47 protein-coding genes (1 of these 47 running past the window's edge) are annotated in these 57,671 nt (G+C 64.9%); 24 read left to right on the top strand and 23 right to left on the bottom strand.

The features are described from left to right. Positions 1–1,013, top strand: partial view of a TonB-dependent receptor gene (locus tag GVL61_RS19175; protein ID WP_200844859.1) — the 3' end only. 1,678 nt of this gene lie to the left of the window's left edge; the window shows 1,013 of its 2,691 coding nt (coding positions 1,679–2,691); its start codon lies off the left edge, out of view; its stop codon occupies positions 1,011–1,013. Between the two features lie 54 nt (positions 1,014–1,067). After that, positions 1,068–2,363 carry an aminotransferase class V-fold PLP-dependent enzyme gene (locus GVL61_RS19170; protein ID WP_200844860.1) on the top strand — a complete coding sequence of 432 codons (1,296 nt, stop codon included), beginning with the start codon at positions 1,068–1,070 and terminating at the stop codon, positions 2,361–2,363. A 69-nt stretch (positions 2,364–2,432) separates the two neighbouring features. Here GVL61_RS19170 and GVL61_RS19165 read toward each other — a convergent pair whose 3' ends face one another. Both GVL61_RS19165 and GVL61_RS19160 read right to left on the bottom strand, forming a co-directional pair. Then, positions 2,433–3,830 carry an SRPBCC family protein gene (locus tag GVL61_RS19165; protein WP_159982257.1) on the bottom strand — a complete coding sequence of 466 codons (1,398 nt, stop codon included), beginning with the start codon at positions 3,828–3,830 and terminating at the stop codon, positions 2,433–2,435. Positions 3,831–3,859: 29 nt separating this feature from the next. Next, positions 3,860–6,136, bottom strand: a complete 2,277-nt coding sequence (locus GVL61_RS19160; protein WP_159982256.1) for a TonB-dependent receptor — start codon at positions 6,134–6,136, stop codon at positions 3,860–3,862. Between the two features lie 234 nt (positions 6,137–6,370). Here GVL61_RS19160 and GVL61_RS19155 point away from each other — a divergent pair, with 234 nt between their 5' ends. Next, complete coding sequence (locus GVL61_RS19155; RefSeq protein ID WP_235037800.1) at positions 6,371–6,904, top strand: TetR/AcrR family transcriptional regulator; 534 nt, start codon at positions 6,371–6,373, stop codon at positions 6,902–6,904. Positions 6,905–6,935: 31 nt separating this feature from the next. On the opposite strand, the gene GVL61_RS19150 is transcribed toward GVL61_RS19155, so the two are convergent. The 4 genes from GVL61_RS19150 to GVL61_RS19135 all read right to left on the bottom strand — a co-directional run bounded on the left by GVL61_RS19150 (position 6,936) and on the right by GVL61_RS19135 (position 11,457). Beyond that, positions 6,936–8,303 (bottom strand): MFS transporter, encoded by a 1,368-nt coding sequence (locus tag GVL61_RS19150; RefSeq protein WP_159982255.1) that lies wholly within the window; start codon positions 8,301–8,303, stop codon positions 6,936–6,938. Then, a complete protein-coding gene (locus tag GVL61_RS19145; RefSeq protein WP_159982254.1) occupies positions 8,300–9,973 on the bottom strand; it encodes an AMP-binding protein in 1,674 nt (557 codons plus the stop codon). The genes GVL61_RS19150 and GVL61_RS19145 overlap by 4 nt, the downstream gene beginning before the upstream one ends. Beyond that, entirely contained in the window at positions 9,963–10,808 is an 846-nt protein-coding gene (locus GVL61_RS19140) for a ThuA domain-containing protein (RefSeq protein WP_235037799.1), read from the bottom strand. Before GVL61_RS19140 ends, GVL61_RS19145 begins: the two co-directional genes overlap by 11 nt. Positions 10,809–10,992: 184 nt before the next feature. Further along, the gene (locus tag GVL61_RS19135; RefSeq protein WP_235037798.1) at positions 10,993–11,457 is read right to left on the bottom strand and encodes a VOC family protein; all 465 of its coding nucleotides are present in this window, start codon (positions 11,455–11,457) and stop codon (positions 10,993–10,995) included. A gap of 104 nt (positions 11,458–11,561) precedes the next feature. Here GVL61_RS19135 and GVL61_RS19130 point away from each other — a divergent pair, with 104 nt between their 5' ends. From GVL61_RS19130 to GVL61_RS19105, 6 genes are all read left to right on the top strand, one after another. Beyond that, positions 11,562–12,332, top strand: a complete 771-nt coding sequence (locus GVL61_RS19130) for an enoyl-CoA hydratase/isomerase family protein (RefSeq protein ID WP_159982253.1) — start codon at positions 11,562–11,564, stop codon at positions 12,330–12,332. Positions 12,333–12,503: 171 nt separating this feature from the next. Continuing rightward, on the top strand, positions 12,504–13,730 hold the full coding sequence (locus GVL61_RS19125) for an aromatic ring-hydroxylating dioxygenase subunit alpha (protein ID WP_159982252.1): 1,227 nt from the start codon (positions 12,504–12,506) through the stop codon (positions 13,728–13,730). A gap of 29 nt (positions 13,731–13,759) precedes the next feature. After that, complete coding sequence (locus GVL61_RS19120; protein ID WP_159982251.1) at positions 13,760–14,575, top strand: SDR family oxidoreductase; 816 nt, start codon at positions 13,760–13,762, stop codon at positions 14,573–14,575. Then, a complete protein-coding gene (locus GVL61_RS19115) occupies positions 14,572–15,045 on the top strand; it encodes a VOC family protein (RefSeq protein WP_159982250.1) in 474 nt (157 codons plus the stop codon). Before GVL61_RS19120 ends, GVL61_RS19115 begins: the two co-directional genes overlap by 4 nt. A 13-nt stretch (positions 15,046–15,058) precedes the next feature. Next, on the top strand, positions 15,059–15,970 hold the full coding sequence (locus GVL61_RS19110; protein WP_159982249.1) for an acyl-CoA thioesterase II: 912 nt from the start codon (positions 15,059–15,061) through the stop codon (positions 15,968–15,970). Beyond that, positions 15,967–16,464 (top strand): MaoC/PaaZ C-terminal domain-containing protein, encoded by a 498-nt coding sequence (locus GVL61_RS19105; protein ID WP_159982248.1) that lies wholly within the window; start codon positions 15,967–15,969, stop codon positions 16,462–16,464. Before GVL61_RS19110 ends, GVL61_RS19105 begins: the two co-directional genes overlap by 4 nt. 62 nt (positions 16,465–16,526) lie before the next feature. On the opposite strand, the gene GVL61_RS19100 is transcribed toward GVL61_RS19105, so the two are convergent. From GVL61_RS19100 to GVL61_RS19070, 7 genes are all read right to left on the bottom strand, one after another. Next, positions 16,527–17,690 (bottom strand): acyl-CoA dehydrogenase family protein, encoded by a 1,164-nt coding sequence (locus GVL61_RS19100; RefSeq protein WP_159982247.1) that lies wholly within the window; start codon positions 17,688–17,690, stop codon positions 16,527–16,529. A gap of 12 nt (positions 17,691–17,702) precedes the next feature. Next, the gene (locus GVL61_RS19095; RefSeq protein ID WP_159982246.1) at positions 17,703–19,136 is read right to left on the bottom strand and encodes a dihydrolipoamide acetyltransferase family protein; all 1,434 of its coding nucleotides are present in this window, start codon (positions 19,134–19,136) and stop codon (positions 17,703–17,705) included. A 14-nt stretch (positions 19,137–19,150) separates the two neighbouring features. Next, positions 19,151–20,161, bottom strand: coding sequence for an alpha-ketoacid dehydrogenase subunit beta (locus GVL61_RS19090; RefSeq protein ID WP_159982245.1), 1,011 nt, complete (start codon positions 20,159–20,161; stop codon positions 19,151–19,153). Between the two features lie 10 nt (positions 20,162–20,171). Then, positions 20,172–21,146 carry a thiamine pyrophosphate-dependent dehydrogenase E1 component subunit alpha gene (locus tag GVL61_RS19085; RefSeq protein WP_159982244.1) on the bottom strand — a complete coding sequence of 325 codons (975 nt, stop codon included), beginning with the start codon at positions 21,144–21,146 and terminating at the stop codon, positions 20,172–20,174. 140 nt (positions 21,147–21,286) lie between these two features. After that, positions 21,287–22,669, bottom strand: coding sequence for an SRPBCC family protein (locus GVL61_RS19080; RefSeq protein WP_235037797.1), 1,383 nt, complete (start codon positions 22,667–22,669; stop codon positions 21,287–21,289). Then, the gene (locus tag GVL61_RS19075) at positions 22,669–23,430 is read right to left on the bottom strand and encodes an SDR family NAD(P)-dependent oxidoreductase (protein WP_159982243.1); all 762 of its coding nucleotides are present in this window, start codon (positions 23,428–23,430) and stop codon (positions 22,669–22,671) included. The genes GVL61_RS19080 and GVL61_RS19075 overlap by 1 nt, the downstream gene beginning before the upstream one ends. A 147-nt stretch (positions 23,431–23,577) precedes the next feature. After that, positions 23,578–25,215 carry a class I adenylate-forming enzyme family protein gene (locus GVL61_RS19070; protein ID WP_159982242.1) on the bottom strand — a complete coding sequence of 546 codons (1,638 nt, stop codon included), beginning with the start codon at positions 25,213–25,215 and terminating at the stop codon, positions 23,578–23,580. A gap of 283 nt (positions 25,216–25,498) precedes the next feature. Here GVL61_RS19070 and GVL61_RS19065 point away from each other — a divergent pair, with 283 nt between their 5' ends. The 3 genes from GVL61_RS19065 to GVL61_RS19055 all read left to right on the top strand — a co-directional run bounded on the left by GVL61_RS19065 (position 25,499) and on the right by GVL61_RS19055 (position 28,124). Further along, positions 25,499–26,179 carry a TetR/AcrR family transcriptional regulator gene (locus GVL61_RS19065; protein WP_159982241.1) on the top strand — a complete coding sequence of 227 codons (681 nt, stop codon included), beginning with the start codon at positions 25,499–25,501 and terminating at the stop codon, positions 26,177–26,179. A gap of 231 nt (positions 26,180–26,410) precedes the next feature. Beyond that, a complete protein-coding gene (locus GVL61_RS19060; protein ID WP_159982240.1) occupies positions 26,411–27,331 on the top strand; it encodes an SDR family oxidoreductase in 921 nt (306 codons plus the stop codon). Positions 27,332–27,365: 34 nt separating this feature from the next. After that, the gene (locus tag GVL61_RS19055) at positions 27,366–28,124 is read left to right on the top strand and encodes an SDR family oxidoreductase (protein ID WP_159982239.1); all 759 of its coding nucleotides are present in this window, start codon (positions 27,366–27,368) and stop codon (positions 28,122–28,124) included. An 11-nt stretch (positions 28,125–28,135) separates the two neighbouring features. Here the strand turns inward: GVL61_RS19055 and GVL61_RS19050 are convergent, their stop codons facing one another. The 3 genes from GVL61_RS19050 to GVL61_RS19040 all read right to left on the bottom strand — a co-directional run bounded on the left by GVL61_RS19050 (position 28,136) and on the right by GVL61_RS19040 (position 31,747). Continuing rightward, positions 28,136–28,630, bottom strand: coding sequence for a methylated-DNA--[protein]-cysteine S-methyltransferase (locus GVL61_RS19050; RefSeq protein ID WP_159982269.1), 495 nt, complete (start codon positions 28,628–28,630; stop codon positions 28,136–28,138). 101 nt (positions 28,631–28,731) lie between these two features. Beyond that, on the bottom strand, positions 28,732–29,553 hold the full coding sequence (locus GVL61_RS19045; RefSeq protein WP_159982238.1) for an enoyl-CoA hydratase/isomerase family protein: 822 nt from the start codon (positions 29,551–29,553) through the stop codon (positions 28,732–28,734). Positions 29,554–29,563: 10 nt separating this feature from the next. Further along, positions 29,564–31,747, bottom strand: a complete 2,184-nt coding sequence (locus tag GVL61_RS19040) for an acyl-CoA dehydrogenase (protein WP_159982237.1) — start codon at positions 31,745–31,747, stop codon at positions 29,564–29,566. A gap of 201 nt (positions 31,748–31,948) precedes the next feature. On the opposite strand from GVL61_RS19040, the gene GVL61_RS19035 reads away from it, so the two are divergent. Further along, a complete protein-coding gene (locus GVL61_RS19035) occupies positions 31,949–32,866 on the top strand; it encodes a DUF2889 domain-containing protein (protein ID WP_159982236.1) in 918 nt (305 codons plus the stop codon). Further along, positions 32,857–34,197, top strand: a complete 1,341-nt coding sequence (locus GVL61_RS19030) for an amidohydrolase family protein (protein ID WP_159982235.1) — start codon at positions 32,857–32,859, stop codon at positions 34,195–34,197. The genes GVL61_RS19035 and GVL61_RS19030 overlap by 10 nt, the downstream gene beginning before the upstream one ends. 69 nt (positions 34,198–34,266) lie before the next feature. Here GVL61_RS19030 and GVL61_RS19025 read toward each other — a convergent pair whose 3' ends face one another. Beyond that, positions 34,267–35,628, bottom strand: a complete 1,362-nt coding sequence (locus GVL61_RS19025; protein WP_159982234.1) for an SRPBCC family protein — start codon at positions 35,626–35,628, stop codon at positions 34,267–34,269. Then, a complete protein-coding gene (locus tag GVL61_RS19020) occupies positions 35,625–36,980 on the bottom strand; it encodes an SRPBCC family protein (RefSeq protein ID WP_159982268.1) in 1,356 nt (451 codons plus the stop codon). The genes GVL61_RS19025 and GVL61_RS19020 overlap by 4 nt, the downstream gene beginning before the upstream one ends. Before the next feature lie 196 nt (positions 36,981–37,176). On the opposite strand from GVL61_RS19020, the gene GVL61_RS19015 reads away from it, so the two are divergent. Then, positions 37,177–37,710 (top strand): VOC family protein, encoded by a 534-nt coding sequence (locus GVL61_RS19015; RefSeq protein WP_159982233.1) that lies wholly within the window; start codon positions 37,177–37,179, stop codon positions 37,708–37,710. A 146-nt stretch (positions 37,711–37,856) separates the two neighbouring features. Here the strand turns inward: GVL61_RS19015 and glpK are convergent, their stop codons facing one another. The 3 genes from glpK to GVL61_RS19000 are packed head-to-tail and all read right to left on the bottom strand — an operon-like array spanning position 37,857 to position 41,891. Next, the gene (glpK, locus tag GVL61_RS19010; protein ID WP_159982232.1) at positions 37,857–39,335 is read right to left on the bottom strand and encodes a glycerol kinase GlpK; all 1,479 of its coding nucleotides are present in this window, start codon (positions 39,333–39,335) and stop codon (positions 37,857–37,859) included. Beyond that, positions 39,332–40,816: a glycerol-3-phosphate dehydrogenase gene (locus tag GVL61_RS19005; protein ID WP_159982231.1), complete on the bottom strand. Its 1,485-nt coding sequence runs from the start codon at positions 40,814–40,816 to the stop codon at positions 39,332–39,334. Before GVL61_RS19005 ends, glpK begins: the two co-directional genes overlap by 4 nt. Positions 40,817–40,823: 7 nt before the next feature. Continuing rightward, positions 40,824–41,891 carry a YeiH family protein gene (locus GVL61_RS19000; protein WP_159982230.1) on the bottom strand — a complete coding sequence of 356 codons (1,068 nt, stop codon included), beginning with the start codon at positions 41,889–41,891 and terminating at the stop codon, positions 40,824–40,826. Positions 41,892–42,053: 162 nt separating this feature from the next. On the opposite strand from GVL61_RS19000, the gene GVL61_RS18995 reads away from it, so the two are divergent. After that, on the top strand, positions 42,054–43,349 hold the full coding sequence (locus GVL61_RS18995) for an MFS transporter (RefSeq protein WP_159982229.1): 1,296 nt from the start codon (positions 42,054–42,056) through the stop codon (positions 43,347–43,349). Positions 43,350–43,953: 604 nt separating this feature from the next. Here the strand turns inward: GVL61_RS18995 and GVL61_RS18990 are convergent. Continuing rightward, the gene (locus GVL61_RS18990) at positions 43,954–46,296 is read right to left on the bottom strand and encodes a TonB-dependent receptor (protein WP_159982228.1); all 2,343 of its coding nucleotides are present in this window, start codon (positions 46,294–46,296) and stop codon (positions 43,954–43,956) included. Positions 46,297–46,466: 170 nt separating this feature from the next. On the opposite strand from GVL61_RS18990, the gene GVL61_RS18985 reads away from it, so the two are divergent. Genes GVL61_RS18985 through GVL61_RS18970 form a run of 4 tightly spaced genes read left to right on the top strand, consistent with a single transcriptional unit; the run spans position 46,467 to position 51,464 of the window. After that, the gene (locus tag GVL61_RS18985) at positions 46,467–48,458 is read left to right on the top strand and encodes an alpha-glucosidase (protein WP_159982227.1); all 1,992 of its coding nucleotides are present in this window, start codon (positions 46,467–46,469) and stop codon (positions 48,456–48,458) included. Then, complete coding sequence (locus tag GVL61_RS18980; RefSeq protein WP_159982226.1) at positions 48,455–49,471, top strand: LacI family DNA-binding transcriptional regulator; 1,017 nt, start codon at positions 48,455–48,457, stop codon at positions 49,469–49,471. Before GVL61_RS18985 ends, GVL61_RS18980 begins: the two co-directional genes overlap by 4 nt. Positions 49,472–49,482: 11 nt before the next feature. Further along, the gene (locus GVL61_RS18975) at positions 49,483–50,391 is read left to right on the top strand and encodes an aldo/keto reductase family oxidoreductase (RefSeq protein WP_159982225.1); all 909 of its coding nucleotides are present in this window, start codon (positions 49,483–49,485) and stop codon (positions 50,389–50,391) included. Then, positions 50,388–51,464, top strand: a complete 1,077-nt coding sequence (locus GVL61_RS18970; protein ID WP_159982224.1) for an LLM class flavin-dependent oxidoreductase — start codon at positions 50,388–50,390, stop codon at positions 51,462–51,464. Before GVL61_RS18975 ends, GVL61_RS18970 begins: the two co-directional genes overlap by 4 nt. Positions 51,465–51,546: 82 nt before the next feature. Here the strand turns inward: GVL61_RS18970 and GVL61_RS18965 are convergent, their stop codons facing one another. Further along, entirely contained in the window at positions 51,547–53,493 is a 1,947-nt protein-coding gene (locus GVL61_RS18965) for a PAS domain-containing sensor histidine kinase (protein ID WP_159982223.1), read from the bottom strand. Positions 53,494–53,706: 213 nt separating this feature from the next. Here GVL61_RS18965 and GVL61_RS18960 point away from each other — a divergent pair, with 213 nt between their 5' ends. The 4 genes from GVL61_RS18960 to GVL61_RS18945 all read left to right on the top strand — a co-directional run. After that, complete coding sequence (locus GVL61_RS18960; RefSeq protein WP_159982222.1) at positions 53,707–54,498, top strand: SDR family oxidoreductase; 792 nt, start codon at positions 53,707–53,709, stop codon at positions 54,496–54,498. A gap of 15 nt (positions 54,499–54,513) precedes the next feature. Next, a complete protein-coding gene (locus GVL61_RS18955; protein WP_159982221.1) occupies positions 54,514–55,032 on the top strand; it encodes a hypothetical protein in 519 nt (172 codons plus the stop codon). A gap of 34 nt (positions 55,033–55,066) precedes the next feature. After that, a complete protein-coding gene (locus GVL61_RS18950) occupies positions 55,067–55,489 on the top strand; it encodes a hypothetical protein (protein ID WP_235037796.1) in 423 nt (140 codons plus the stop codon). Continuing rightward, a partial coding sequence (locus GVL61_RS18945; protein WP_159982220.1) for a response regulator occupies positions 55,486–57,671 on the top strand: 2,186 nt, incomplete at its 3' end. The genes GVL61_RS18950 and GVL61_RS18945, both read left to right, overlap by 4 nt.

Here is a 57,671-nt window from a genome sequence, read left to right as displayed (position 1 = left end):
ATGCCGGCTACCTCGACGTCACCGTCCCCGTCACCGATGCCTGGAGCATCGAAGGCGCGATCCGCGACGAGCACTATTCGAGCTTCGGCAACAGCTTCAACTACAAGTTCGCCACCCGCTACGAACTGACCCCCGCCCTTGCCGTGCGCGGTTCCTATTCAACCGGGTTCAAGGCGCCCACTCCCGCGCAGCTCAATTCAACCAGCACCTCGCAGGGCCTGGATACGACGACGCTGCTGCTCTACACGACGGGCCGCCTCTCGCCGCTCAACCCCGTCGCCGAATATTTCGGCGCAACGGCTCTGAAACCGGAAACCTCGAAGACGGCGACGGCCGGCTTCGTGTGGCGCACCGGCTTCGGCCTTTCGGGTTCTGTCGATGCTTATCAGATCAAGGTGGATGACCGCTTCAGCACTTCGCCCAACTATGTCCTGACGGACGCAATCAAGGCCAGCCTCATCGCCCAAGGCATCAGCCAGGCGGCGGATTATCGCACGATCACCTTCTTCACCAACGACTACGACACCCGCACCCGCGGCGTCGACTTCGTGGTATCGTACAAGCACCCGGTAGGTCCGGGCACGCTCGATGCGACAGGTTCGTACAGCTATACTCAGACGAAGGTGACCTCTAGCCAGATCGCCCAGAGCGACACCACCCGCACCAAGTACGAACAGGGCCTGCCGGAACACAACGCGGTCGCGACGATCAACTATACGCTTGGCCCGGTCACGCTGATGGCGCGCATGCGCTACTACGGCCCCTGGACGGACTCGAGCGGCAACGCGTCCGGCGACATCTTCCAGCGCTTCGGCTCGATGGCCTTCTTCGATGCGGGCGTAACCTACCAGATGCGCCCCGGCCTGTCGCTTCGGGTCGGCGCCGAAAACGTGTTCAACAAGTATCCCGACGAGGCCACCTTCCAGGCCAGCCGCGGCCTAGTGTACTCGCGCAACGCGCCTTACGATACCAATGGCGGCAATTACTACGTTCGTATCGACGCCTCGTTCTAAAAGCTGCGGCGCTATCGCAGCGCCCAGCGGCCCTCAGCCGAAAGACCCAAGGTCATGACGTCCATCCTCGATCGCCGCGCCTTGATGGCGGGCGCCATGACAGCCGGGATCGCCGGCACCCTCCTGCCGGCTTCCGCCCGCGCCGTAGCCCCCCTGGCGCGGGCGGATATCCGACCCGACGACAGCGCGTATTGGGCCAGCATCGCTGCACAATTCGACGTCACCCATGACGTTGCCCAGCTTGAAAACGGCAACTGGGGTTCGATGGCCCGGCCGGTCGAGCAGGCCTACCAGCGCCATCTGCACAAGGTGAACTCAGCCAATTCCTTCTACGCGCGGCGCGGCTTGTGGGGAGACCTCATGCCCGTGCGCGCCCGGGCCGCCGCCCTGCTGGGCGTGGCGCCGGAAGAGATCGCCTTCACCCGCGGCGCGACCGAGGCCCTGCAGACGCTGATTGCAGGCTACAACCGCCTGCGACCCGGCGATCAGGTGCTGTACAGCGATCTCGATTACGACAGCACGCAGGCCGCCTTTCGCTGGCTGAAGCAGCGGCGCGGGGCCGACCTCGTCACCATCGCGGTGCCGGAACCCGCCACGCATCAGTCTCTGATCGACACTTACGCCGCCGCACTGGATGCCCATCCCAAGGTGCGGCTGATCCTGCTCACCCATGTCGGCCATCGCACCGGGCTGGTCATGCCGGTGAAGGAGATCATTGCCCTCGCCCGTTCGCGCGGCGTCGACGTGATACTCGATTCGGCCCACGCCTGGGGCCAGCTTGATTTCAAACTGGACGAAATTGGCTCCGACTTCACCGGCCTTACCTGCCAGAAGTGGATCGGCGCGCCGATGGGCGTGGGCTTGGTCCATATCCGCAGAGGCCGCCTCGATGCCATCGATCCGAACATGAGCGAAGTCGGCAATCCCGACCACGGCGCTGCCAGCCGCGTCCATACCGGTACCCCCGGCTATGCCGGCTACCTCGCGCTGGACGACGCGCTGGCATTTCACGAGACGATCGGCACTCCCGCCAAGGAGGCGCGCCTGCGCCATCTGCGCGACCGCTGGGCAGAGCCGCTGCGCGGCCACCCCGGACTGGAAATCCTCACCCCCTCGGATCCCCGGCTGACTTGCGCGCTCACCTCGTTCCGACTGCGCGGCCGCACATCTGTCAAAGACAACATGGCCCTTGCCGCAATGCTGCTCGACAAGTTCGGCATCTTCACCGTGCACCGCGAAGGAATAGCCAGCGGCGCCTGCGTGCGCGTAACGCCCGCCATCTTCACGCCGGAAACGGACATTGATCGTCTTGTCGCCGCGCTGAATATTCTGGCAAGCGAGGTCAGATAGCAGGCCTTGACCCGATCGCCGTGATGTCCGACGTTCGTGGTTCAAGCGGGCCTCCAAATTCAAACCGCGTCAACCTCGTTTCAGTGCCGGCATGGCAAGAAAACTGTCGAGCGTCCGGTGCATGTGCCGGATGCGCACTTCCTGATAATTGGCGAGAGTCTGTCCCGACTTGTGCGCCGCAAGGAAGCCCTCCTGCTGGGCCTGCATGTTGCCGGTATCCTGATCAAATACAATCCCCAGCGCCTCGTCCATGCCGGGAACGGTGGTGTAGGAATCGTTGACACCGAGGTGATGCCGCTCGGCCGGTGGCGGGCGTTCGCCGGAGCGGGGAAGCGGAGGCAGGATCAGCAGATCGAACAGCGATCTGTTCGGATCGCGGCCCAGCGGGCGGAAACGGTAGATGATCGGGAACGACACCGCGAGGAAGAAGAAGCCGTTGGGGAACGCGAAATATTGAAGGGTGTCGATGATCTCCGTGGTGCTGCGGTTTTCGGCGTCGAAACCGGTACTCTCCGCCAGCACGTCCTTGAAATAGCGGGCCATGACCTGCCGCGCGCTGCCGCCATCGGGCACCTTGAGCCGATCGCCCAACGATGCACGGTCACCCAGAACCATGGAATCGAGGATCAGCTGCTCGTCGCTCTCGCCCAGGTAGTTCGGACTGGTAATCCCGGTCAGCGCGAAGAGGCGGCTGACGTAATCGCCGTAGATATCGTACTGAGTGTTGATGTCGCCATTGGCGACAAGGAGTTGCGGGTGCGTACCGACAAGGTGGTAGCTCTCCATGAAAGCTTCCATCGCCACCTTCCAGTTACAGGGCAGTTCCTTTTCGGCGTGAAGCGCAACGTAGCGGTCTTCCAAACCGGCCGCGTCGGCGTGCTCTGGCAAGGGAGCAAGCCATTCCTCCAGCGAAGGGGCATCAGGGTCCATGTTGATGAACACGAACCCGCCCCAGGTGCCAGTGCGCGCTTCGGGTAGAGCGAACTTCGTCTTGTCGACATGGGGGAAGTCCCAGCTGCAGGGCAAGTCCTTTAGGCTGCCGTCCAGGTTCCATTTCCATGCATGGAAGGGACAGGTGAAGTCCTGCGCCCAGCCTTCCGCGCCACTTGGCTTCAGCTTGGTGCCGCGGTGCAGGCAGGCATTGTAGAACGCCCTGATGCTGCCGTCCTCGGCGCGGGTGATGATGAACGAATAGCCGACGACTTCGTAGACATAGAAGTCCCCGGCTTCCGGAATGTGCTCCTCGCGGCAGGCCCATTGCCAGGCGCGCGGCCACATACGCTTGACCTCGGCCTGGAAGAAGTCAGGGTCGGTGAAACGCGTGAAGGGAATGTCGGCGTCGCCCAGAAATCGGCTGGACTGGCTGCGATAGGCTTCGGGCTGACACTCGACGTCGCCGTCGGCCATCAGCACGTCCTGCACGCTGAGGCCCGGGCAACGAGGGGCTTCGGGGGCGAACTCGGTCATGGCAGTGTCCTTTCCTGGGCAGGTGGGCGTCACCATTCGAACCTTGCGGTTACGCCGTATTCGCGCGGCGAGGCGTAATTGACGAGGCCGATCGTACCTGGGGCATCGAACACGCTGGCGAGGTAGCGCTTGTCGAGCAGGTTGTTCGCATAGGCACCGATCGTCAGGCCGCTGCCGGCCGGCGACCAGTCGAGGCTTGCGTTGACAAGATGCGTGGGCTGGATGTGGGACCGCGCGGTATCGTTGATCGCATTGAGAAATTTGGCGGCTGTGTAGCTGTAGCCCGCATTTGCATGCGCTTGGCCGCCCGCCACGTTGAAGGCATAATTGATGCCTGCCGTCGCGGTCCACTTAGGCGCGTTCTGGAGGCGATAGCCTGACAGATCCTCGATCTGTCCGGTGCCGCCGTTGAGGAAGTCGAACGTCTTGTAAGTGGCGTCGAGGTAGGCGACCGAACCGGTCAGCGTCAGGCCATTGGCGGGCAGTGCGGTCAGTTCCAGCTCGAAGCCCTTGATCGTCGCCTTGGCCGCGTTCTGGATCGTGGTGCTGTTGACGTCGTTGCCCAACGCATCCTTGGTGAAGTAGGTTTGCGCGATCTGGATGTCGCGGTAGTTGGTGTAGAATACCGCAAGGTTCGTCCGCAGCCGCCGGTCGAGGAAATCGGCCTTGAAGCCCGCCTCGAAGGTGTCGACGTGTTCCGGCCCGTAAGGCCCGACGTCTTGCGGCAGCGAAATACGACCAACGAACCCGCCCGACTTGAACCCGCGCGCCCAGTAACCGTAAAGCAGTGTGCTGTCGGCCAGCTGGTAGTCCAGCCCAACCTTCCAGCCGAGATTATTCCAGGACTTCGAACGGTCTGCCGTAAAGCCACCCAGCGCCACGTTTCCGGTCCCGTCGAAGTCGGTCATACCGGACAGGCTGATCGAATTCTGCGTGTCCGCGATCATGTGCGTACGCTCATAGGTATAGCGTATGCCCGCCTGCAGGCGCAGCTTGTCGGTCAGGTCGGCATAGGCCTGCGCGAAGGCCGAAAGCGAGTGGTTGTCCTGATCCTGCATGTTGATCTGGAGCAGGCCGGGCGCCGCGAACTGGATGCGGAAGTTCTGCGAGTGGTCGTAGTGCGTCTTCAGGTAGAAACCGCCTACGAGGACGCGGATCGCATCGGTTACCTGAATGTTCGATCGCAGTTCCTGGCTGAGCTGCCAGCCGGTGGTCTTACGGCGCGTATCGTCGAGGAACAGCGGCGTGCCGTCCTGATCCGTAAATTCGCGCAGCTTAAAGTGCCGATAGCCGGTGATGGCGGTCAGGTCGCCAAGCGGTGTGTCGGACAGGTTGAGCGTCAGGGAAGTGCTGAAAGTATCCATGTCGGACTTGTCAGGCACGGAATCGTTGGCGGAATAGTACTTGTCGGGAGCCTTGCACGGCTGTCCGGCAACGGCGCAAGGCTGCTGGTACATCCCTGCCACGCCCGGGGCCACGTACGTCGCCTCACCCGGGAGCGTGCCGCTGACCACAACCGGCGCGCCGTTGCGGGCCCGCACGTATTCCGCAGCAAGCACTGCGTCGAGGTTGCCGCTCTTCGCACGCAGCTTGCCGCGCACGCCGGTGATGTTGCGCTTGCCCATGTCCGAACCGTCGACCACGTTGGTCACGAATCCCTCCCGCTGGGTGTGCAGCACTGAGATGCGCGCCGCGAGGCTGTCCTCGTTCAGCGGGATATTCACGGTCGCTTTCGCATCGAAGCGGTTATAGTTGCCGTAGGCACCCTCAACCCGGCCCGAGAATTTGCCCATTTCCGGTTGGCCGTTGATGACGTTGACAACGCCGCCCGTGGTGTTGGCCCCGAACAACGTGCCTTGCGGGCCGCGCAGGATCTCGATCCGGTCGACATCGTAAATGTCGAGCAGCGCGCCCATCGAGAAGAACTGCGGCACCCCGTCGACCACGATCGACACGGTGTTGCCCGCATAAGGATCGGGTTCGACCACGCCAATGCCACGGATCGTGTAGACGGCGGTGTTGGGCGTATTGGAGAAGTTGTTGATCTGAATGTTCGGCACTGAGCCCTGCAGCGCCTGGAGGCTGGTCGCCTGAAGGTTTTCCAGCGTGGCGCTGCCAACGGCGGTCACCGAGATCGGCACGCTCTGCAGGTTCTCCGCGCGCTTCTGCGCAGTGACGACGATTTCCTGTAGTCCCTGCTGCTCGTCCGCCACCGGGGCCTGTTGAGCATGAACTGCGGTAATGCACGCAAGCTGCGCCAGTGCCGATCCGGCAAGAGCGAGCGCCTTCAAAGATGCTTTCTGCATCCTGTCCTCCCATTTTCCCCGATTCTTCGGGCTCTGGTTATTTTGCAACAGTCGTTTGAAAAACGATCCAGTACAACCTATCACTTTTGATATTCGGTCTGCGGCGACGTCCGAGGGCATAGTTGCCGGGAGGTTGTAAGGTCGCCTATCATCTGATTTCCCTGGAAAACCGACGTGCGAGACCTTTCACCGACAATGCCAAAAATCGTCGACCATGAAGCGAGGCGCGCAGCCGTGGCAGAAATTGCTGCGCAACTGATCGCGCGCGAAGGCATCGAAGGCACCAAGGTCCGCGAGATTGCGCGGCTGGCCAACTGCAGCACCTCGATCGTTTCGCACTACTTCCACAGCAAGCACGAGTTGCTGCTCTCCGCCTACCGCATGCGTATGGAACGCACGACCGCGCTTGTGGCGGCGCAGACGCGAGAGGGCGCGAGCCTGATCGATTGCCTTGCCGCAGTGCTGCCGCTCGATGCGCAGCGCAACGAGAGCTGGCGCATCTGGCTTGCCTTCTGGGGCCTTGCCACGGCGGACCCGGAACTGCTGCGCGAGCAGCGCCAGCGCAGCCGCGAGGCGGTGGACCTGTTCCACCGTGCCATCGTCGATTCAGGTGGAATGCCAGACGGTACGCAGGCGCGGCTTGTGGCGCAGTCGCTCCTCAGCAGCGTTTCGGGTATCGCCACCCAGGCGATTTATGACCCCGAGAACTGGCCTGCGGACCGGCAGGTCGAAATCCTGACGTTCCAGATCGCCCGGCTGGTCCCCTGATCGAGCCCGATCGCCTTGGCCGGACAGGACATCAACCCGCGGCATCATCCAGAATGCGCCTGTATCCCCGCAGCGCACGAGACAGGAAGAACGCCGAGATCGCCGCCGCCGCCGCGCATGTCAGTGAAAGCGACAGCCCCACGCTGCGCTCGTCGGCGAAGACATGGTCGGTCAGCAGCGCCACGATCGTCGGCGCGGCGCCGAGACCCATGACACTGGCCACGAAGACGTAGATCGAAGCTGAAATCCCGCGCATCCGGTTGGGCGTCGCCAGTTGCAGCGCCGAGGACGCCAGCGCCATCGGCAGGCTGTAAGCAAAGCTCGCCAAAGTCGCGACGATCATCGCGAAACCATAGGACTGCGCGAGAGCCAGTGCGATCGAGACGGGGATCAGCAGCAGCGCTGCCGCCATCGGCACCCGCATCAACGCATCCACCCGCCCGCGCCGCTCCAGCCAGCTTGCGATCACCGGCCCGCACAGCACGCCCAGCGAGCCGGTAACCAGCACCGCCACGCCGTACTGTACGCCTACAGTGGCCGCACTCGCGTCGAAACGGCGCATCAGCATAGCCGGCATCCACGCCGGGAACGCGTAAAGCACGATCACGAGCGAAGCCATGCCTGCATAGAAGTTACCGTAGAAATCACGCCGGTCGACGAAGACCTGCCATACCTGGGCTATGGCCATGCGTTCCGGCTTCGTCTCCGTCAGCGCCAGCTTGCGCGAAGGCTCACGGATACGCAGCATCATCAGAGCGATCACGAAACCCGGCAGGCCCGCCACCAGGAATACCACCTGCCACGGCTTCAGCGCGCCGAGGTAGGGCACAGCGCTCAGATTCCAGCCCTGCGCCGCCTCCAGCAGCAGGCCTCCGAAAATCAGCGCCAGACCGCCCCCGATATAGGGGCCCATCAGAAAGATGCTGAAGGCGCGCGGGATAAGCCGGGTCGGAAAGCTGTCGACGATGATCGACCATGCCGCCGGGGTCAGACAAGCCTCCGCCCCGCCCACGCCCATCCGCGCAATGAACAATTGCCAATAGCTGCGCGCAAGGCCGCACAGACTGGTTCCAAGGCTCCACAGGCCGATACCGCCGAGCAGGATCACCTTGCGATTGCCGGTGTCCGCCATGCGCCCGAAGATCGGGCTGAAAAGGATATAGGCGAAAGTGAATGCCAGCCCCTGCAACAAACTGAGCCGCGTGTCCGATAGCCCGAAGTCCGCTTTTAGCGGCCCGATCAGCAGGTTCAGCACCTGCCGGTCGACGAAGCTGACAGTATAGGCCAGGGTCAGGACGAAGATCAGATACCAGGCCCCGGCGCTCGGCGCGTCATCCTGTTCGGGGATCGGCGCGGTCTGTGCGGCGTGCGGTAGCTCGGCCACTGCCACGCCGCTCATGCGCTTTTGGCCATGGCGGCGACGTCGATCTTGCCGTCGGGCCGGAAGCTCTCGCGCAGTTCGAACTTCTGAACCTTGGTGGCGCTCATCGGCCATTGCTCGACGAAACGGACGTAACGCGGGATCTTGTAGCTGGCGATCCGGCCGATGCAGTGACGGACGAGTTCCACCTCCTCGACCATGCTTCCGGGATTGACCTCGATGTAGGCGGCGGCGACTTCCATCAGCCGCTCGTCCGGCACGCCGATGACCTGGGCCATCTTCACCGCCGGGTGCGTCATCAGGAAGCTTTCCAGTTCGACCGCCGCGACGTTCTCGCCGCCGATCTTGAGCATGTCCTTCACACGGCCGTCATAGATGAGGCGCCCGCCGGGACCGATGCGGCCTCGGTCGCCGGTGCGCAGCCAGCCCTCGGGTGTGATGGCGGCGGCGGTCGCTTCGGGATCGTCGTAATAGCCCGCGAAAAGCGCATAACCGCGCAGGCAGATTTCGCCCGCTACGCCGTTGGGTACGGGGTTGCCATCAAGATCGACGACGCGGCCTTCCATGCCGTCGAACAGGCGGCCATTGGTTTCGAACAGCAGGTCCTGCGGATCGTCCAGATCACTGTAGCAGGGCACGCCAGTGGCTTCGGTCAACCCGTAGCTGTTCACCGCAACCGCGCCGGGGAACAGCGCAGCATAACGGCGCAGCAGGTCAGGCGGCCCGACCACGTGATTGATGCGCAGGTGCGACTGGTCGTAAGCTACGAAATCGGGATGGGTAACCAATGCGCCGATGATCGTCGGGAAACCGGCGTAATGGACCGTCGGCTGCTCGGCGATCAACAGCTTCATCGCGCTATCCGCATCGAAATGTCCCATGCCCATGAAACATGCCCCCGTCGCCCGGCAGCCCGCGAGTGGCAGGATCGTCGACATGTGGAACAGCGGCAGCGGGTCCCACACCTTGTCCTGCGGCGTGAAACGGAACCGCTCCGCCATTGCCGCGCCGGTCCGGCACAGCGACAGGTGGGTGAGCATGCAGGCTTTGGGGCGCGACGTGGTCCCCGAAGAGAAGATCATCAGCCCTATGTCCTCTGCCCGGACCATCGCCGCGCGTTCCAGCACGTCAGCCCGTGTCACCCCCGCTGCGGCGGATTCGAGCACGCTTTCGCCAGGCCATATGCCGGGGCGTTCGTCGCCGATCTCGATCACATGCTCAAGATTAGGCGCGGCGCCCAGCGACAGGCTGCCCTGCGCCGAGGCGAGTAGTTCGGGGAAAACACCGGTCAGCATCGGGCGATAATCGCAGTGCCGCCACGCATGGCCGCCCACAAACAGGAAGCGCAGCCTTGCCTTTGGGATCACGTAGGCAAGATCGTCCGGCCGGTAGCGGGCATTGAGCAACACCGCCTGCGCGCCGACCAAGTTGATAGCGTAATAAAGGACGATGTAGTCCCAGCAGTTGGGCATCAACACGCCGACATGGTCCCCGGATCGTACACCCAGCCCGATCAGCGCGCGGGCCCGCTCCAGTGCTTCTTCGAAAAGCTGTGCATGGGTGGCGCGGCGACCGTCGTAGATCAATGCTTCGCTGGTCCCATGGACATGCGCGGCAGCGGCAAGCGTGCCGCCAAGGGTCTGCGGATCGAGCGCCATTTCCGCGCCCAGGATAGCATCATGGTCCATCAGTAGTGCATCCTTCATCCGCGTATGCGCCCTGCTTGGCCGCCCAAACCCGTGCTTCGGGTGAGGCGACCCAGCGCAAGGCATTGCCCAGCAGCAGGCGGTAGTTTTCGTTTTCATATGTGGCCGCAGAGTCCCCCGGCTGGAGGTAGACGAGCGGGCTGGATAATGCCGCCTTTGCCCAGCCGAGCACCGTGTCGGCAGGCGGGGGCGTCCACGCCGCCTGCGCCTCGGCGGGCGCGCCGCGCACAGCGTGCATGGCCGAAAGGAAGCGCGCCTGATCGACCGGCGTATCGCGCAGGATCAACGGCACCGCTCGCGGATCGGAAAAACGTTCGCAGGCGTAAAGCTCGTCGGTGAGGCAGAAGCGTTCGGGGAGCGCAGCCAGCACCGGATGATCCACCGCGCCGGTGCGCACGGCATAGCGCACATCGGGTAAGTAGCCGGAATCGCCGCACTGCAAGGCCGGCTTGTAAAGGAACCGCCCCCCCAGCGCCTCGCCATAAGCGGGCCAGGCCGGCCAACCTGCAATCGAATGGTGCAAGGCGACCACGCCCTTGCCTTCGCGCAGCAGCGCCAGGAAACCCTCCCGAAAAGCCGCTTCGGGCTCGACGAAGCCGGGCCGCTCCTCAACATCTGCGCGAAAATCCATGCCCGGCATATCGTAGAGCAGCACCGCATCGAAGCGCGCCATCCCCTGCGGGTTCAGCAGCATGGCGGCGGCGGGTTGGTCCACCATCGTGGGTTCGACGCCGATCGCCCGCAACATGCCCTCAAAGGCATCGCGGCAGAAGGCATGGCCCTTGGTGGCCACGAAGACTTCCAATTTGCGGGGCAAGCCGCTCTCCCGTCTATCCGCGGCGCGGCCCGCTTGCGCGGAACGGTGCCACTATATCAGTATATCTTACTTGTGGATGTGTTCAGCGAAAGCTGCATTGCCGGGATAGCCTTTTCCGCCGCCCCGAATCTCCTGTGAAGCCAAGGTTATATAAATAAGCATCACTCATCAAGCAGTGAGATTATCATTCGACCGAGCCGATCCATTCCTCGATCATCGGCCGGATCGGCTCACCCACCAGTTCCAGCACCGGGCCATCGCCGCGCGCCATGTAGGCCATCTGACCGTAGCGATGCTTGGGCGACGCCCCGGCGGCGATCACGCGCCATCCCTGCGCCAGCAGGGCCTCCGCCTCGGCGCCAACGTCTTGGACCCAGGCACCGACATGGGCGGGCGAAACCGCCAGCAACGCCTCATAAGCGCCGCCGGGCGCGATTTCGATAAGCTCGAAATGAATTGGGCCCTGACGAGAATAGGTCACAGTGAGATGTGCTTCGGACCATCCTGCATCAGGCAACCAAACTCGAAGTGGATCAAACCGGCGAACCGGCGCCCAGTCGATATTCAGTTCCCGACCAATACCTTCCATCGACTGACGGATATTAGGAACGATCAACCCGTGGTGGTGAAGATTTGCAAACTCTTTCAATTCATCCTCTTGTCGTCTTATCTGTTTTTTCAGAACAATCCTGCGATTCGCTATCTGCTTCGGACAGTCATGCAACGATCGCGGCAACTCGGGAGAACATCGCGATGACCGGCCTTCTCGTGGAGCGCCGCGGCGCCGTCTGCCTGCTGACGATCAACCGCATGCCTGCACGCAACGCCCTCGATGCAGCGACGTCGCATGCGCTCGACGCGGCGATCACGGCGGCAGAAGCGGACCCGGAAATCGGCGCGATGATCGTGACCGGAGCGGGTGACAAAGCTTTCTGTTCCGGCATGGACCTCAAGGAAGCCGAGCGGATCGGCGCGGGTTACGGCCTGATCCCCGGACGCGGCTTCGGTGGCATCACCGAGCGCACGCGCACCAAACCACTGATCGCCGCGATCAACGGCACCGCAGTAGCGGGTGGATTCGAAATCATGCTGGCCTGCGACATGGTCTTCGCCGCCGATCACGCGTTGATGGGCCTGAGCGAGGTCAAGCGAGGGCTGTTCGCATTTGCCGGCGGCATCCAGCGGCTGGCGGCGCATGTCCCGCGGGCCACCGCACTGGCCATGATCATGACCGGCGACCTCATCCCGGCGCGCCGGCTTTACGAACTTGGCGTGGTGACTGAAGTGCTGCCGGGCAAACAATTGCTCGAACGCGCGCTGGCGGTGACGCATGCGATGCTGGGCAACAGTTGGCAGGCGATCCGCAACGGGCGCGAGCTTTACGAACTGTCTTGCGGCATGGAAATCGGCCAGGCGCTGGGGGTTGGCAATGCCTGGGGCAAGGCGACGCTGGGCAGCGCTGACAGCCGAGAAGGAATCGCCGCCTTCGCGCAAAAGCGCGATGCCGGGTTCGGGCAAGACTGAAGCACCCGCAGGCAAGAGGCGGAAAATTACAATCACTGTTGACTGTTTTATCGCGCAGGGCTTAGGATCGCAAGCATCACTTCGATAGAATCAAACATTCTTGTATGTTTTTTGATTCTGCCGCGAGATGGCCCGGCGCGATACCGTACGGGCCCTAGGGAGAGAAGACCGATGCTCGATCTGGTTGCGGATCAAAAACCCGAGAACGATTTCGCGCGCATGGACTATGAGCGCGACCGCAAGGGGCCGCCCGAAGGCTTTCCCAAGTTCCCCGACATCCCCGGCAGCCGCTACACCGACAAGGAATTCCTGGCGCTGGAAAAGGAGATGATGTGGGACAAGGCCTGGCTCTATGCCGGCCATGTCGACCAAATTCCCCGCCCCGGCACATGGTTCCTCACTCGCAACCCGGGCGCGCCGATCATCGTCACGCGCACGCTGAAGGGCGAGGTGAAGGCTTTTTTCAACACCTGCCAGCACCGCGGCGCCCCGCTGGTGGCCGCAGATTCAGGCGAAGGGCGCGGCTTCGTCTGCGGCTATCACGGCTGGAGCTACACGCTGGAAGGCAAACTGACCGCCGTGCGCGACAAGCGTGACTTCGTGGACCTCGACTTCTCGTGCCGCTCGCTCAAGGAAGTGCGATGCGAACTGCTGGGCTCGCTGATCTTCGTCAACCAGGACTCGGACGCGCAGCCGCTCATGGAACACATCGGGCCGATGGCTGCCCAGCTCGAACAGTACGATCTGGACAACCTGCGCCTCGTCGACAGCCGCAGCTACGAGGTGGACTGCAACGTCAAGATCCTCCTCGACGCGTTTCTTGAGGTCTACCACATCAAGTCGATCCATGTGGACACGGTGGACCGCTTCCTTGATCACCGCTCGATGATCGTCACGCTCTGGCCCAACGGCCACAGCCGCATGGCGACGCCCAACCGCCGCCCCGACTGGGTCGATCCGGGTACGGTGGGGATGCCGGTGATCCCCTCAATCACCGAATTTCCGGCGAAAAACAACGTCAGCTACCAAATCTATCCGAACTTCGTGATGCCGCCTGCCCCCAGCGGTGTGCCGCTTCTCCAGTTCTGGCCGCTGGGGCCAAAGCGCACTCGCGTCGTCTCGACCTGGATCGCACCCGATCATGATGCCGAGAATCCACACCCCCTTTGGGAGACGCGCCTCAGTAACTGGGAGCGCATTCTTTACGAGGACCTGCAATACGCGCCGCAAATCCAGGAATCGCTGGAAAGCCCCGGCTTCAAAGGGATGCCGCTGAATTATCAGGAACGGCGCATCTACCACTGGCACGAGGAACTGGACCGCCGCATCGGCCTCAACATCGTGCCCGAAAAGGCCCGCGTCGAGCAGGTGCTGGGCGACTGGGTTCAGCGGGACTGAGCACGGGAATAATAGGGGAGAATGCAATAATGGCCGACCTCGCAGGAAAGGTCGCCGTCGTTGTCGGCGCGGCCAACCGGGACAACATGGCGCAAGTTATCGCCCGCCGTCTGGCCGCAGACGGCGCGACGGTGATCGTCGCCGGGCGCAAGGCGGAGGAACTGGAACGTCTCGCGGCCGAACTGGGCGGGCTGGCCGTCACCGGCTGCGACCTCACCAGCGAGGCGGACCTGGCGAGGCTGGGCGAGACGGTGCACGGCGCTTACGGCGGCGTGGACATCGCCGTCAACGCCACCGGCTGGGGGCTGCTGAAGCCCTTCCTCGAAACCACCAAGGCCGAGATCGAGCAGATGACGGCGCTGCAGTTCACTGGCGCGATCCTGTTCTATCAGGCGATGCTGAGGGTGATGCGCGATGGCGGTTCGCTGATCCAGATTTCGTCCGCCACCGCCTCGATCATGCTGGAGGACCACGCCGCCTACATGGGCACCAAGGCCGGCGCCGACCATGTGATCCGCTGCGTCGCCAACGAATTCGGCCACCGCGGCATCCGCGCCAATTCGGTCGCGCCGGGCTTCACCGTTACTCCGATGACCGAGAAGGCATCGAAGAACACCGCGATCATGGACACCTTCGCCAAGGAATATCCGCTGGGCCGGGTGGGCACCAGCGACGACATCGCCGAGGCCGTATCCTGGGTAGCCAGTGACGCCTGTTTCATGAGCGGCCAAGTGCTGCAGGTCAACGGCGGGCTGACCTTGCGCCGCAACCCCACCAATGCCGAGATCGTCGGCGCAGTGAAAGCCTCGCGTCAGGCGGCGCCATCTGCGGAGGTCCGCGCATGATCCGGGGCGTTCATCACGTGGCGATCTCAACGCCCGACCTCGACCGTTTCGTCGATCACTACCAGCGCTGGTTCGGCTTCGAAAGCGCAGGCAAGGAAGGCGGGTGGGAGGTCGGCAACGAGCGGATAGACACGATGGTCGGCCTAACCGGCAGCGCCGCGCGCTATGCGATGATCCGGCTGGGCAACCTGCATATCGAAGTGTTCGAATATGCAAGCAACGCCCCCCAGACCGTCCGCCCGCGCATGTGCGACCGCGGCATCACCCACCTATGCCTCTACTGCGACGACGTTTTCGCCGAATACGAACGCCTGAGCGCGCTCGGCATGGAGTTCAACTGCCCGCCCGGCGGCTCCGCCGCGACTCGCGCGACGTATGGCCGCGATTGCGACGGCAACATGGTGGAGTTGCTGCAGATCGTCGATCCCGACAGCGCTTTTGCGTTCGAGAAGCAGTGCGCGGCCTGCTAGGCCGATGCGATGGATGCACGCCTTGCCTGAATCGAACCCCTACCCCGATGACCCTGAGGTCGAGCGCCGTCTCGGCTACGAATTCGAGGAGATCGCCCCGGATCATTTCCGCGTTCAGCCGGTGCCAAGCGGACTGCTGCGCCTCTACGGCGGGATGGCGGCCTCGCAGTGCCTGGCCGCCGCGCGCCTGACGGTGCCGGCGGAAAAGGTCGCGCACAGCCTCCACGCCTATTTCCTCCAGCCCGGCCTTACCGACCGGCCGGTAGATTTCGCAGTCAGCCGCGAAACCGACGGTCGCACTTTCGCGAACCGCATGGTGCGCATGACGCAGGACGGCACGCCGATCCTCAACATGATGACCTCGTTCAAGACGCCCGAGCCATCCGGCCGACACAGCTTCCTGATGCCGGACGCCCCCCCGCCCGAGAGCCTGACCAGCCTTGCCGACCTCGTCGCCGCCTATGGCGACCGCCTGCCCGAGCGGCACCGCCCGTTCTGGCGCCGCCGCCAGCAGATCGACTGGCGGCCGGTGAGCTTCTTCCCCTTCGACGAGCGCGATATCCGCCCGCCGACGCGCAACTTCTGGTTCCGCGCCGTCGGCACCGTCGACGGACCGATGGACGTACACCAGCGGCTGCTGACTTATGCCTCGGACCTGCACATCTTCCACACCGCTCTGGGTCCGCTGGGGATCGGATGGGCGAACGACTTCCTGCAATCGAGCAGCCTCGACCACGCGGTATGGTTCCATGACGAATTTCGCGTGGACGAATGGCTGCTCTACGCAATGGACAGCCCGGCGGCGAGCGATGCCATGGCGCTGGGGCGCGGGAAAGTGTTCCGCCGCGACGGCACGCTGGTCGCCACCGTCAGCCAGCAGGGGCTGGCGCGGATGTTAAAGGAAAAGCGGGAAGGCAAGCTGTGAGCGAAGCCTTCGTCCCGCGTGCGCCGTATCGGACTTTCGAAGACCTGGAAATCGGGGAATTCCGCTGCTCATCCCCGCGCACGGTGTCTCAGGAAGAGATGCTGGAATTCGCGCGGCGGTACGATCCGCAGTGGTTCCACACCGATCCCGAAAGCGCCGCGCAGTCGGTCTTCGGCGAAGTGGTGGCGAGCGGCATCCACGTCCTCGCGCTGTGGCGGCAGATGGACCACGAGATCAACTGGGACATTGACTGGGTCTGCGGCGTGGGCTGGGATGAACTGCGCCTCAAGCGCGCGATCCGCGCCGGCGACGCGATCCATGTGACGAGCGAGATCGTCAGCCTCGAACCCTCGAAAAGCCGCACCGATCGCGGTACGGCGATGACGCGCTACGCCGTGGTGCTGGCGGACGGGACCGAGGCACTTACGTTCACCAGCATCAACCTGGTCTACACGCGCGGCGCGAGGGAGCGGATGGCCGGCACCGCGCGCTGAAAGCACGGATGCCGGGCCACCCCCTCATGGCTCGCTAAAGCGCCGCCCCCCTCATTCATTTGTCACCGCCGCTGGTCGAACCGCCGCCCCAGCATGGCGCCGGCGATGTTGACCTTCTGGATGTCGATCGCACCGCCGGCGATACCCCAGCCCCAGCTATCGCGCAGACGGCGTTCCATCGGAAACTCTTTGGAATAGCCATAGGCGCCCATCAGCTGCATCGCGTCACCGGTCACCTCGCGGGCGATGGTATTGGCAAAGCACTTGCCCGTAGAGCTGTGCAGCACCGAAGGCAGGCCGTCCTCGGCCAGCGAGGCGGCGCGCCAGATCAGCAGGCGGGCGGCTTCCACCTTCATCTGCATCTCGGCCAGCTTGATCTGCACCGCCTGAAATTCGGCGATCGCCTTGCCGAACTGCTTGCGCTCCTGAACATAGGCGCTGACATCCTCCAGCGCGCCGGAGGCCTGCGCCAGCGACATCGTCGCATTGCCGCAGCGTTCGAGGTCGAACGCCTCCATCAGCTTCTTGAAACCGCCGCCGGCATGGACGATCACATTGTCGAGCGGCACCTCGCAGTCATCGAAATTGATGTCAGAGGACGGGATACCACGGAACCCCATTAGCTGTTCATTCGGCCCGAACGAGATGCCCGGCGCGTCCTTTTCCACCAGCACCGCGCCGATACCCTTGGCGCCCGGCTCATCCGAAAGGCGGCAATAGACCACATAGGCATCGGAATGCCCGCCGCCCGAGCACCACCGCTTGGTGCCGTTGATGACCAGCTTGTCGCCCTTGACCACCCCTTTGGTCTTGAGGTCGGTCAGCGCGCTGCCCGCATCCGGTTCGGACATCGACACCGCGATCACCATGTCCCCCGCGCAGACCGCCGGAACGACACGCTTCCTGAGCGTATCCGAGGCGAAATACTCGATCGCGCGCACCGGGCCGACCGAACTTTCGAAGATCGGAAAACCCACCGCCGAGGAAATCTTGCCGAATTCCTCCAGCACGATCAGCGCCTCGATATTGCCCATGCCGAGGCCGCCCAGCTCGCTCGACACGTTGATGCCCAGGAAGCCCATCTCGGCGTAGCGCTTCAGCAGCGCGCGGCTAGGCGGCTTGTTGTCGCGCTCCAGTTCGGCGGCGATGGCGGGAAGTTCGGCGCGGGCGAACGTGCGTGAGGCTTCCTGCAGCTGCAGTTGGTCTTCGGTCAGCTTGAAGTTCATCGCGTGGGTCTTTCAGAGCAGATGGGGTTGTTCGATGAGGTTGGCGAGCGCGGCCATGAAGCGGCCGCCGTCAGCCCCGTCGATCGCGCGGTGGTCGCACGAAAGCGAAAGGTGGAGCACCGGCACGATGCGGATCGCGCCGTCGTCGTCGATGGGCTCGGGCCGCGCGGTGCCGACCGCCAGGATCGCGCCCTGCGGCGGGTTGATGATGGCGTCGAACTGCTCGACCCCGAACCCGCCGAGGTTGGAGAGCGAGAAGCTGCCGCCGGAGAACTCCTCCGGCTTCAGCTTGCCGCTGCGGGCGCGCTGGGCCAGCGCCTTCATCGCCGCGCCGATCTGGGCCACCGAAAGGTCGTCCGCGCCAAACACGATGGGGGTGACGAGGCCCTTCTCGGTCGCCACCGCCACGGCCACGTCGGCGGAGGCGAAGCGGTGGATGTCGTTGCCGTGGACCTGGATGTTGACGGCGGGCACTTCCATCAGCGCGAGGGCGCAGGCCTTGACGATGAAGTCGTTGACGCTGGGCTTGTCGGGCCCAAGCGAGGCCCGCAGCGCCAGCAGCCGGTCCGCGCGCACGCGGCGGCGGACGTAGAAGTGCGGGATCTGCTGCTTGGATTCGGTGAGCCGCCGCGCAATCGTGCGGCGCATCGAACTCATCGGCGCGATATCGACATTGCCGGCGACAGGCGGCGCGGCGACCGGGGCCGGTGCAGGTGCAGGTGCAGGTGCCGGCGCAGCAGCGACCGGAGCCGGTTGCGGCGCGGCCTGGCTGACCACCGCCAGAACGTCATCGCGGCGCACTTTGCCCCGGTGACCGCTGCCCTTGACCTTGGCCAGATCCAGCCCGTTGAGCGCCGCGATACGGCGCGCGACCGGGGTGGAAAGCACGGGGCTATCCGCCGTCATCGCAAAGACGCCCGCAAGCGCAGGCTGGCTTTCGGGACGCCCGGCCTGATGCACATCCTGCGCGAAGATGCGCCCTCCCCTGCCCGTGCCGGTTACCGTCGCAAGATCAACGCCCAGACGCTGCGCCTCGGCCAGTGCGACCGGGCTGATGGCGATGCCTTCGGGAACGGGCGGCGCGACAGGCGCAGCCGCCGGAGCAGATGCAGGCGCTTCGTCCTCACCCTCAGGGCCGAAGCCCGCTTCTGAGGGACGGAACGCCGCGATCACCGCGTCGATCTCCGCCGCGCTCGCCTCGCCGCCTTCGCTCAGCACGGCCAGCAGCGCGCCGACCGGATAGGTCTGCCCGGCCTCGGCCATGATGCGCACGAAGCGGCCCGCTTTTTCGGCCTCGACCTCGTTGGTGATCTTGTCGGTTTCGATGAGCGTCAGCACGGTGCCGCGTTCGAACGGGGCGTTTTCGGCCACCATCCAGTCGGCAATCGTGCCTTCGGCCATCTCGATACCCCACTTGGGCATCGTGAAAGGCGTGAGTTTCGCCATCGTCTGCCCCTCCCTCAACGGAAGGCGAGGACGCGGCGGACCGCTTCCTCGACCTTCTGCGGCGAGGGCACCCAGGCGCGCTCGAGATTGCGGGCGAAGGGGATCGGGCTATGCGGCGCGGTCACCATCTGCGGCGGCGCCTTCAGGCTGGTGAAAGCTCGTTGGGCAACCATCGCGCAGATATCGGCCGCAAGGCTGCAACGCGGCGGGGTTTCATCGACCACCACCAGACGGCCGGTCTGCTCGACGGATTCGAGGATCGCGTCCTCGTCCAGCGGGCTAGTGGTGCGCAGGTCGAGCAGGTCCATGCCGATGCCGTCCGCCGCCAGCTTGTCCGCCGCTTTTTCGGAGAAATTGACCATGCGCCCGCAGGCGATCACGGTGACGTCGCCGCCCTCGCGCACCACGCGCGCCTCGCCGAAACGCTGGCGATATTCGCCCTCGGGCACTTCACCTTTCACACCGTAGAGCGTCTTGTGTTCGAAATACATGACCGGATCGTCGCCGCGCAGGGCTTCGGTGAGCAGACCCTTGGCGTCGGCGGGGGTGGTCGGCAGCACCACCTTGAGACCGGGCATGGCGGTAAGCATGGCATAGACCGACTGGCTATGCTGCGCCGCCGTCGACATGCCCGCGCCGTAGACCAGCCGCACCACGGCGGGGCACCTGGTCTTGCCGCCGAACATGTAGCGGAACTTGGCCATCTGGTTCCAGATCTGGTCGAGGCTGACGCCCACGAAGTCTGCGAACATCAGTTCCGCCACCGGCCTCTTGCCCGCCAGCGCCGCGCCTGCCGCCGCGCCGATAATCGCGCTTTCGGAAATCGGCGTGTCGATCACGCGCTCGGGCCCGAATTTCTCCCACAGGCCGGGACTGGTGCCCCAGATGCCGCCGATCGCTTCGGGGCCGCCGGCAGTGCCGTTGCCGCCGACCACGTCTTCACCCAGCAGGATGATGTCGGAATCGCGTTCCATTTCCGCGTGCAGCGTCGAGACGATCGCCTCGCGGATGTTCATGATGGCCATGTCCGGTCCCTCAGTAATATTCGACGTAGACGTCGTCGGCGACGGTGGCGGGATCGGGCAGTTCGTCGGCGCGGGCTTCGACCACGGCCTCCTCGATCTGCGCGATCACTTCGGCGTCGACCTTGTCGAGATCGTCATCGGTCAGCAGCGCCGCACCGACCACCTTGGCGCGGAACGCCTTGAGGCAATCGCGTTCGGCGCGGATACGGTCGATCTCGCCCTTGCCGCGATAGCGCTGGGGGTCGCCCTCGAAGTGGCCGTAATAGCGCTCGGTATCGAGCTCGATGGCCGCCGGGCCGTTGCCCGCGCGGACATATTCGAGAAGTTCCGAAAAAGCCGTGTAGGTTTCGAAGAAGTCGCAGCCATTGGCGCGCCAGGCCTTCATGCCGAAACCTTCGGCACGGCTGGCAATATCCTTGCTGGTGCCCACGGCATAGGCATCGCCGGTGTGTTCGGAATAGTGGTTGTTCTCGAAGACGAAGATCGCCGGGGCCTTGATGACCACGGCGAGGTTCATCGCCTCGAACGTGGTGCCTTGGTTACAAGCGCCGTCGCCCGAAAAGGCGATGCCGACACGGCCCTTTCCGTCGATACGCGCAGCGATCGCCGCGCCCACCGCCTGCGGCGCGCCGCCCCCGACGATGCCGTTGGCGCCCAGCATCCCCACGTCGAGATCGGCGATGTGCATCGAGCCGCCCCGGCCCTTGCACAGCCCTCCGGCGCGGCCGAAGATCTCCTTCATCATACCCTTCACGTCGCAGCCCTTGGCGATGCAGTGGCCGTGGCCGCGGTGGGTGGAGACGATCATGTCCTCCACCGTAAGCTGGTCGCAGATACCCACCGCGACCGCTTCCTGGCCCGCGTAGAGGTGGGTGAAGCCGGCAATCTCGCCGGTTTTGATCTCTTCGTGCAGGCGTTCCTCGAACTCGCGGATGACTTTCATCCGGCGATAGGCGCCTAGCAGTTCGTCGCGGTTAAATTGCACGGTAGCTCTCCCGTCCGTGTTCTTTTGCCAATTGTCCCAAACCACTCCGCTCATCCTGAGCCTGTCGAAGGATTGGGGCCTCGCGCCTCGCTGCAGGGGCTTCGACAAGCTCAGCCTGAGCGGGGAGAGAGGTTGTGCTTCTATAGATCGCCGGGCCCCTTTTCGCCGGGGCCGTAGATGTAGTCGTCCATCACCTTGTGGAAGTGGCGGATGCGCAGTTCTTGATCGCCGATCCACAGGCCGGGGAAGTAATCGGACTTCATGCCCGTCTGCACAGTAGGCAGGTTGAAGGCATCCTGATCAAGAACCTGGCCGATCGTCTTGTCGCCGTGCCTGAAGTGCTGGTGGCGCACCCGTTCGGGCCATTCCTCGCCTTCGGGGATCAGGCCGAACATCCAGATGTCGTAGAGCATTTTGTTCGGGTCGTTCGGATGAGGACGCTGGCGGAACAGCATCACGTCATCGGCGTGGACGTTGACCGACACGTTCGGGAAGATCGTGTAGTGGTAATCGTCGGTAAGCTGCTCGTCGTTCAGCTCGGAATAGTCCTTGCCCTGCGATGCGCCGTGTTCGCGCTTGAACAGCTGCACGTCGCGGCGAATATCGGAGACGCGGCCTTCGTATTCGGCCGGGTCCATGCCGGCGTGGACCATGATCTCGTGGATCGCGGGCGGGATCTGGCTCGGCATGGCAACGCGCGGAGATATCGCCGCGAAGGGGATCAGGTAGCGGCTGTGCTTGCCGTAGCAGTCGATCTGGACGTTGACGTCATCCAGATACCACTTGAGCTGGGGGTGGATGCCCTGCACGTGATAAGTCTCGTTGAAGGCGTCTACCGAGGTCTTCCAGTTGCAGTCCCACTCCACCGTGATGTCACGCATCCAGGCCATCCGCTCGGGGTGGTAGGGTTCCAGGTGGCGCTTGAGGGGATCGATGAAATCCTCGAACGGTTCGATGTTCTGGTCGAGCGAGAACCACACGAAGCTGTTCCACTCGGTGCAGGGCAGCGCGGTCAGCGCCATGTCCGTCGGCCCGCCCTGGAGGAAGGTGCAAAGGTCCGGGATATGATCCAGCTTGCCGTCGAGGCCGTAAGTCCAGTGGTGGTACATGCACTGGAACTTCTCGGCATTGCCGCGCCCTTCGGGCCGCAGGCGGTTGCCGCGGTGGAGGCAGACGTTCGGGAAGGCGCGGATCGAGCCATCGGCCTGGCGCACCAGCAGCACCGATTCCTTGCCGATATCGGTGCAGATGTAGTCGCCTGGCTCGGGCATGTCGTCGCTGCGGCCGCCCAGCAGCCAGACCTTGGTCCAGACCCGCTCCCACTCCAGGTTCATGTAATCGGGCGAGTAATAGCGCGCCGCCGGGATCATCTCGGTGCCGAGCTGGGGGTCCGGCGCCTTTTCGGTGGGGGTGCCGTTGCCGACCGTCTCGGGATCGACGCGGTACGGATGGACGACGCGGCGCACATCCATCGCGCCTGCGTCCCAGCCCATGACATGCCCCGGGATACCTTGGCCCGTCATCAGAAGTGCGTCCGATTGGTGAAGCCCCCGTCCACGACGAGGTGCGAACCGTTGCACCAGCTCGCGGCGTCGCTGGCGAGGAAGGCGATGGCCTTGGCCACTTCCTCAGGCCGACCGAGACGGCCCGACGGCTGCTGGCGCAGCTGGGACGCGTAAAACTTCTCCATCGTGCCTTTGATCATGTCCCAGTTGCCGCCCTCGAACTCTATCGGGCCGGGCGAGACGACATTCACGCGGATGCCGTTCTTGCCGTGCCAAAGCGCCAACTGCTTGCCCCAGGTGATGAGGCTGGCCTTCATCGCGTTGTAGGGCTGCGGGCCGCCCATCGCCTCAGCCGTGGAGGTGGAACCAAGCAGCACGATCGAGCCGCGCTGCTGTTCGGTCATCTTCTCGATCACGCCCTCGACAGCACGGACGACACCCATCACATCGGTTTCAAAGGCGTTGTACCAGTACTTTTCGCTGCCCATGCCGCCTCCAGCCGAAGTGAAGGGCACTAGGATGTCGACGCCGTCCAGCTCCTCGACCGCCCAGTCGATCCACTCCTTGTAGGCCTCGGGCTGCTTGGCGTTGACCGGCTTGCCGACCACCTTGGTGCCGTATTTGGAAAGCTCCGCCACTGCGTCCTTGACGCTGTCTTCGCTGCGCGCGGTGAGCGCGATGTCGCAGCCCTCACGCGCCAGGACTTCGGCCACGGAATAGCCGATGCCGCGCGCCGCGCCGACGAGGATCGCCTTCTTGCCCGCCAGTCCCAGATCCATCTTGCCTCTTCCTTGTCCTGCCCGGACGCTGCCGAATTCGTTCGGGCGGCCGCTCTAATCTCTCGGTCCGATTGTAGGACCCCTGCGCCTTGCGTTGCAATAAAAAAGACAATCAGGACTGCCTTTTTTATTTTCAGGACCGGCACTTCAGGCCGCCTGCAACTCCGCGATCAGACCTTCACGCAGACGGAATTTCTGGATCTTCGAGGTCGACATCGGCCAGACTTCGACGAAGCGAACATGGCGCGGTACCTTGAAGCCGGCGATACGGCCCTTGCAGTGGTCGATGAGGTCCTGCTCGCTGGCATGCGCGCCCTCGGCCAGTTCGACGAAGGCGGCGGGGACTTCGGCGTAACGCTCGTCCGGCAGTCCCACTACCTGTGCCAGCTTCACCGCCGGGTGAGTCTGGAGCATGGCCTCGATCTCAGCCGCTGCCACGTTTTCGCCGCCCACTTTGAGCATGTCTTTGGTACGGCCGTGGAACATCACGTTGCCGTTCGCATCGATCGATCCAATGTCGCCGGAGAAGAACCAGCCGCCGCGGATCGCCTCTGCCGTCTTCTCCGGGGCATTGTAGTAACCCTTAAGGACGTTGGGGCCGCCAAGGACGATCTCGCCCTGCTCGCCGGGCCCGCAATCAGCGCCGGTTTCGGGATCGACGATGCGGACCTGCCATTCCTCCAACGGGACACCGCAGCGCCCGGTGCGCACTTCGTAGCTGTCGGAAAGGCGACTGGTGGAAACCGTGCCGGCGCCTTCGGTAAGGCCGTAAGTGCCGACCTGGATGGTGTGCGGCATGGCCTCCGCCACCGCCAGCTTGATCCATTCGGGCTGGACGGCGAAATTGGAATTCATGATCCGCAACTTCGAAAGGTCGGTGTCCTTGAAAGTCGGGTGGGTGATGAGGTCCTGCATGATCGTGACGAAGCTTGGATAGGCAATCGTCGCCCCTTCCCGGCCGAGCATTTCCAGCCCCACGCCTGCATCGAACTTCGGGATCGTCATATAGATCCCGCCAAGGTCCAGGATCATCGTCATCGGCAGGATGCCCGCGATATGGAAGATCGGCAGCGGCGACCAGACCTTGTCCTCGCCGGTACACTCGTACCGCACGCCAAGACCGCGACTGTTGGCGACTTGCGCACGGTGGCTGATCATAGCGCCCTTGGGGTTCGCCGTGGTGCCCGAGGTGTAGAGGATCATCGCCGTATCCTGCGGCGACACCGCATCGATCCGCGCATCGATCTCGTCCTCGGCGATCTTCGCGCCTTTCGCGAGGGCGGCGTTCGCGGGCACGAGGTAAGGCGCGCAGCGCTCATCGAGACAGATGATGCTGCGCAGGCGGGGGGCCTCAGGCAAGGAGAGTGCCCAAGGGTCGCCCGCCTGCGTCAGCGAGGGCAGCGCCGCTTCAAGTCGAGCGCTGAAATCGAGGCCGTCGGCTACCTTGCCGGTGGTAATAATCGCCACCAGATCGGCATCGACGGCGACGAAACCCAGTTCCCTAGCCTGATAGCGCGCATTCACCGGCACGGCGACGCCACCGGCCATGGTGATACCGTAGAAGGCGGTGATGAAGTCAAGGCAGGTCGGCAGCAGCAGGCCGACATTGTCGCCCGGCTTCACTCCCATCCCGGCCAGCGCCTTTGCCCAGTCGCGCGCCTTGCGGTTAAGTTCGGCATAGCCCAGCCGCCGGTCCGGGAACACGACCGCATCGCGGTCCGCGAACCTCTGACCCGAGGACCGAATCATTTCACCCATAGTCAGGATTGGCTGCCTGTCGCCCATCGCCTGCTCTCCCAATGTCCTGTGCTCTTTCCGGTCACCCACTGCTGCGGCCGCCGTGCGAAGTCTGTTTGGAGGGAGATTATCAAGCGCATCGAAAATTACAATCAGTCATGCATGTTTTAATTGCACCAACTGCGAAAGCGTCCGATGCGGCGCTATCCGCAGGAAAGGCCGGGCTTTACGCGGGTGCGGCGCTTGCACCGGGGGGCTCCTTGATAGTAAGCGGACTGGATGGCCCGGTGAATTGCAGTCACCGGCGACAGCAATTTCTCAGGCGAATCACATGGCCCTCTCGCGCACGACCAGCACTGCCAAGCCCCGCGCCGCTGCCAAGGCACCGCCCAGGACTGCGAGCGCAAAAACCTCGGGCAACACCTTGCAGGCGACGAAGGCCGCGCAGACGCGCAGCCGGCTGATCGACGCCACCGTGCGCTCCCTCGTCAAGCACGGCTATGCTAACACCACGACCCCGCGCGTGGCGCAGGAAGCGGGTCTTTCGCGCGGGGCGATGATGCACCACTTCGAGAACGGCGCAGCGCTGATCAAGGCGACCATTGTCGAACTGCACGAAAAGCGTCTGCGGGCCTTCCGTCGCGCCGCCGAAAAGCCCGAGCATGATGTCGACACCCTGGTCGAGACCTACTGGGGACAAGTCCAGAAGCCGGCCTTCATCGCCTTTCACGAACTGGCCATGGCCGCGCGCACCGACAAGGACCTTGCCGGGATCATGTTGCCCTTGCAGGAAGAATTTCGCGAGCGCTTCAACGCGCAGGCGGAAGTTCTCTTCCCCGAATGGCGTGTCGATCCGGTAGGCTTCGACCTTGCCATGAACCTGTCGGTGACGATCCTGGAAGGCATGGCGATTGCGGTCCATACCGGGGCAATGGACCCGGTGAAGGTTCCGGCGATGCTCACGCATCTGGAAAGCCAGATCCGTGTCCTGATGGCCCGGCTCGACGACTGACGGGAAGAAAGCCCTCAACTCCCGTATCTCTCCGCCCCAAGCACAAGTTGAACAGCCAGCTTTAACCCGGCTGCCCTTCATCTTCTAAAAACAATCTTGTTTGTCTTTTTGATGCAGCGAGGCTAGCGTGCTTCGCGGTAGAGGAAAAGTTCGGCAGCGACCGAACCTTTACCGTCGATTCGCCCTCCGCTCATGCGATCGATCTAGCCATCGATTTCAAGGACAAGCCATTTGAACGCGCCCAGAGACTTCACCGCAAAGGTCTTCCGCCCCGAGGATGACGGCCCCGACCGTCCGGCGCGGGGGCTTGATGAAGAAGCGCTGCGCGCGCAGACCTCGATCTACCGCGACGACATGCTGGCCGGGCAGACCGTGCTGATTACCGGCGCGGGCAGCGGTATGGGCAAAGCCGCGGCGTTCCTCGCGGCGAAGCTGGGCGCGCAGGTCGCCATCTGCGGGCGCGATGCGGAAAAGCTGCAGACCACCGTCGATCTGGTGAAGGACACTTTCGACAGCGACGTGCTGGCCGTGCCGACCAACATCCGCGATCCCGAAGGCGTCGAGGCGCTGATCGGTGCCGTGCACGACCACTTCGGCGGCCTCGACACCGTGGTCAACAATGCCGGCGGCCAGTTCCCGCAGGACGCCATAGACTTCAGCCGCAAGGGCTGGATGGCGGTGATCGACACCAACCTCAACGGCACATGGTGGATGATGCAGGAAGCCGCCAAACGTTGGCGCGCCGACGGCAAGCCGGGCAACATCATCAACATCGTAGCCAATGTCGAACGTGGCATGCCGCAGGCCGCGCATACCTGTGCCGCGCGCGCCGGGGTGATCTACCTGTCCAAGACGCTGGCCACCGAGTGGTCGCAGTGGAACATCCGCGTGAACTGCATCGGCCCCGGCGTGATCGAGACCGAGGGCTTCCGCATGTATCCCGAAGAAGCCCTCGCCCGCTTCCACAAGGCGAACCCGATGCGGATGCGCGGCAATGCCTGGGACGTGGCGGAATCCATCGCCTACCTCGCATCGCCCGCCGCGCGCTTCATCAACGGCGATCTCATCGTCATCGACGGCGGACAGGCGCAGTGGGGCGTGATCTGGCCAGCCGGGATGCCGGACTACTTCAGCGAAGACGGGGCCGCCTGAGGCTTCCTTCAGATAATAACAAAGGGAGAGCGAAATGGGCCGGGTTGAAGGCAAAGTCGCGCTGGTCACCGGCGGCGGCTCGGGACTGGGCGCGGCGGACTGCGAGGCGCTGGCCCGCGAAGGCGCGGTCGTCGTGGTCACCGATGTGAAGCTGGAACCGGCGCTGGCCGTGGCCGACCGGATCGGTAACGGCGCTCTCGCGATGGCGCTCGATGTTGCCGACGAGGCGCAGTGGATCGCGGTCATGCAGGAGATCGAGGCACGCTTCGGCCGGCTAGACGTGCTGGTGAACAATGCCGGCGTCGTCCTCAGCGCCGATGTCGAGGAAACTAGCCTTGAGCAGTTCCGCTGGGTCAGCGCGATCATGACCGACGGCGTGTTCCTGGGCTGCAAGCACGCGATCCCGCTGATGAACAAAGGGAGCGGCGGCTCTATCGTCAACATGAGTTCGACGGGCGCGCTGCTGGGCTACCCGATCTTCTTCGCCTATTCCGCCGCCAAGGGCGCGGTGCGGGCGATGACCAAGTCGGTCGCGGTGATGTGCCAGGAGAAAGGCTACAAGATCCGCTGCAACTCGGTTCATCCCGGCTCGATCGAAACGCCGATGGTCCAGACCGCCGAGGGACGGCCGGGTCAGACGCGGGAGATACCGGAAGGCGTGCTGCCGCCCGGAACGGCGGGACATCCCAAGGACGTGGCGGCCTTGGTGCTGTACCTCGCCTCCGACGAATCCCGCTTCATAACGGGCGCGGAGATGGTGATCGACAACGGTGTGACGATCCGGCCGTTTTGAGCGGCGCGATTTTACAAAAGAAGGGGCTGGCCCGCCTCCAGCCACAGCAGCCAGGCCTTGGCTTCCAGTCCTCCGGCAAAGCCGGTTAGCCTTCCGCTGGTGCCGATCACCCGGTGGCAGGGCGTGATGATCGAGATCGGGTTACGGCCGTTCGCCGCGCCGACCGCCCGGCTCGCGGTCGGGCGGCCAATGGCCAGAGCGATCTGCGCATAGCTGCGGGTTTCGCCAAAGGGGATATGCAGAAGCGCTTGCCAGACGCTTTTCTGGAAATCGGTGCCGCGAAAATCGAGCGGCAGGTCGAACACCTCGCGGCGGCCTTCGAAATATTCGCGCAGCTGGATTTCGGTATGGGCAAGGACCGGATGGTCGCTACCATCGCCCATGGGGCCAAGCGACACCCGCCCCGGCCTGTCGTCCTCCCACAGCACCGCCACGAGGCCCGCATCGCTGCCGACCAGCGTCAGTTCGCCTACTGGCGAGGCCATTGGTTTGTGAACCAGCGGCATTGTCGAAAGGTGCATGCGAACGAAACCCGAAGAAGCAATTGGCGTGACGGGACCCCTCGTCCGCTTTGCCCGCGCATGTCAATGGCGGCGGCTTCCCCGTGCTACTTCGCCTTGCCGCCGACACCCTTGAGATAGGCTTCCATGCCCTTGATATAATCGGGATTCAGCATGAGAGCACTGTTAGCCATCCGCTCGACATGACGGGCGGAATCGCGGCCGACTTCCGCGCAGAGTTCGATCGCCACCTTGGCGGCGCCCATCTGCTCGCTGTTCTGCTTTGCCAGGTGGCGGCAGAAATCCATGACTTCCGCCTCGAACGTCTCGTCATCGTACACCTGGTGGACGAGGCCCATGGTGAAGGCCATTTCGGCACTCGCGGGCTTGTTCGCCATGATGAGCCAGCGCGCCCAGTGCGGCCCGCAGATGCGCGTCAGGCGCGAAACTCCGCCCGAGGCCGGAAGTACGCCGAACAGACCTTCCGGGAAAGCATAGCCCGCACTTTTCGCGGCGAGGCGAAAGTCGCACGAAAGGCTCATCTCCAGCCCGCCGCCGACGCACATCGCATGGTGGGCAGCAACGATGGGCTTTTCGACATGCTCCATCTCATCCCACAACTGCTGCATGTTGTTGAGGTTGAGGCGGTGGTTCTCGCGTACCTTGCTGGCGGAATTGGCCGCGACGTTCGCCTCGGATGCGATGTTCCGGTTGCCGCCGCGCAGGTCCGCGCCGGAACTGAAATAGCGCCCCGCCGAACGGATCAGCATGACCTTGAGTTCGGGCGTCTCGCGCAGGCGCAATACCGCTTCGGTCAGCAGGTCCATCATCTCGCGGCTGATCGCGTTGAGCTTGTCCGGGCGGTTGAGCGTCACGATGAGGATACCGTCCGTTTCCTCGGTCAGCAGGTGCGGCGCTTCTTCGGTCATCGTCGTCTCCTCAACCACGGGTGCGCGGCAAGCCAAGGCCTCGTTCGGCGACCATCGAGCGGTGCACCTCGCTGGTGCCGCCGTAGATCGTTGTGCCGGCGGCGTGGCGATAGCACTGGTTGAGGAAACCCGCAGGCCCCTCGCGCTTGGAAAGCGATGCGGGCGCGGTCAGGTCCAGCAGGTCGCGGCTGTCGCTGAGGAATTTCTCGGAGGAATACATCTTCGACATCGGCCCGAAGGCGTAGTTCGGCTTCTTTTCCACGCTGGACCACTGGGCGCGGTAGGTCAGCATGTCGGATATCCACAAGTGCGCCACGCTGCGCGCAAGACGGCACTGGGTACGGACCTCGCCCGCGATGCCCAGCTCCCCGGTCAGGTCCACTGCCGCCTCGATCATGGCCTTCATGACCTTGGAGAAACCGCCGCCGTGTTCCAGCTCCAGAGCGGCGCTCATGGTCTTTACACCGCCGTCGATTTCACCAAGACGCCAGCTGTCGGGGATCACCACCCCGTCGTAGAAGGTGATGTTGGTGCGCTCGTCCTGGAAGGTGTGGACGGCCTGGACGGTGACACCTTCGGTCTTGAGCGGCACGATGAACATCGTCAGACCCTTGTGCTTGGGCACGTCGGGATTGGTGCGCGTCAGCATCAGGACGTAACTGGAAAGGTTGGCGCCGCTGGTCCACATCTTGGTGCCGTCGATCCGCCAGGAGCCATCCTCCATCTGCGTCGCCTTGCACTGTGCGGCGAAGACGTCGGAGCCGCACGAAGGCTCCGAATAGCCCAGCGAACACAGCACGTCACCGCCGGTGATCCGGGGCAGGACCTCGGCCTTGAGTTCGTCGCTGCCGTACTTGTCGATCATCATCGCCACCATCGCGGCGACGTTCGCACCGGGCGTATTGTACCCCTGCCGCTCCATCTCGCCCATCGCGGCAATACGCGCATAGGGGGTGATGTTGCGGCCAGAGAGGTGCTCGGGCAGGCCGGGGAACAGCAGGCTGTGGTCAGCCAGCATCTTGTGGACTTCCGGGACGTAGCCTTCCCAGGAATAGTGGAACCGCGCCTTCATTTCGGGCGTCACCTTGGCGGCGAACAGTTCGGCGATCTCGGCGCAAACGGCGCGGGCTTCCTCGCCCAGGTCGAAGTCCAGCGGGACTTCGCCGGAAGCCGGGAGGGCTGCCACTTCGCCCGCGTAAAGGCGGCGGCCTGCTTCCTCCAGCATGAGCGCGGGATCGCCCGCGACCAGCGGCCAGCCCTTGGCGCGCAGGTTGTAGAGGTGGATGTCGTACTCGCTCGACAGGCCGAAGCCGCCGAACGTGTGAAGCCCCTGCGCGACAGCGCGCGCTGCAGCGTCGCAGGCGTACCAGTAGGCGAGCGAGATCGTCGCGCCCGCCTCGGCGGAATTGTCGTATATGTCGCGGATGGATTTCCAGGCGAGGAACTTGGCGCCGTCCACGTCGCAAAGCAGGTCGGCCAGCGGGTGAGAGATGCCCTGGAACGTGCCGATCAGCTGGCCGAACGCCTTGCGCTCACCGGCATATTCGGCCGCCATTTTCAGAGCCTGCCGCCCAATGCCCGAAAGGCCGACGGCGATGTAGAGCTTCCACTCCTCCACGGCGGCGGCGAAGGTCGCCAGCGCGTCCTCGCCCGAGGCGAGCACCACCGTCTCGCCCGAAGCAAGGTCGATTTCGGCGATGGGGGTCGTGGCGAGGTTCGCCTCGCCCTTGCCCGTTACCGTGACCAGCACCACGTCCGAGCCGCGCCGGGCCACCACGGCCTGCGCTACCGCGCCGCCGGCGATCCACTGTACCGGCCTTGCCGCGATGTCGTGCATGGCGATGGTGACCACCGCCTCGCCGCCGATCGCCTGTTCGAGCAATGCGTCCTGCCCGCCCAGTTGACCCAGCAGCCGCGCCGCGACGAGCGCTTCGGCCAGCGGCCCGGAAACCAGCGTGCGCCCGGCCTCCTCCATCAGCAGCGCCGCATCGAACAGGCCGAGATCCATGCCGCCCGCATCTTCAGGCACGCGCATCGCGAAGGCGCCGAGTTCGGCAAGGCCGCTCCACAGCCCCGCGTCGAAGCCTGCCGTTTCCTGTGCCTTGCGCACGCGCACGGTGCTGGAATGCTCGTCGAGAAAGCGCGCGAAAGTGTCGCGCATCATTTCCTGTTCGTCGGTGAGGTCGAAGTTCATGGCAGACTTTCCCGGGGATTATCGTTGTGATGCGGCACTCTCGGACGCGCCTCTCTATGGTCATGAACACAGCTTGGAGGGGCGTTCAATCCGCCCGCCGCTGCAATCGCGGGCGCGATGTGCAGGCCCCTCCAGAGCGCTGGAAACATGCCCAAGGGCACACCGCCAGTCCCTGTTCGGGAAGGGGTGATCGCACATGCGATGGCTCGCATCGTGCCCTCGGCCGACTGGCAAGGCGCCCGAGGGAACGATAGTGTCTGCTATCCCGCCGCACAGATGAGGAGTCCCTCGATCCGTCCGTCGCACCGCCTTGACCTGCATCCACCCGGGGACGTGTTCGCCATGCCCGGCTATCGCCGCGTGATCCGTATCGAACCGGGCAAAAGTGTGGTGCGCTCGATGCTGGAAGACGACCTTCACGCCATGCTGGTCGAACTCCGGCACGAAGCGGGTGTGGTGATGAGCGTCGCTGCCTTCATGGACCGCGCACCATGGTCGCCATGCCCCGGCGCCGAGAAGGTGCTGGGCGATACCTTCACCGGCCTGCCCCTCACGCAAGTCACCGCAAGGCGTGACAAACAGGCGAACTGCACGCACCTTCACGACCTTGCGGTGCTGGCCGCGAGCCATGCGACCGATGCCGGCCCAAGCGAATACTCGATTGCCGCCAGCGATCCATGCGGCGCTAGACGCGTGCTCGAAATCCGACGCGACGGCGCCGTGCTCCACCATTGGATCGAGCAGGAGGGGGTGCTCACCGCGCCCGGCGCGATCGCGGGGCAGTCGCTGGTGACTTTGCGGGACTGGATCGCCGGGCTTTCCGGCGAGGAGCAGGAAGCGGCACGGCTGCTTCAATGGGCGGCTCTGGTGGCGCATGGCCGCACTCTTACCGAAGCCGAAAAGCATGCAGCGCTGTTCCACCGTCCGAGTTGCTACACCATGCAGCCCGAACGCGCCGAACTGGCACGGGCAAAGGCACCGACACAGGATTTCAGCCAAGGCCCCCGCCCGCCCCTTGCGGGAATGGCGGCGCGGTTCGAGGCCAGCCGGAAAGAACGAGAACCGGGCGAAGAAAGCCCTGCACCTTCACGAAGAATGGGAGACGAGAGATGGAAATGAACGACATGGTGCTGATCAGCGTGGACGATCACATCAGCGAACCGCCCGACATGTTCCAGAACCACCTGTCCGGTGCCCTGTTGGAAAGCGCGCCCAAGATGGTCAAGGACGAAAACGGCAAGGACCTGTGGGTTTATCAGGGTCAGAGCTTCGCCTCAGTGGCGCTCAACGCCGTGGTCGGCCGCCCCTTCGAGGAATACGGCATGGAGCCGACCTCGCTCGACCAGCTACGCGACGGGGTCTACCGCGTCGATGCGCGGGTCAAGGACATGGACGTGAACGGCGTCGCCGCCTCGCTCAACTTCGGCTCGGTGTTCGATTTCGCGGGTGGGCGGCTGCACCGGGTGCCGGACAAGGCGCTCGCAGTGAAGCACGTCAGCGCCTACAACGACTGGCATATCGATGAATGGTGCGGCGCCCATCCGGGCCGCTTCATCCCCTGCGCCATCCTGCCGACATGGGACATGGACGCGACAATCGCCGAACTGAAACGCGTCACCGCCAAGGGGTGCCACACCGTCTCGATCAGCGAGAACCCGACCTGCCAGGGCCTGCCCAGCATCCATAACGAATACTGGGACCCGTTCTACAAGGCGATCACCGATCTCGACATGACGATCTGCATCCACATCGGCGGCGGCAACCCGGCGCCGCATGCCTCGATGGAGACGCCAATCGAAGCATGGATTTCCACCATGCCGATGTCGATCGCCTATGCCGCCTCGGACTGGCTGCAACTGGAAGCGCTGCACAAGTACCCCGACATGCGCATTGCCCTGTCCGAAGGCTCGATCGGGTGGGTGCCCTATTTCACCGAGCGCGCCGATTTCTCGAACTCGCGCCACAAGTACTGGACCAACTCGCGTTTCCAGGACCTGAAGCCGAGCGAAATGTTCAAGCGGCACTTCCTGAACTGCTTCATCGACGATGCCTTCGGCCTGCAGAACGTCCAGTTCATCGGCGAGGACAATATCGCTTACGAATGCGACTATCCGCACTCGGACACGCTCTGGCCCGAAGTGCCCGAGCGGCTCTGGCCGACGATCAAGCACCTCACCGACACGCAGATCGACAAGATCACCCATGGCAACGCGATGCGCTGGTTCCGCTTCGACCCCTTCCAGCATCATGCGAAAGCGGACCTCACCGTCGGCGCTCTGCGCGCGCAGGCGAAGGCGGCGGGGGTCGACATCAGCCCCAAGTCCTCGCTGGGCGAACGCCCGCTGGAAGAAGGCGACATGCGTCCGGTCACATCGGGCGACATCATGAAGATGTTCATGCGCCACGAAGACGGCGACCGCATGAGCCGCATGGTCAAGCAGGGCGCCTGATGGCAAGCGGGAGGTGGTGACCGCTCTCCGGTGGCCACCTCCCGCGCCCTTCCCTATCACTGCATCGGATCAGGCGCCGGACGGCACCTTTTCCAGCCAGCGATCGAGTTCCTTGTGGAAGTGCCGCAGCCGCGCTTCCTGTTCGCCCCATAGCGGACCGCGAAAACCGCGTGACCTTGCGCCGGCCTGCACGATCGGCAGAAGGTCGGAGTCCTGGTCCAGCACCTCGCCCATGCCGGGCGGCTCGCCAAGGCCGGTGTGGACTGGATCCGGCCGGGTGGCGCCGGTCACGTCGACATCGGCCCCCAGCCCCATCCACCCCGGCGCACCGTAGCCGGGCACGTCGACGTGGCGGTAGAGGATCGTCGTCTCGTAGGTGAACTGCTCGGGGTCGCTGGCGTGCGGCTTGAAGCGGTGGAGGAACACTGCCTCGGGGTGGCAGCCCAGTTGCATGTTCGGGAAGATGCCAAAGATCGTGCTGTCGGTCAGCTGCGCATCGGAGAAGTGCGAATAGTCGATCCCCATATGCGCGGCGCGTTCGCGCTTGGCGTGGGCCACGGCGGCGCGGCTGTCCATTGCGGTGCCGGCGAAGCTCTCCGGGTCGATCCCCGCATCGGCCAGCAGCATGGCGATGCCGGGGTTGATCGCCTCCTGATCGGGGAAATGCGAATTGGGCTGCGCCATCGGCACGAACTGGCGCGAGAGGCCGCCGGGGAACAGGTCGATATGGGTGCGGTCGTCGATCACGCCCATGGTCTGCGGGTGGATGGCGTGGAGGTGATAGCTTTCGTAGAACGCGTCGATCCCGCCTTTCCAGTTCGCCGCCCAGTCAGAGCGACGGTGCTGCACGACATGCATCCGGTCCATGCCGTAAGTCTCCAGCATCGGCAGGATCGGGGCGAGGAACTCGGCCAGCGGCGCCGCGTCCTTGTCCATGTTGATGAACACCAGCCCCACCGCTTCTTCGGCGCGAACCGAGGTAAGATTGATATCATGGCACAGCACTTCGGGGCGGAAGGTCTCCGGGTCGGTCACCTTCTGGTTGTGTCCATCCAGGCCGAAACGCCACGAATGGAACGGGCAGGTAAAGCTGTCCTGACTGCCCATCTCACCAGTGACGAGGCGGCTGCCGCGATGCGGGCACACGTTGTAATGCGCCGCGACCGAGCCGTCCTCCTGCCGCACGACGATGAAACTTTCCGGGCCGATATCGAACTTCACCCAGTCGCCCGCCTCGACCAGATCGCTGGACGGCGCGGCAAGCAGCCAGGTGCGGGCGAACACCTCGTCCCACTCGCGCGCGAAGAATTCGGGCGAGGTGTAACGCACCGGATCGAGCCGGTCCGCGCCATTGTCGATAACAGCGGCAGGTTTGTCGAAAGGATGCTGCGAGCCTTTATGGACGGCCCAACTGCGCGGATCGTAATTCATACGCTCCGCTCCATCCGGCGATCCAGTTCGGCGTGGAAGTGGCGCAGGCGACCTTCCTGTTCGCTCCACAGTGGCCCCCGGAAACCCCGCGAACGCGCGCCGGCCTGCACGATCGGCAGGAGGTCGGAATCCTGATCGAGCACTTCGCCAAGTCCCGGCGGTTCGCCAAGGCCGGTGTGGACGATCTCGGGCCGGGTGCGCCCGCTCATGTCGATTTCCGGCCCCAGCCCCATCCATGCCGGGGCGCTGTAACCGGGCGCATCGACGTGACGGTAGAGGATGCAGGTGTCGTAGGTGAACTGGTTCGGATCGCTGGCGTGCGGCATGAAGCGATGGAGGAAGATCGCCTCAGGATGGCAGCCGATCTGGCCATTGGGGAACAGCGAATAGACCACCGAATCGCTGAGCTGGCTGTCGCTGAACTTTTCGTACCCCAGCCCCAGTTCGTCGGAACGGCGGCGCTTGGCTTTCTGCACGTCCGACCGGGTCTGCGCGGCAGAGCCTTCGTAGCTGGCCGGATCGATCCCGGCGTCGCGCAGCATCGCCTGGATGCCGGGATTGACCGTCTCCTGATCCGGGAAGCGCGCGGCGGGCTGGGCAAAGGGCACGAACTGGCGCGAGAGGCCGCCGGGCCACAGGTCGATCTGGGTGCGGTCGTCCATCAGGCACTGGGTCTGCGGGTGGACGGCGTGGAGGTGGTAGATCTCGGCAAAGGCATCGACCCCGCCTTTCCAGTTCGCGCCCCAGTCCGACCGGCGGTGCTGGACGACGTACATCTGGTCGATCTCGTAAAGTTCGAGCTGCGGCAGGATCGGCGCCAGCCACTGCTTCAGCGGCTCGATTTCGGAGTCCATCGAGATGAACACCAGGCCCACCGCCACCTCGCAGCGCACCGAGGTCAAATTGCGGTCATGGCACAGCACCTCGGAGCGGAATGTCTCAGGATCAGTAACGGCGACGTTGTGGCCTTCCAGGTCGAACTTCCACGAATGGAACGGGCAGGTGAAACGGTCGAGCGATCCGAAATCCGTCGTCACCAGCCGGCTGCCGCGGTGCGGGCAGACGTTGTAGTGCGCATGGATCGCATCGTCCGCGCCGCGCACGATGATGAAGCTTTCCGGGCCGATGTCGAAAGTGAAGAAGTCGCCTTCCTCGGGGATATCGGAGGCCGGGCCGGCAAACAGCCAGCTCTTTGCGAAAACCTTCTCCCACTCCTCCCGCATGAAGCTGCGGTCATGATAGCGGCGCGGATCGGAGCGGCCGGTGCCATTATCGATCGCCGGGCGCACGCGCGCGTTGAAGGGGTGGGGCGTGCCGACGTGGATGTTCCAGTCGTCGAAATCGAGCTTCATCATGGTCATCCCTCTCCTCTGGGACACCGCCTTGCCGGCCGGCGAAAGCGATCCTCCCCGGCGGTCGGCTCTCTTCGGCCGAATCGCACCGGGGTGGACATTCATTAGAAAACAGTCATGATTGTTTTTCAAGTATGATCGCGACCCTGTGCGACGATAGGACACGGGAACGCGGCGCAACGGGAGAATGCCGACGATGAGCCGGATTTACGGAAAGATTTTCCAGGTCGCCTATGTCGTGCCCGATCTGGACGAGGCGGTCTCGCACTGGACGCAGACAATGGGCGTGGGGCCGTTCTACGATTTTCCCATTCCCCTGCCCTTCGAGGAACTGGCGGTGGACGAACGCCCTGCGCCGCTGGACGAGCCGATCTTCGGCGGGGTATCGATCAGCTACAGCGGCGATACCATGATCGAACTGATCCAGCCCGGCACCGCGCCTTCGACCTACCGCGACTTTCTGGAAAGCGGGAAAAGCGGCGTGCACCACTACGGCACCTGGATCGATGATTACGAGGCAACGCTGGCCCGGGCGAGAGCAGACGGCGTGCCGGTGCTGCTGGAAGGGCGCCTGCCGCTATCGCGCTTCGCCTATCTCGACACGGCACGCGATGGCCTCAGCCCGCTGGTCGAGGTGATCAAACCGCTGCCGCCGATGGTGGAACTGTTCGACATGATCCGCAGCGCCGCAGCGCAGTGGGACGGAAGCGATCCGCGCCGGACGATCTGACTGAAGACCCAACGCCCGTGCTAACGGTCTAAGCTGGCTCTACCCGATGCGGCAAGCCGGCTTATCCGTTTACCCTCATGCCGCACCCGTCTTGCGCGGAGGAACGCGTGAACAGGTGCCGGGCGCCGAGTGCGATCCCGCCGCGCTTAGCCCAGCCCGTCAATATGGCGGCGCAGGCCTGACTGCCACGGTTCGATCCGGGCGCTGCGGGTCGCATCGTCCATCGACGGGGTGAAGCGGGTGAGCGCGCCGCCCATCGTCATCGCATCCTCCAGCGAGGCATGAAGGCCCACGCCCACGCCCGCCAGCATCGCCGCGCCCAGTGCGGTCGTCTCCGTGTCGGCGGGGCGTTCCACCGGCAGGGCGAGGATATCGGCAAGGTCCTGCGCCATCCAGTTGTTGGCGCTCATGCCGCCGTCGATGCGCAGCATCTTCCAGTCGGCCCCGTCCGCCGCGAAGGCTGCCTGCAGGTCGTGGCACTGGTGGGCCAGCGATTCCATCGCCGCGCGCACGATATGGGCGCGGCTGGTGCCCTGCGTCAGGCCGGTGACGACGCCGGTCGCATCGGGCTTCCAGTGCGGCGCGCCCAGCCCCGCCAGCGCGGGCAGGAACAGGACGCCACCGTTGTCCGGCACGGCGCGGGCCAGTTCCTCGCTTTCCGCCGCAGTGCGGATGACGCCCAGCTCGTCGCGCAGCCACTTGATGAGGCTGCCCGCCACGAAGATTGAGCCTTCCAATGCATAAGTCCGCTTCCCGTCCTGCTGGCACAGGACCGTGCCGAGCAGCCGGTGCGAGGAACGCGGCAGCGTCGATCCCATGTTCGTCAGGATGAAAGCGCCGGTGCCGAAGGTCGCCTTGGTATCGCCGATGGCAAGGCAATGCTGGCCGATCGTCGCCGACTGCTGATCCCCCGCCAGCCCGCTGATCGGGATCGCCGCACCCAGCAGCGCCGCATCGCAGGCGCCGACGATCCCGGCGGTATCGACTACCTTGGGCAGCGCCGCGCGGGGCACCCCGAACAGGGCGAGCAGGTCATCGTCCCAGTCCGGCCCGTCTAGGGCCAGAAGCTGCGTGCGGCTGGCATTGCTGGCGTCCGAGACATGCAGGCCGCCGGTCAGCTTCCACACCAGCCAGCTTTCGACCGTACCCAGCGCCAGCCGGTCCCCCAGCGCGCGCGCCTGCGGCACGTTGTCGAGGATCCAGCGCATCTTGGTGCCGGAAAAATAGGGGTCGATGACCAGCCCGGTGCGGGCCTGCAGCATCTCCTCATGCCCGCCCTCGCGAAGCCGGGCGCAGTGGGCGGCGGTGCGGCGATCCTGCCAGACGATAGCGCGGGTGATCGGCTCGCCCGTGCTGCGATCCCATGCGACGACCGTCTCGCGCTGGTTGGTGATGCCCAGCGCGGCGATGCGATCCGCGCCGCCCAGTTTGGCGATCACCGCTCGCGCGCAGGCAAGGGTCTTGTCCCAGATTTCCGAGGCGTCATGTTCGACGTGACCCGGCTCCGGATAATACTGCGTCAGTTCCGCCTGCGCGACATGGAGGATCTTTCCGTCCGGCGCGTAGACGATGGCGCGCGTGGAGGTGGTCCCTTCGTCGAGGACCAGAATATGTTCGCCCTTCACCGCTTCTCACCCATGTATTCTTCCAACTTTGCAACTTGCACGGCATCGAGCCGCAGCCCCAGCTTGGTACGGCGCCACAGCACGTCCTGCGCACAAGTGGCCCATTCGCGCGCGATCAGATAGTCTACTTCCGCAGCGGTAAGACCGTAGCCGAAATGCGTGCCCAGCATGGCCAGATCGCTCGCCCCGCCCAGCCAGGTGCGAGCGAGGGTTCCATAGGCGCGGGCGATGCGGTCCACAGTCGCAGGGCCGAGAAAGGGATAACCGCGGGCCAGATCGGCCTTCAGGTCCTCGATCCCCTGCATCGGAAAATCGCCGCCGGGAAGCGGGGCACTCGCCGTCCAGTCCTTGCCGGTCAGCGAGGGCACGAGGGGCGCCAGTTTCTCCACCGCATCCTTGGCGAGGTGGCGGTAGGTCGTAATCTTGCCGCCGAACACCGAGAGCAGCGGCGCCGCCCCCTGTAAGTCCAGATCGAGGTCGAAGCTGTAACCGCGCGTCGCCGCCTCGGGCTTGCCTGAACCGTCGTCGGTCAGCGGGCGCACGCCGGAATAGCTCCACACGACATCGGTGGGGGCGATGGCCTTGGCGAAGTAGGCATTGGCCGCCTCGCACAGGTAGGCGATCTCCTCCGCGCTGGCCTTCACTGCACTCAAAGGGCCTTCGTGGTCGCGGTCGGTCGTGCCGATCAGGGTGAAGTCATCCTGATAGGGGATCGCGAAGAAAATGCGCCCGTCCGGGATCTGAAAGAAATAGGCGTAGGCGTGGTCGAACAGGCGCGGCACGACGATGTGCGAGCCGCGCACCAGACGCATCCGCCGCTCGGTCTTTTCACCGGCGCGGCCCAGCATGTCGAGCACCGAGGGACCGGCGGCGTTTACCACCGCCTCGGCGCGAAAACGGTTCGCCCCGCTGCGGATCGACCACTCCGCGCCCCTGCGCTCCAACCCATCGACGGGGGTGCGGGTAAGGATGGTCGCGCCCCGGTCCGCCGCGTCGCGCGCGTTGAGGACGACGAGGCGGGCATCGTCCACCCAGCCGTCCGAATAGACGAAGGCCGGGCCGAAGCCGGTCTTCAGCGGCTTGCCCGCCGGGTGCCGGTGCAGGTCGATGGATTCGGTCGCCGGCAGCGCGCGGCGACCGCCGATGTGGTCGTAAATAAACAGGCCGAGGCGCAGCAGCCAGCGCGGGCGCAGGCCCTTCACATGCGGCAGGACGAAGCGCATCGGCCGGATGATGTGCGGGGCGATGGCCCATAGCCGTTCCCGCTCCGACAATGCCTCGCGGACCAGCGCGAACTCGTAGTGTTCGAGGTAGCGCAGGCCGCCGTGGATCAGCTTGGTCGAGGCGGAGGAGGTGCCGCCGGCCAGGTCGCCCTGCTCCAGCAACAGCACTTTGGCGCCGCGCCCGGCGGCGTCGCGGGCAATACCGCAGCCGTTCACGCCGCCGCCGATGATCGCGATATCGTAGAGGGTTTCGCTCATAATTCTCTCAAAGGATCAACATGCTGAACGCGCACGCCACCACCAGGGATGCCAGCGTCGCGGCGACTACCGGCATAGCCGCGCGCCAGCCCATCTGCATCACAAGGTCAAGGCGCGATCGCATGGCCGTGGCCGTGACCGCCAGCAGCAGCAGCGCCTTGGACAGGGTCAGCGTTCCATGGACTACCACCTGCGGCATCGTGACCAGCGAATTGACCACCACCACCACCAGGAACAGGGTGATGAACCAGGGCATCGCCAGCTTTCTGATCCAGTGCCGCCCGGCTGCGTCCTCATCGGATACCATGACCGAGACGATCGCCACCACCGGCGCCAGCAGCGCCACGCGCGATAGCTTGACGATGGTGGCATAGCTGCCCGCAACATCGGAATAGGCATAACCGCCGCCGATCGCCTGCGCGACGTCGTGGATGGAGGCGCCGATCAGGAAGCCCGCCTGCCGGTCGTCCAGATGGAGCAGCCCGGCCAGCGGCGGATAGAACGACATCGCCAGCGCCGAGGCGAGCGAGATCACCACCAGCGTCAGCGCGAACTGCGCCTGGCTGACCCGCTTCGGCCCCAACACGCCGAACAGCGCCAGCGCCGCCGAAGCGCCGCAGATCGCAGTCGCCCCGCCGGCCAGCAGGCCGATCGCGGTGGAGGCTCCGTTCAATCGCGCCACCAGCAGCGCCGTGCCCATGGCGGCGGCCATCACCGTCAGCAGCGCCAGGAACGGCACCGGGCCAAGATCGCCGATCTGCGCGATGGTAACCTGCGTGCCCAGCACCACGATGCCCCAGCGCAGGCACGCCTTGGATACGAAATCGAGGCCGGGATGGGTGCGCACTTCGCTGGTGACGAAGTTCAGCGACAGCCCGATCAGCAGGCCCATCAGGATGATCGGCGCGCCGTAATGTTCGGAAAGCCAGGCGGCGGCGATGCTCGCGATCCCGCAGATGGCGAGGCCGGGCCATAGCAGCTTCCATTCTTCCAGCCGCCTGCGCGGCGCGGAAGGGGCGCCCTGCTCTACCAGGAACATCTCGCCATAAAGGTCGCCGGCGTGATCTGTGCTCACCTGTGCTCGTCTCCCGACTGCATCCTTCGCGATGAAGATGCTTGCTGTCTGTCCTGCGGTGTCATATCGACCTGTATGGCCATGCGCACGGCGGAGCAAGAGCTTTGCGCGCGCAGGACAATGAATTGTCGCCGATGAAGCGGCAGGCTATGGGAGAGCTGAATGACGTTGCACGAACCGCCGGGCGCCGCGCCCCCGCCCGCCCCATCGCTTGTGGAAGCCTCCACCAATTCCGGGGCGGCCGATCCCGGCGCCATTCGCGCGCAGAACGTGCTGATCGGGCTGATCTTCCTGGCGACCGCGCTGAACTACGTCGACCGGCAGGTTCTGGCGCTGCTCAAACCCATGCTGGAGGCCGAATTCAACTGGACCGACCAGCAGTTCGCTCACCTCGGCTCGATCTTCCAGCTGGCGGCGGCGGCATCGCTGCTGGGCGTAGGCTGGTTCGTCGACAGGTTCGGCGTGCGCTTCGCCTATGGCTTTGCCGTGGCGGTGTGGAGCCTGGCCGGCATGGCCCATGCGCTGGCCGCCAGCGTGCAGCAATTCGTGATCGCCCGCGCGGTGCTGGCCACGGCAGAATCGGTCAACACCCCCGCCGCGATGAAGACCGCGGCGATCTACCTGCCGATCCAGCGCCGCTCCATCGGCATCGGCATCATCAACACCGCGCCCAACATCGGCGCGATCATCACCCCTCTGCTGATCCCGCCCTTCGCCATCGCCTTCGGCTGGAAAGCGGCATTTCTGGTGACCGGCGCCCTTGGCCTGCTGTGGCTGGCGGCATGGCATTTCAACACCGCGAAACTCAAACCCATCGCCGGGCAGACAGCGACCACACGCGGCAAGGTGGAGTGGGGCGTGATCCTTTCCGACCGCCGCACCTGGACCGTGATCGGCGCCAAGGCTTTCACCGATCTGGTTTGGTGGTTCGTGCTGTTCTGGACCCCGGACTTCTTCTCGCGCCAGTTCCATCTGAGCCAGGGCGCGCTCGGCTGGCCAATCGCGATCATCTTCACTCTCGCCGCTCTTGGCGCGGTCAGCAGCGGTGCGCTCTACCCGGCCCTGCTCCTGCGCGGCCTGTCGGTGAACGCCGCCCGCAAAAGCGCGATGCTGGCCTTTGCCCTGATCGTGCTGGTGATGCCGCTGGCGCTGACCGCCACCAACCCGTGGATCGCGGCGATCTGCATCGGAATGGGCCTGTTCGCGCATCAGGGCTTCTCGACCAACATCTTCGGCATGGCGACCGAGATCATCCCCGCTCGCCGGATCGCCACGGTCGTCGCGCTGGGCGCCATCGGCGGCAATCTGACGGGTACGGGGATCATCGAGTTCGCCGGTTGGTCGCTGGATTCGGGGCTGGGCTATGCGCCGCTGTTCGTGGTGTGCGGCTCGGCCTATCTGGTGGCGCTGGCGTTCATCCATCTGATGCAGCCCAAGCTGGAAACGGCGGTCGACTGATTCACTCCGTCATTGTGAGCACAGTGAAGCAACCCAGGGCGGCGTAAGCGCTCTGGGTTGTTTCGCTATGTTCGCAATGACGAGGGTTTTCAGGGCCGAATTATACCGCACCGCCCCATAAATTTGGCAGGCACGCTCCGGCACCCGCCGGCGAACGCGGGATAACGCCAGGGAAACTCAGCGGGCGGGTATGGCCGGCGCTGGGGCCGCCAGCATCAGGCGACATGCTTGTCGAGCTTGCCTGTTGAACGCGAACGGCCGAAGAGGGGCAAACCTCAAAAACTCATCGGCACGGCCCTGTGGTGCGCGGGGATGGCGGGTCGGGCTCGCTCCCCTGCCGCCGGTCCCGGGGGCATACCCCCGTTTTCATCCACGCATCCGATTGCGGCTTGTCCGGTCCACCACCGGGCGCCGACCATGTGCGGAAAAGCCTGAAGTGTCAGCTACACACTTCCCGCCCCGCCGCTAAGCCGATCGAAATCGGCGACGCAGAATATAACCCATTTGGTTACATAAGTCAATCGCGCAAAAAGAAGCCCCGGCGGGGAGGAGGTCCGCCGGGGCTTCTCTACGAGCCTTCAGTCGAGGGTGTTTGCGCCCACCCTCAGTTGAAGCGCGCCCGCAAGTTGAGGCCTGCGTAACGGTCGGCATCGCGCGGGATCATCAGGCGCTGGCCGGCGCTGGTGTTGAGCAGCACGTAGCTGTCATCCAGCAGGTTCCTGACCATGAAGGTCAGGCGGTACTTGTCGTCCGCATCCGACACGCCGATGCTGGCGTTCCAGATACCGTAAGGATCGATTTCGCCGCTCTCGCCAAGGTCGGAGAACTGCTTCGAGACATGGTGCCAATCGCTCGACAGGTAGAGCTTCACCGGGCCGGCATCGACGTCATAGTCGGCGCCGAGGGTGTAGCTGAACTTGGGCGCCAGCGGCAGGCGGGTGCCGTCGCGGGCGTCCGGTGCGTTGGTGAGCGGGTTCGGGTTGAACCGGCGAACCTTGGCATCGGCATAGGCGGCGTTGGCGCGGAAGGTCAGGCCCGAGGTGGGCGCGAAAGTCGCATCGACCTCGAAGCCCTTCGAGCGCACGGTGCCTGCATTGGTCAGGTTGGTGACCACCGCGCCGTTGAGCAGGACGAAGTTGTTGGCCTGGAAGCCCTTGTAATCGACCAGGAATGCAGTCGCATTCACCTGCAACATGCGGTCGAAGAACTGGCTCTTCACGCCGGCTTCGAAGCTGTTCGACTTTTCAGGATCGATCGGCTGCGAGTTGGTAGGCGCGGTGTGGTTGAAGAAGACGTTGAACGCCGGTCCCTTGTAGCCGCGCGTGTAGCTGCCGTAGACCATCACGTCGTCCGCGACGTTGTACTGCAACACGGCCTTACCCGAGAAGTTGTCGGCGCTGGTGCTGCCGCGCGAAGTGTTGGTGCCGTTGCCGCCCGTGGCGATCGTGCCGCCAGCGCCCACGCCCGAAAGTCCTGCGCCGCTTGCGGGAAGGCCGGTGGTGGCATTCACTGCAGGCGCGCGGGTGTGGACGTAGCTAACGCTGTCATGCGTGAAGCGGCCGCCCAGCGTCAGGCGCAGTTCCGGGGTGAACTCGTATGTGCTCTGCCCGAAGATCGCCCAGTTGCGGAACGACACGTCGCTGCGCGAAGAGGCGGTGGGGAACAGGGTGTTGACCGTGTCCGCAAGGTTGCACGGACGCGCGCCCGTCACCGGATCGACCGGGGAGGTCGAAGTGGCGCAAGTCACGTCGCTGCGGGTGAAGTCCTGGCTGTTCTTCGAATACCACATGAAGCCGCCGACCTGATAGGTAAGCGCTTGATTCTGCGGCGATGCCAGGCGGATTTCGGCGGAAACCTGGTCGGTTTCAACCGTACCGCGATCGTGCAGCTGCGGGGTGGCGGCAAGCGCGGGGGTCGCGCCAATCGCGGGATTGGGGGCAAGCGCGCGGGGCAGGAAGTCTCCGTCGCGGATTTCGGTATTCTTCCAGTTGCGGTAGCCGGTGACGATGCTCAGCGTGTGGTCCGCAAAGGTGTCGATATCGGCGCTGGCGGTGAAGCTGTACTGGCGGTCGAGCGAGCGGGTGACGAGGTTCTGGTTAACCTTGCGGGTATCTTCGCCCTGCGGCGTGATGCCCAGTTCAGCGTCCAGCACGGCGCCGCGCGACACGCCGGTGACTTCGGCGCAGCAATCGTCGTTGGCCTTGAAGTAGTCCGCGATCAGGCGCAGGCGGCCGCCGTTACCGTCATAATCGATCAGGCCGCGCGCACCGTAGTGCTCGTAACCGTTGACGGTCTTGTCGACCGCGATGTTTTTCACATTGCCGTCGAACGTGCCGTAGAAACCGGTGACACGCGCCGTCAGGTCCGGCGCAATGGGGCCCGAAATCGTCATCTTGGCGCGATATTCGTCGTCGGTGGTGCCGGAAACGTTGGCTTCAGCCTCGAAGTCCTTGGTGCCGCCCTTGGAAACGATGTTGACGAGACCGGCCGATGCGTTCTTGCCGAACAGCGTGCCCTGCGGGCCACGCAGCACTTCGAGACGGTCGAAATCGACGAGGTCGAGGAACGACTGGCCCGAGCGGCTCAGCACGATGCCGTCGACAACGGTGGACACACTGGGTTCGGCCGCGACCGAGAAACTGATGGTGCCGACGCCGCGCATCACGATGGCGCTGTTGGCGTTGGTCGTGCCCTTGCGGAAGGTGACCGAGGGAACGATCGAGGTGATGTCCTCAAGGCTTTTCGCGCCAGCGCGGGCCATGGCATCGCCGGTGACCGCGCTGATGGCGATCGGAACATCCTGGATGTTCTGCTTAACCTTCTGCGCAGTAACGATAATTTCTTCAACTTGGGCAAATGCAGGCGTAGCCGCTGCCAGTGCGAACACGGACGCAGAAAATGCGAATGCCGCGCGCTTGACCATACCGTTGGAATTTTCCGAAATCATGACTCTCCCCTCCTCAATCTGGATCGTTCCGAAGTTTTCACCTCAGGTCGTCCTGTTGGTTGGTTGCCCTCTTGATCGGGTCCTGCATTTCTGTCAAGCGGTGTCATATCGGACAGGGCGAATGCGCCGTCGAGTGCTGCACAACGGGCACAGGTAGGGAGTTTAGGATCGTGACGCTGACTTTCAGCATTCAGGAGCATGGTTTCACCTGCCATCTGGCCGGGCGCGAAGTGCTGTGCAGCACGCCTGACCGCCCTGCCTTCTCGGTCGCCAGCGGACAGCCAGACGTGCGCATGGTGCGCGGGAACTTCGAGATCAACGATGCCCCGACCGGGCGAGTAGCGCTTGGCGCCATGTCCATGGACGGGGACGATCTGCTGCTGTCCGAGACGCCCGATGCTGCACCTTTGCTGCGCCTGAGCGCCAAGGACGACTCGCTGCATGTCACGGCGCTGAACGCCGCGCACGACCGCGTATGGATCGAACTCACCGCCCAGCCCGGCGAACACGTCTGGGGCGGCGGAGAGCAGATGAGCTACCTCGACCTTACCGGCCGCCGCTTCCCGATCTGGACCAGCGAACCCGGCGTCGGGCGTGACAAGTCCACCGAACTGACCCGGCTGATGGACGAACAGGGCATGGCCGGGGGCGATTACTGGTGGACCAACTATCCCCAGCCGACCTTCCTATCCTCGCGCCTTTATGCCTGCCATCTGGGCAGCAGCGCCTATTCCGTGCTCGATTTCACCGACGCCGCGCGCCATGGGATCGAAGTGTGGGAAGGCAGCTTCACCCTCGAGTTCTTTGCCGCAGACGACATCGCGGCGCTGGTCGGCGCGCTATCCACCCGCTTCGGCCGCCAGCCCGCCCTGCCCGACTGGGCAATTGGCGGCGCGATCGTCGGCCTCAAGGAAGGCGACGCCAGCTTTGCGCGGCTCGATAAGATCATCGCGGCAGGCGCGCAGGTCAGCGGGCTGTGGTGCGAGGACTGGATCGGCATTCGCCAGACCACTTTCGGGCGCCGCCTGTTCTGGGACTGGTCGTGGAACGAGGCGCGCTATCCCGGCCTGCCGGACAGGATTGCTGCACTGGCGGCGCGCGGCGTCCGCTTCCTTGGCTATGTGAACCCCTATCTCGCCAATGACGGCGTGCAGTATCTCGAAGCGCTCGCAGGCGGGCACCTCGCCCTGCGGCAGGACAGGGACGAGCCTTACCTCGTCGATTTTGGCGAGTTCGACTGCGGCGTGGTGGACTTCACCAACCCGGCCAGCCTCGACTGGTTCGCAGAGCGCGTGATCGGGCGCGAGATGCTGGACTTCGGCCTGTCCGGCTGGATGGCGGACTTCGGGGAATACCTGCCGGTGGATCTGCGCCTGCACGATGGCAGCGACCCGATGCTGCTGCACAACCGCTGGCCCGTGCTCTGGGCCGAGGCGAACGCCCGCGCCATCGCATCGCGCGGGAAGACCGGCGAGGCGGTGTTTTTCATGCGCGCCGGGTTCTCGGGCGTGCAGGCGCATTGCCCGCTGCTGTGGGCGGGGGACCAATCGGTCGACTTCACCCGGCACGACGGGATCAATACCGTGCTGACCGCCGCGCTTTCGGCGGGCCTTGTCGGCAATGCCTATTCGCATAGCGACGTGGGCGGCTATACCAGCCTGCACGGTAATGTGCGCACACCGGACCTCATCAAGCGCTGGTGCGAACTGGGCGCGTTTTCGCCGGTGATGCGCAGCCATGAAGGCAACCGCCCCGACGACAACCTCCAGATCGATTCCTCGGACGACATGCTGGCGTCTTTCGCGGCGATGTCGCGCGTTCATGCGGCGCTCGCGCCTTATGTGCGCCATCTTAGCGACGAGGCGGTGGCCACCGGCCTGCCGGTGCAGCGCCCGCTGTTCCTGCACTACTTCGAGGAAGCACTGTTCCCGGTGCAGGACCAGTACCTCTACGGCGCCGACATGCTCGTCGCGCCCGTGGTGGAGGCGGATGCGGCGGCCCGCAACGTGATCCTGCCGGGCGATACGCCATGGCGGCACCTGTGGTCGGGCGAGGACTTCGCGCCGGGCACGCACATGGTCGATGCGCCTTACGGCCAGCCGCCGGTGTTCTACCTGCCCTCCAGCGACTTCGCGCCGCTGTTTGCCTCGTTCAAGGCATGAGCGAACGCTCCAACATCAAGGACGTCTCCGCGCTGGCGGGCGTTTCGGTGAAGACCGTCAGCCGCGTGCTGAACGGCCACCGCTACGTCAGCGATGAAACCAAGGAGCGCGTCGAAAAGGCGATGCGCGACCTCGATTTCCGCCCCAGCGTGGCGGCGCGCATTCTGGCGGGCACCAAGTCCGGCCAGATCGCGCTGATCTACGACAACCACAGCCCTTACTACATGAACCAGATCCAGATGGGCTGCTGGGAGGGCTGCAATCAGGCCGGAATGCGCCTGCTAGCCCAGCCGGTGGACGTCACCGACGCCACCGTGGGCGATCAGGTGCGCGGGCTGGTCACCGAAACCCATGTCGACGGCATCGTCCTGTCCTCCCCCGTGACGGACTGCGTGGCCGTGCTTCAGGCGCTGGAGGGCATGGACATCCCCTTCGTGCGCATTTCGCCGGGCACCAACCATGCGATGACTTCTTCAGTCTTCATGGACGACGCGCAGGCGGCGGACGACATGACGACCTACCTCATCAACAAGGGCCACCGCCGGATCGGCTTCGTGCGCGGCCACCCCAACCACATGGCCTCGGAAGAGCGCCTGTTCGGCTATCGCCGCGCGCTGGACCGGGCCGGCATCGCTTTCGAGCCGGCGCTGGTCGCGCCCGGTGAGTTCGATTTCGACAGCGGCGTGGCCGCCGCGCACCGCTTCCTGAAATCGGCCCGCCGCCCCACCGCGATCTTCGCCAGCAACGACGACATGGCCGCCGGCATCCTTTCCGTCGCGCACGACATGGGGCTGGATGTGCCGCGCGATCTCTCGGTCGCCGGGTTCGACGATACCACGCTGGCGCGCATGGTCTGGCCCCAGCTCACTACTATCCACCAGCCTACCCGCGAACTGGCGCTGGCGGCCACGCAGCTTCTGCTGGAGGGCGTTCACCTGATGCACCGAAGGCTCCCCCACGACCTGGTCGAACGCGCATCGGTTGCGGCGATCAATCCCGATTTCCTCCCCTGACAGGATACTCCATGACTTATCTGCCTTCCCCCGAAGCCCGTCGCCCGCTCGGCAAGAGCGGCATCATGGTCTCCCCCCTCGCCTGGGGTAACTGGCGGCTTTGCGGCGACGATGTCTCGGCCGTGGTCAAGCTGCTCCACGCCGCGCTCGACGCCGGGATCAACCTGATCGACACCGCCGACATCTACGGCCCCGACAACAACGAGGCCTTCGGCGCTTCGGAAGCCCTGCTGGGCCGCGCACTGGCCAGCGAGCCGGGCCTTCGCGAAAAGCTGGTGATCGCCACCAAGGGCGGCATTTCGATGGGCGTGCCCTACGATTCCAGCGCCGGATACCTCACCTCTGCCATCGACGCTTCGCTGGCGCGCCTCGGCACCGACACCGTCGAGCTGTGGCAGATCCACCGTCCCGACATCCTGACGCACCCTTCGGTAATCGCAAAAGCCATCGACGAAGCGCACAAGGCGGGCAAGATCCGCAGCTTCGGCGTCTCCAACTTCACCGCCGCCCAGATCGCCACCCTGCAGCAGTTCATGACGCTGCCGATCGTGTCGACCCAGCCCGAACTGTCCGCGCTCAAGCTGGCGCCGATCGAGAACGGCGAACTGGACCAGGCGATCGCCATGGACATGGCGGTCATGGCATGGTCGCCGCTGGGCGGCGGGCGCATCGCGGCCCCCAAGGACGAGCGCGCGCTGGCCGTCGCGGCCGAACTGGATGCGGTGGCAGAAGAGTTCGGCGTGTCGCGCACGGCGGCTGCCTATAGCTGGATCATGGCGCACCCGGCCCGCGCCATCCCCATCGTCGGATCACAAAAGGCCGAGCGGATCGCGGAAAGCGCCGACGCACTCAAGGTCCGCTGGACCCGTGCGCGTTGGTACGCGGTACTGGTCGCCGCAAAAGGAGAGCCCCTGCCATGAACGGAACCTCTGACAAGACCTGCGAGGTAAGCTGGTTTTCGGCGCTGTGCGACGATGACTACGAATTCCTCGGCCAGCCCGATCCCATGCTGGCGTCCAGCTGGGAGCACTGCCGCAACATCGTGATGCAGGCCGAAAAGGGCGGGTTCGACAACATCCTGCTCCCTTCCGGCTATGCGCTGGGGATCGACACCACCATGTTCGCGGGCGCCATCGCCCCGATGACGGAGACGATCCGCCTGCTCTGGGCGCTACGCATGGGTGAGGACTGGCCGCCGCAGTTGGCCCGCCGCATCGCCACGCTCGACCGCATTCTGGGCGGGCGGCTGACGGTCAACATCATCTCGTCCGACCTGCCGGGCGAGAAGCTGGACAGCCGCGCCCGTTACCAGCGCACGCTAGAAGTGATGCAGATCCTCAAGATCATGCTGAACGGCGAGCATCTGAAGTACGAGGGCGAGTTCTACAACCTCGACTTGCCGCCGGCGCGTATCTCCACCGTTTCGGGCAAGTGCCCGCCGCTCTACTTCGGCGGCCTTTCCGAAGACGCGCGCGAGGCTGCGGCCAAGGCCTGCGACGTGTACCTGATGTGGCCCGACACCATGGACAAGGTCCGCGAAACCATCGCCGACATGACCGCGCGCGCCGCCAAGTACGGCCGCACCCTGAAGTTCGGCTACCGCGCCCACGTGATCGTGCGCGAGACCGAGGACGAGGCGCGCGTCTATGCCGACCGCCTGCTGTCCAAGCTGGACGACGAAGCCGGCGAGGCCATCCGCAAGAAGTCGCTCGACAGCGCCAGCGTCGGCGTGACCCGGCAGGCGGAACTGCGCTCTGCCGCGGGCGGCGACGGTTTCGTCGAGGACAACCTGTGGACCGGCATCGGCCGTGCGCGATCGGGCTGCGGCGCGGCGATCGTCGGCGATCCCGATCAGGTACTGGCCAAGTTGCGCGCCTATCAGGACGAGGGCATCGATGCCTTCATCCTGTCGGGCTATCCGCACGCGGCCGAAGCGGACCTGTTCGCGCGGCATGTGCTGCCGAACATCAACCACGCGCCTCTGGTGCTCTGACGGCTTTGCCACTTTCGTCGTTGCGGGCACGCTCGCAATGGCGAAAGTGGCAAGCCCGCGCCGCGTCACCAGGCCTCGGCGCCTATGTGCGGGGGCGGAACTCCACCACCTCGCCCGAGACCGGCAGCGGCACGATTTCGGCAATCGCGGCGGAGAGTTCGTCCTGGCGGAACGGCTTGGCGAGCCGGCGGTAATGCAGTCGCACCCCGGTCGGCAGATCGGCATATCCCGAGATCATCAGGATCGGCAGCTCCGGCCACCCGGCCCGCACCGCGTCCGCCAGTTCGCCGCCCGTCATCTGCGGCATCGCATAGTCGGTGACGAGCAGGTCCACGGCGGTCCGGCCGAGTATCTGGAGAGCCTGCGCGCCCGACGCGGCCTGCAGCACCGTATGGCCCAGATCTGACAGCATCGCCGCCGTGTTGAGCAGGACGATGTCGTCGTCGTCCACCGCAAGCACGGTCATCGCCTTCATCCGGCCGACCTGCGCCGTCGGCGCCGGAGCTTCGGCGGCAGCGGCAAGCACCGCAGGCAGCCACAGCGTGACCGCCGTGCCTTCCCCCGGTGTGCTTTTCAAGGTCGCCTTGCCGCCGAACTGCTCGGCCATGCCCACCACCATCGACAGTCCCAGCCCGGTGCCCTTGCCGATGCCCTTGGTGGTGAAGAACGGTTCTACGGATTTCTCCAAAGTGGCTGCATCCATGCCGGTGCCCTCGTCCGCCACGGTCAGGCAGACGTAGTCGCCGGGCGCGAGGCCCTGCTGAACACGGCTCTGTGCGCGTGTAGCGGAGATCAGTATCCTGCCCCCATCCGGCATCGCATCGCGCGCGTTCACCGCCAGGTTCAGCAGCCCCAGTTCAAGCTGGGCGGGATCGGCGCGCACGGTCTGAAGGGTCAGCGGGAACTGCGTGTCGATGGTCACGCCCGATCCGATCGTGCGTTCCAGCAGTTCTGCCATGCCGCGCACCAGCGCGGCCAGGTCCACCGCTTCCAGTCGCAAATCCTGCCTGCGCGCAAAGGCGAGCATGCGCTGGGTCAGCGTCGCCCCGCGCTGCGCCGCTTCCATGATGTTGTCGAGGAAGCGGGTGATGTCCTGCCCCTGCCCCATCCTTCGCCGGGCAAGATCGGCGCTGCCGACGATGGCGGCAAGCAGGTTGTTGAAATCGTGGGCGACGCCGCCGGTCAGCTGGCCGATCGCCTCCATCTTCTGCGATTGGTAGAAGGCCTGCTGGGCCTGCTCCAGCGCCTCCTGCGCGCGCTTGCGCTCGGTCAGGTCGCGGGTGATCTTGGCAAAGCCGACAAGGTCGCCGTTGTCGCCCCGGACCGGATCGATGACCACGCTGGCCCAGAATTTCGACCCGTCCTTGCGCAGGCGCCAGCCTTCCGCCTCGAAGCGTCCCGCATTCAGCGCAGTGGCCAGCGCCCGCGCCGGCACCCCGGCCGCGCGGTCCTCGTCGAGGTAGAAGCGCGAGAAATGCTGACCGATGATCTCTTCGACCCGGTATCCCTTGAAGCGCTCGGCCCCGGCATTCCAGCTTGTGACATGGCCGTCTGGGTCGAGCATGTAGATCGCGTAGTCGGTCACGCTCTGTACCAGCAGGCGGAAGCGCTCCTCGCTGCGGCGCAGTTCCTCGTCGGCCTTGCGCCGCTCGGTCAGGTCGCGTGTGACTTTGGCGAAGCCGATCAGCTGGCCGCCGGGATTGCGAACCGGGTCGATCACGACATTGGCCCAGAACCGGCTGCCATCCTTGCGCAGGCGCCAGCCCTCGGCCTCGAAGCGGCCTTCGGTGGCGGCGGTCTGCAAGGCGCGTTCGGGGATCCCGGCCGCGCGGTCACCCTCGCCATAGAAGCGGGAGAAATGCTGGCCGATGATCTCGTGCGGCTTGTACCCCTTGAAACGCTCCGCCCCAGCATTCCAGCTGGTGACGATCCCGGTGGGGTCGAGCATGTAGATGGCGTAGTCGGTCACGCTCTGAACGAGCAGTTCGAAACGGCCTTCTACGGCAGTTGCCTCGTTCTCGACTTGCATGCCCCTTACGCGCTCCGCCGCAGTTCAGTCCGCCGACGCCCCACGATAGCCAAAACGCGCCCGGCGCGCCAGCGATCAGCCCGTGACGGCCCCAAGGGCGCGCCATCGAGGGGTGCGTGCCGTTCCGCTCGCTTTCCGGCGCGATTCGGTGCATTCTGGTATCGGTGCCCTTGCCGCCAGAATCTCCGTCTCTAACGACCAGGGAGATTGCCCATGCCCCCGCAGACATTTCTCGTCACCGGCGCCTCCGACGGCATCGGCGCGGTTTATGCCGACCGCCTTGCCAGACGCGGCCACGACCTGATCCTCGTCGCCCGCCGCGTCGACCGGCTGGCGGAGCTTGCCGAACGGCTCGCCGCCGCCACCGGAGTGTCGGTGGAAACGATCGGCGCCGATCTTTCCGATCCCGACGACCTCGCCCGCATCGAAGCCCGGCTGCGCAAGGATGAGAAGATCACCGGGCTCGTCAACAATGCCGGGATCGCCAACGAAGGCCCGATACTGGAGGCCGATCCCGAGTATCTTTCGGGCATGATCGACCTCAACGTGCGCGCCGTCACCCGGCTCTCCGCCGCGATCGCTCCGCGCCTTGCCGCTGCCGGGGCTGGCACGATCATCAACCTGACCTCGGTGACCGCACTGATGCCGGCCGGTTTCACCGCCGTCTACCCGGCGACCAAGGCCTTCGTCCTCGCCTTTTCCGAGGCGCTGCAGGCAGAGCTGGGCCCCAAGGGCGTGCGCGTTCAGGCGGTATTGCCCGGCATAACCCGCACCGCGATCTGGACCGGGGAAATGCTCGCCAGCCTGCCCGCTACGATGATCATGGATGCAGGCGAGATGGTCGACGCCGCCCTCGCCGGGCTGGACATGGGCGAGACGGTGACGATCCCCGCCCTGCCCGACATGGCCGCTTACGAAGCCTATGTCGCAGCCCGCAATGCGCTGCGCCCCGATCTTTCCCATGCCCACGCCGCGCCGCGCTACGGCGTGACGGCATCGGCCTGAACAGGGAGGAGCGCCATGACCCTGGGCCTCACCACCGCGCAGTTCGTCGCGGCCCATGTCGCGATCAGTCTGGTCGCCATAATCGCCGGTCTCGCGGCGCTCCCCGCGCTGGCGCGGGGCAAGTCGCCGGGGGCAGTGCTACCCCTGTTCATCTGGACGACCGTGGCGACGGTGGTCACCGGGTTCCTCTTCCCCTTCACCGGTGCGACCCCGGCCTTCGCCACCGGGATCGTTACCGGCATCGTCCTGGCCATCAGCCTGGCCGCCCGCCATACCGGCGTTTTCGGCCGCGCCGCGCCTCGCGTTTTCGCGGTGGGGGCCACGGCATCGCTGTGGCTGAACATGTTCGTACTGGTGGTGCAGGCATTCCAGAAGCTGCCCGCGCTCAATGCGCTGGCCCCGACCGGGACCGAACCGCCGTTTCTCGCTGCTCAGGGCCTGGTGCTTCTCGGCAATATCGGACTGGGCATTGCCCTCTTTCGCCGGGCCGGCCGCACCCTCGCAGGTGCGGCGGAAAAACTTACTCAGTATTAACCCTTAAAAACCGATATCACGTCATAATGAGTGTATGAATCGGCCTGTCCTGCCTCGACGATCCGACCTTCCGCCGCTCGCTCCTGCCGGGGCGAGGCGCAAGGCCGACCCCGGCATCCGGACGGAACGAAGCGGGATCGCAGACTTTCTTCCGGCCGCCCTGCTGCTCCTGCTCGGCCTTGGCGGGCTGGGTGTGGCGTGGGTCACCACGGGGCAGCCTTCAAGCCAGTATCTGGTCATGGCGCCGCCCGGATCGACTTTGGCCCGGACCGTCCACCTCGTGCGCGCTGCCGATGGCGGGCTGGCGGCCAAGGCTCTGTTTTCCAACCTTGTCATAGCCGATTCCACCCGTGCCGATTTCCCGGCCGCAGCGCGCAAGGCAGGTGCCTGGCTGGCCGTCCCGGTTCCCGCGCGGGCCGGATGCGCGCCCCCTTCATCCCCGGAGAATACCCTGTGAACGTGGAACTGGACACGCTGCGCCTGCACTTCGGCCGCTTTCTGGTCGCATTGTTCTGGGCCCACGTTCCCCTTCTTGCCATGGTCGCGGTGCTGACCGGCCACTCGCCCATCGGCGCCGGGCTGGCCGGCGCCTTGCTCGCGGGCAGTTACCACTGGCTCTGGCACAACCGGGGCATCGCGCCCGCCACCCGCTATCTTTCCGCCATCGCCCTGATGGGAGAGCCGGCGATCCTCCTCGTCCTGCTGCGCGGCCATGCCTGGCAGATGGACATGCACATGTACTTCTTCGCCATGCTGGCGCTGACGATCGCCTGGTGCGACCGCCGCGCTATCCTCGCCGCCGCGGCAGCAGTGACACTGCATCACCTGCTGCTGCTTTACCTGCTGCCCTATGCGGTGTTCCCCGGCGAGGGCAATCTGGGCCGCGTCATCGTCCACGCCGTGATCGTCGTCTTCCAGACCGCCGTGCTGGTATGGCTGAGCGACCGGCTGGTCGAGAGTTTCGAGCGCAACCAGCGCATGAGCGCGGAAATCCTCGCCAAGAACGAAGCGCTGGAGGAACGCACCCACGAAGCGGAAGAAGCCAACCGCGCCAAGAGTCTGTTCCTGGCCAACATGAGCCACGAAATCCGCACGCCGATGAATGCGATCCTGGGCTTCTGCCACCTCGTCGCACGGACCGACCTCGACGCGCGGCAGAAGGACTATGTCGGCAAGATCAACCAGGCCGGTGTCTCGCTGCTGCGGCTCATCAACGACATCCTCGACTTTTCCAAGAACGAGGCCGGCAAGCTGACGCTGGAAGCCCATCCCTTCGACGTCCGCGGCGCCATCCGCAATCAGGTCCAGCTCGTCGCCGCCGATGCCGAGGCGAACGGCGTCAAGGTGGTGTCCCAGATCGCGGGCGACGTGCCCCACCGCCTCGCGGGCGACGAGATGCGCTTCAACCAGGTCGTGCTCAACCTGCTCAGCAATGCGGTGAAGTTCTCCGAAGGCGGAACGGTGACGATCCTGCTGGATGTCGGGGCCGAGCAGGACGACCAGATCATGGTGCAGCTGGCCGTATGCGATACCGGCATCGGCATGACCGCCGAGCAGCAGGCGGCGCTGTTCAACTCCTTCACCCAGGCCGACAGTTCGACCACGCGGCGCTTTGGCGGCACCGGCCTTGGCCTTGCGATCTGCCGTCAGATCGTCGAGCAGATGGGCGGCAGCATCCGGGTCGACAGCACCCCCGGCCAAGGCAGTACCTTCACCTGCCGCATGTGCATGTCGCTGGACGACGAGGCCGATGCCGCCGAACTTCATGTGCCCGCGCAGGTCCGCCGCCTGCGCATCCTGGCGGCGGACGACAATCCCGCCTCGCGCCAGATCATGCAGGACATATTCTCAGGCTGGGACCTCCCGCTGGACCTCGTGGCCTCGGGCGACGAGGCGCTGGGCGCGATCGGCGCGGCGGACGATGCCGGCAACCCCTATGACCTCGTGCTGCTGGACTGGAAAATGCCCGGTATGGACGGGATGCAGACGGTCGAGGCGATGCACGCGGCAGTCTACAAGGGCGCCCGCCCGCGCACGATCATCATCACCGCCTACGGCGCCGACGATTTCGTGATGGGACCGGGCAGCGCGGAAGTGGCCGCCTTCCTGACCAAGCCCGTGGTACCCCGGACACTGCTCGATACGATCGCGGAGATCGTCTCGCAGAAGGCCGCACCGATGCAGCCTGCCGTTCCCGCCGCAGAGACGGTGCCGATGGTCGCTCCGCACCTGCGCGGTCTGCGCGTGCTGCTGGTTGAAGACAACGAGATCAACCGCGAGATCGCCACCGAACTGTTGGTCGACGCCGGGCTGCAGGTCGATTCCGCTGAAAACGGCCGCGTCGCCTGCGAGCGCGTGCGCGATCACGGCGAGACCTATGCGGGCGTGCTGATGGACGTGCAGATGCCCGAAATGGACGGCGTCAGCGCGACCAAGGTGATCCGCGAAAGCTGGTCTGCGGACCGGCTGCCGATCATCGCCATGACCGCCCACGCCTATGAGGAGGAGAAGCAGCGCTGCTTCGCCGCCGGCATGAACGACCACATTTCCAAGCCGGTAGACCCGGCCATGCTGATGCGCACGCTGGACCACTGGCTGAAGGCGGGGGCCCCCGGCGCCCGGCCCGCCCCCCTCGCGCC

Origin of the sequence: Novosphingobium sp. 18050, assembly GCF_902706195.1 — a bacterium.
Lineage (GTDB): Bacteria > Pseudomonadota > Alphaproteobacteria > Sphingomonadales > Sphingomonadaceae > Novosphingobium.
Note: the sequence above shows the minus strand (reverse complement) of the source record. Positions and strands in the feature narration are given on the sequence as shown.

What these genes read in the sequence shown, in the direction of transcription:
- GVL61_RS19025 (WP_159982234.1), bottom strand. Translation starts at nt 35,628, where the DNA reads ATGAATTACGATCCGCGCAGTTGGGCCGTCCATAAAGGCTCGCAGCAT.
- GVL61_RS19075 (WP_159982243.1), bottom strand. Translation starts at nt 23,430, where the DNA reads ATGGATCTGGGACTGGCGGGCAAGAAGGCGATCCTCGTCGGCGCGGCG.
- GVL61_RS19020 (WP_159982268.1), bottom strand. Translation starts at nt 36,980, where the DNA reads ATGAAGCTCGATTTCGACGACTGGAACATCCACGTCGGCACGCCCCAC.
- GVL61_RS18980 (WP_159982226.1), top strand. Translation starts at nt 48,455, where the DNA reads ATGAGCGAACGCTCCAACATCAAGGACGTCTCCGCGCTGGCGGGCGTT.
- GVL61_RS19080 (WP_235037797.1), bottom strand. Translation starts at nt 22,669, where the DNA reads ATGACGGGCCAAGGTATCCCGGGGCATGTCATGGGCTGGGACGCAGGC.
- GVL61_RS18960 (WP_159982222.1), top strand. Translation starts at nt 53,707, where the DNA reads ATGCCCCCGCAGACATTTCTCGTCACCGGCGCCTCCGACGGCATCGGC.
- GVL61_RS19165 (WP_159982257.1), bottom strand. Translation starts at nt 3,830, where the DNA reads ATGACCGAGTTCGCCCCCGAAGCCCCTCGTTGCCCGGGCCTCAGCGTG.
- GVL61_RS19065 (WP_159982241.1), top strand. Translation starts at nt 25,499, where the DNA reads ATGGCCCTCTCGCGCACGACCAGCACTGCCAAGCCCCGCGCCGCTGCC.
- GVL61_RS19030 (WP_159982235.1), top strand. Translation starts at nt 32,857, where the DNA reads ATGGAAATGAACGACATGGTGCTGATCAGCGTGGACGATCACATCAGC.
- GVL61_RS18965 (WP_159982223.1), bottom strand. Translation starts at nt 53,493, where the DNA reads ATGCAAGTCGAGAACGAGGCAACTGCCGTAGAAGGCCGTTTCGAACTG.
- GVL61_RS19145 (WP_159982254.1), bottom strand. Translation starts at nt 9,973, where the DNA reads ATGGACCATGATGCTATCCTGGGCGCGGAAATGGCGCTCGATCCGCAG.
- GVL61_RS19045 (WP_159982238.1), bottom strand. Translation starts at nt 29,553, where the DNA reads ATGACCGAAGAAGCGCCGCACCTGCTGACCGAGGAAACGGACGGTATC.
- GVL61_RS18970 (WP_159982224.1), top strand. Translation starts at nt 50,388, where the DNA reads ATGAACGGAACCTCTGACAAGACCTGCGAGGTAAGCTGGTTTTCGGCG.
- GVL61_RS19170 (WP_200844860.1), top strand. Translation starts at nt 1,068, where the DNA reads ATGACGTCCATCCTCGATCGCCGCGCCTTGATGGCGGGCGCCATGACA.
- GVL61_RS19115 (WP_159982250.1), top strand. Translation starts at nt 14,572, where the DNA reads ATGATCCGGGGCGTTCATCACGTGGCGATCTCAACGCCCGACCTCGAC.
- GVL61_RS19005 (WP_159982231.1), bottom strand. Translation starts at nt 40,816, where the DNA reads ATGAGCGAAACCCTCTACGATATCGCGATCATCGGCGGCGGCGTGAAC.
- GVL61_RS19160 (WP_159982256.1), bottom strand. Translation starts at nt 6,136, where the DNA reads ATGCAGAAAGCATCTTTGAAGGCGCTCGCTCTTGCCGGATCGGCACTG.
- GVL61_RS19015 (WP_159982233.1), top strand. Translation starts at nt 37,177, where the DNA reads ATGAGCCGGATTTACGGAAAGATTTTCCAGGTCGCCTATGTCGTGCCC.
- GVL61_RS19055 (WP_159982239.1), top strand. Translation starts at nt 27,366, where the DNA reads ATGGGCCGGGTTGAAGGCAAAGTCGCGCTGGTCACCGGCGGCGGCTCG.
- GVL61_RS19120 (WP_159982251.1), top strand. Translation starts at nt 13,760, where the DNA reads ATGGCCGACCTCGCAGGAAAGGTCGCCGTCGTTGTCGGCGCGGCCAAC.
- GVL61_RS19125 (WP_159982252.1), top strand. Translation starts at nt 12,504, where the DNA reads ATGCTCGATCTGGTTGCGGATCAAAAACCCGAGAACGATTTCGCGCGC.
- GVL61_RS18990 (WP_159982228.1), bottom strand. Translation starts at nt 46,296, where the DNA reads ATGATTTCGGAAAATTCCAACGGTATGGTCAAGCGCGCGGCATTCGCA.
- GVL61_RS19040 (WP_159982237.1), bottom strand. Translation starts at nt 31,747, where the DNA reads ATGAACTTCGACCTCACCGACGAACAGGAAATGATGCGCGACACTTTC.
- GVL61_RS19100 (WP_159982247.1), bottom strand. Translation starts at nt 17,690, where the DNA reads ATGAACTTCAAGCTGACCGAAGACCAACTGCAGCTGCAGGAAGCCTCA.
- GVL61_RS18975 (WP_159982225.1), top strand. Translation starts at nt 49,483, where the DNA reads ATGACTTATCTGCCTTCCCCCGAAGCCCGTCGCCCGCTCGGCAAGAGC.
- GVL61_RS18950 (WP_235037796.1), top strand. Translation starts at nt 55,067, where the DNA reads ATGAATCGGCCTGTCCTGCCTCGACGATCCGACCTTCCGCCGCTCGCT.
- GVL61_RS19130 (WP_159982253.1), top strand. Translation starts at nt 11,562, where the DNA reads ATGACCGGCCTTCTCGTGGAGCGCCGCGGCGCCGTCTGCCTGCTGACG.
- GVL61_RS19095 (WP_159982246.1), bottom strand. Translation starts at nt 19,136, where the DNA reads ATGGCGAAACTCACGCCTTTCACGATGCCCAAGTGGGGTATCGAGATG.
- GVL61_RS18995 (WP_159982229.1), top strand. Translation starts at nt 42,054, where the DNA reads ATGACGTTGCACGAACCGCCGGGCGCCGCGCCCCCGCCCGCCCCATCG.
- GVL61_RS18955 (WP_159982221.1), top strand. Translation starts at nt 54,514, where the DNA reads ATGACCCTGGGCCTCACCACCGCGCAGTTCGTCGCGGCCCATGTCGCG.
- GVL61_RS19150 (WP_159982255.1), bottom strand. Translation starts at nt 8,303, where the DNA reads ATGAGCGGCGTGGCAGTGGCCGAGCTACCGCACGCCGCACAGACCGCG.
- GVL61_RS19070 (WP_159982242.1), bottom strand. Translation starts at nt 25,215, where the DNA reads ATGGGCGACAGGCAGCCAATCCTGACTATGGGTGAAATGATTCGGTCC.
- GVL61_RS19050 (WP_159982269.1), bottom strand. Translation starts at nt 28,630, where the DNA reads ATGCCGCTGGTTCACAAACCAATGGCCTCGCCAGTAGGCGAACTGACG.
- GVL61_RS19110 (WP_159982249.1), top strand. Translation starts at nt 15,059, where the DNA reads ATGCACGCCTTGCCTGAATCGAACCCCTACCCCGATGACCCTGAGGTC.
- GVL61_RS19090 (WP_159982245.1), bottom strand. Translation starts at nt 20,161, where the DNA reads ATGGCCATCATGAACATCCGCGAGGCGATCGTCTCGACGCTGCACGCG.
- GVL61_RS19035 (WP_159982236.1), top strand. Translation starts at nt 31,949, where the DNA reads ATGGCTCGCATCGTGCCCTCGGCCGACTGGCAAGGCGCCCGAGGGAAC.